Source organism: Methylobacterium sp. E-005 (assembly GCF_022829725.1).
Lineage (GTDB): Bacteria > Pseudomonadota > Alphaproteobacteria > Rhizobiales > Beijerinckiaceae > Methylobacterium.
In genome coordinates, this window is sequence record NZ_JAKSYG010000240.1 from 55,621 (window position 1) to 109,931 (window position 54,311).

Consider the following 54,311-nt stretch of genomic DNA (forward strand, 5'->3'; position numbering starts at 1 on the left):
GGAAGCGGGGGTGAGTGCCGCTGACGCCTCACGCGGCCTCGTGGTCCCGGCGATACAGGGCGGCGGACTCACCGGCATCGACGATCGCCTGCGCGATCCGGACGACGAGGACGTTGCAGGCCTCGTCGTAGGCCTGCGCATTCGCTTGGACGGCCGATTCCACGATGGTCCCCACCTGCTCGCGCACGATCTCGCGGGCGGTGCGCAGCGCGTCGGCATAGGGCTCGAACGGTCGGGGCATCGTTGAACTCCCGAGATGCCAAGTCCTCCGGCATCGGTAGGGGGCTGGAACGAGCATCGCGCCAAAACTGTTCCCGGGAACGCTGAACCGCAGTACCGCATCGGCCCGGATCAGATCCGGCTGTGAGACGAGCACCCGATGGCTTCAGACCCGAACGCGCGCCCCACCCTCGACGACGACACCCTGGCCTTCGCGGCCCGGGTCTTCCAGTACGCCCGGATGGGCCACGCGGAGGAACTCGCGGAGCTGTTCGGGCAGGGTCTGCCGGCGAACCTGCGCAACGACAAGGGTGACAGCCTGCTGATGCTCGCCGCCTATAACGGTCAGGCCGAGGCGGCCCGGGTGATTCTGGAGGCCGGCGGCGACCCGGAACTCGCCAACGATCGCGGCCAGACGCCCCTCGCCGGTGCGGCCTTCAAGAACGATCTCACGATGGCGCGGCTGCTGCTCCAGCACGGGGCCGCGGTGGATGGGACCGGCGACGGCAGCCGCACCGCCCTGATGACGGCCGCGATGTTCGATCGGACCGACATGGTCGACCTGCTGCTCCAACATGGGGCCGACCCGAACCGGCGTGACGCCTCCGGCCAGAGCGCCGCCGATATGGCCCGGGCCATGGGCGCTCAGGCGACCCCGGGGCAGCTCGATGCGGCGGGGCGCTGAGCGTCAGCTCCGATCTGCCACCGTCACCTGCCGGGCCGGCACCACGGCCAGCGTCAGCCCAAGGGCGGCGATCACCCGTTGTATGGTGTCGAGACTCGGATTCCCGGTCTGCGAGAGAGCCTTGTAAAGGCTCTCGCGACCGAGGCCACTGGCATCCGCGACAGACGCCATGCTGCGCGCCCGTGCGATGTCACCGAGCGCTCGCCGGAACGCCGCGGGATCGTCTTCCTCAAGGACCGCCGAGAGGTAGGCAGCGGCCTCCTCGGGTGTGCGGATATGGACCGCCACATCGAAGGGCCGCGTGGGTGTCGTGGTACCGGCCATGCGATGCCTGCTCAGACCGTCCGTGCCAGATCGCGTGCCCGGGCGATGTCTCGGGCCTGCGAATCCGTGTCGCCGCCGCAGAGCAGGATGACGATCCCGCCATCGGCGCGCTCGACGAAGTAGACACGGTAACCGGGACCTGTATCGATCTTCATCTCGCTCACCCCGCCGCCGACCGGGGCCACGTGCCCGCGATGCCCCTCTTGAAGACGCACGATCCGGCGCAGGATGCGGGCCCGTCCGACTGTGTCGCGAAGCCGGCCGATCCACCGATCGAACACCTCCGCAGTCAACACTTCGGCCAAAACTGTATCCCGTAAGATACGACCGTTCGCAACCGCCCGCCGCTATCCAGCCTCCGCGGGGACGGTCAACCAGAAAACAGGGAAACGAAACGCCGTGCCGCCCATCACTTGGATCGACATGAAATTCTGGCTCGCTTGCGCAGGGCTGGTCGCGGCGCCGTACGCGGCCTCCGCCGCGGAGACCCCCTGGCCAGCCTTCGGCCACGATCCCAGCAATCGCAATTTTTCCGAGCTGACGCAGATCGACCGCGGCAACGTCGCCCGGCTGCGACCCGCCTGGATGTTCCAGACCGGCATCACCGGCTACTTCCAGGCCCAGCCCGTGATGGTGGACGGGACGCTCTACCTCTCCACCACGCAGAACAACGTCGCAGCCCTCGACGCGAGGACCGGCAAGCCGCTCTGGACCTACACGCACAGGCCACGCACGGAAAAGATCTTCGGCCCGCCCTCGAATCGCGGGCTCGCGGTCTCCGGCGGCCTCGTCTTCGAGGCGACCATGGACGGGCGGCTGATCGCCCTCGACGCCAAGACCGGCAAGATCGTCTGGGACAAGGAGGCAGTCCGCCCGGAGGAGGGCGAGACCGAGACCGCCTCGGGGCTGGCGGCCACCCTCGGCGGCAAGCCCGTGCAGGGGTCGAGCCGGCTCGGCTTCAAGATGCCGCCGCTGGTCGCCGACGGGCTGGTGATCGTCGGCGTCACCGGCGCGGGCTACGGCCTCCACATCGAGGACGAGGCTGGCGGCCTCGACGGCGGCGCGGTGGTGGGGATCGAGGGCGGCTACGGGCGGCGCGGCTGGCTCGCGGCTTACGACGCGAAGACCGGCGCGGAGCGCTGGCGCTGGTACGTCACGCCCTCGGAGGGCTGGGAGGGTGGCTACGTCGAGAAGACCGCCGACGGCACGCCGCTCCACCGGGACATCCCCGCCGAGAAGGCGGCTGCGCCGACCAACCGCGACGCGTGGCGCGTCGGCGGCGGCTCCCTCTGGATGACGCCGGCCTACGATGCCGATCTCGGCCTGATCTTCCTCGGCACCGGCAACCCGGCGCCGCAGAATTTCGGGCTCTCCCGCCCTGGGGACAACCTCCACACGATGTGCCTTGTGGCGCTCGACGTGAAGACCGGCCAGCTGCGCTGGTACTATCAGCAGGTGCCGCACGACGAGTGGGGCTACGACGTTGCCGCGCCGCCCTTCCTGCTCGATGGCCCGAACGGCGCCAAGGCGGTGGCCTCGGCGAGCAAGACCGGCTGGATCTACGTCCACGACCGGGCGACCGGGAAGCTGCTTGAGCGCTCGGCGCCGCTCCTCGATCAGAAAAATCTGTTCGCGCCACCGACAGCCCAGGGCACGGTGGTGGCGCCGGGCCCCCTCGGCGCGGTCTCGTGGCCGCCGACCGCCTATGACGGGCGCCTCGCCTACGTGCAGGTTCGCCACGGGGCGACGACCTACACGGTGAAGACCGTGCCGGCCGCCGCGGGCCGGCCGGAGATCCGTTATACGGAGACCGGCGAGGCCAAGGACGAGCCGTCCTTCAGCACGCTGACCGCCGTCGACTTGAAGAACGGCGGTACGATCGCGTGGTCGGTCCGTGCGGCGAGCCGGCTCTCGGGCGGCACGCTGGCGACCGCAGGCGGCCTCGTCTTCTCCGGCGAGGAGGACGGCCATCTCGACGCCCACGATGCCCGCGACGGCAAGGTGCTCTGGCGCTTCCAGTGCGGCGCGGGAATCAGCGGGCCGGCCATGACGTACGCGCTGGATGGTCGGCAGTACGTGGCGGTGGCGGCGGGCGGCGCCTCCTACACCAAGGCGTCGGGCTTCGGCACCGGCGACGCAGTGCTGGTCTTCGCGCTGCCCGATTGACCGTGGCCAAGCTTGACGGGAAGGGTTCCTGCCAGAGGCGGGGGCTCTTTCCGGACCATGACAGAGGCGCAGAGCACGGACGGCACGATCGAGCGGGCGCAGGCCCAGCCGACCGATCGCGGACCGCCGGTGATCCGCACCATCGCGATGCCGGCCGACACCAACCCGGCCGGCGACATCTTCGGCGGCTGGCTGATGGCCCAAATGGACCTGGCGGCCGGCAACGTCGCGGCCCGACGGGCCCGGGGGCGCTGCGCCACCATCGCGGTCGATGCGATCACCTTCCACCACCCGGTCTTCGTGGGCGACGAGGTCAGCCTCTACGCGTGGTTGGTAACTGTCGGACGCTCGTCCCTGCGCATCCAGGTCGAAGTCTGGCGGCGCGAGCGGGCGAGCGAGGCGACCATGAAGGTGACGGAGGCAACCTTCACCTTCGTGGCGATCGGCGACGACCGCCGCCCGCGGCCGGTGCCGCCGGAGCCGGCCGGGCACTGATCGGGACACGGGCGATGCACGTCCGATCTGGGACCGCCCGATTGCAGAATGGGCTGCGGCGGCGCCCGGCGAAAACCAAAATAAAATCGCCGCTTCCGCACGTTGGCCCGGATCGCGCATGGTGTCGGTCTGTCCGGCTTTGACAGCGGTGCCGATCCGAGGCGCGCGTCACCGGCGGCCGCACGTCGAGGGATCGGAACCACACGATGGCGCAGCGGTCGGGACACGCCTTCAAGTTCGGCATCGAGGAGGAGTTCTTCCTGGCTGGCGCCCGCTCGCGGGGCGCGCCGCGCGCGTCGATCCAGGGGTTCCACGACGCAGCGAAACGCCTGGGTTCGGTCGAGCGGGAACTCCTCGAGAACGAGGTGGAGATCTGTTCGCAGCCGACGGCGAGCGTCGACGAGGCGCGGGCGGCGCTGGGCGATCTGCGCGACAAGCTCCAGGCGACCGCCCGCGCGCACGGGCTCAAACTGTTCGCCGCCGGCACGCACCCCACCGCCGTCTGGGCGGTGCAGAAGGAGACCGACAAACCGCGCTACCGCGGGATGATGGACGACCTTCAGATCACCGGGCGCCGCTCCGTGGTCGCCGGCCTGCACGTCCATGTCGAGGTGCCGCGCCCCGAGCAGCGAGTGGACATCATGCGGCGGATCTACCCGTTCCTGCCGCTGCTGCTCGCCCTCTCAACCTCCTCGCCGTTCTACGATCGCCGTCGCACCGGGCTGCACGGCTACCGGTTGCGGGCCTATGCCGAGTTGCCCCGCACCGGGCTCCCCGAACTGTTCGACGACGACGCCGACTACGCCCGCTATGTCCGGGTCATGACTGCGGCCGGCGCCGTGCCCGATCCGACGTACTTCTGGTGGCACATCCGTCCGTCGATCCGATACCCGACCTTGGAGCTGCGCGTCGCCGACAGCTGCACGCGGCTCGACGACAGCCTGACCATCGCCCAGCTCTACCGCTGCCTCGTCCGTCTGCTCGACCGGCGCCCGGACATCCATGCCGGCCTGACCGGGGCCTCGCGGGGGTTCGTGATGGAGAACCTGTGGCGGGCCGAGCGCGACGGCACGGGCGCGTCGCTGATCGATGAGACGGCCGGGCGCGCCGTTCCTTTGAGCGACGCGCTGGACGCGCTGCTCGATCTGATCGCCGAGGACGCGGCCGCGCTCGGCTGCACGGCGCAGGTGGCGCACGCCACGGTGATCGCGCGAAACGGCTCGAGCGCGGCCGGCCAGCTCGCGGCCTACGCGGCCGCGCGCGACGGTGGTGCCAGCGAAGGCGCGGCGTTGAAGGCGGTCATCGATTGGCTCGCGCGGGAGACGGCTCCGGTGGGCTGATGGACCGGCCGAGGGCGGCCGGCCTTGTGAGCCGTGCGCGTCTGAAGGCTTGCTACCCCACCATCGGCGGGTTCAGCCGGGCGAAGCCCTCCTGCCGGTGATACGGGAAATGCGGATAGGGCACCGCGGTCTCGCTGGCGGCGTCAAGTCCGGCGATCTGTTCGGCCGTGAGCGACCATCCGACCGCACCGAGGTTGTCCCGGAGCTGGTCCGCGTCCCGGGCGCCGATGATCACGGAGCAGACGGTCGGCCGCTGGATCAGCCAGTTGAGCGCCACCTGCGGCACGCTCCGGCCGGTCTCCAGGGCGACCACCTCCAGCGCATCGACGACCCGGTAGAGCTTTTCCTCATCGACGGGCGGCCCGTAAGACGCCGTCTCGTGGAGGCGGCTCCTGTCCGGAAGCGGGGTTCCCCGCCGGATCCGCCCGGTCAGGCGTCCCCAGCCGAGCGGGCTCCAGACCAGAGCGCCCACCCCCTGATCGGCGGCGATCGCCATCAGGTCCCACTCATAGTCGCGCCCGATCAGCGAATAGTAGACCTGATGCGCCACGTAGCGCGGCCAGCCATGCCGGTCGGCGAGCGCCAGGGCCTTCATGATCTGCCAGCCGGCGAAGTTCGAGACGCCGACGGAGCGGACCTTGCCGGCGCGCACGAGCGCATCGAGGGTGGACAGCACCTCCTCGACCGGCGTCGCCGCATCGAAGGCATGGAGCTGGAGGATGTCGATATGATCGGTGCCGAGGCGCCGCAGGGCGTCCTCGACCGCCCGGATCAGACGATGGCGCGACGTGCCAGCCTCGTTGGGACCGTCGCCCATGGGCAGGCCGGTCTTCGTCGAGATCAGCACCTGGCCGCGCCGACCTTTCAGTGCCGCGCCCAGCACCTCCTCGGAGGCCCCGTGGGAATAGACATCCGCCGTGTCGAACAGCGTGACGCCGGCCTCGATGCAGATGTCGACCAGCCGCCGCGCCTCCGCGACGCCGGTGTTGCCCCAGGCGCCGAACAGCGGCCCCGTCCCCCCGAAGGTGCCGGCGCCGAAGCTGAGAACCGGGACTTTCAGGCCGGAGCGGCCGAGGTATCGATGTTCCATGGTGCGGTCCTTTCGGCGCGACGGGGCAGGGGAGCGGGCGTGCCGGGCCGGAGAGGCAGCCGGTCCGCGCCGAGCGATAGACCGGGCCATGGCGGTGCCATAGACAGCTCATCAGCACAGCATCTGTGACGTGAAGGACCGATGCCCCGCCCCGAGATCAACCGCGCCGGCGAGATGGACGTGTTCGTTTGCGTGGTCGAACAGGGCGGGTTCTCGGCGGCCGCGCGGACCCGACGGATGACGCCCTCCGCGGTAAGCAAGCTCGTCGCCCGGCTGGAGGCGCGGCTCGGCACCCGGCTGGTCAACCGGTCAACGCGGGCCTTCCAGCTCACGCCGGAGGGCTGCACCTTCTACGAGCGGGCGACCCGGATCCTGGCCGATATCGCGGAGGCGGAGGGGGCCGCGCGGGCCGGGGAGCAGCCGGTCGGCCGGATCCGGCTCACGACCAGCGCCTCATACGCCACACACGTCCTGGCGCCGAACCTGCCGGACTTCCAGGACCGCTATCCGGGCGTCACCCTCGATCTCGTGCAGACCGACCGGGTCGTCGATCTCCTGGCGGAGCGGACCGACGTGGCGGTGCGCGCCGGAGGGTTGAAGCAATCCCAGCTCGTCGCGCGCAAGCTCGGGGAGACCGGGATGGTGATCGTCGGCGCGCCGGCCTATCTCGACCGCTTCGGCCGACCGGAGACGGTGGCGGATCTCGACGGCCACAACCGGCTCGGCCTGGGCTACGTCCGCACGGTCGAGGGCTGGCCGATGCGGCAGGGCGAGGCCACGGTTCTCGTACCCGTCACCGGGCGCGTGCAGGCGAGCGACGGCGAGGCGCTCCGCCAGTTGGCGCTGACCGGCAACGGGCTCGCGCGGCTCACGCGTTTCACCGTGCGGGCGGACATCGCGGCCGGCCGCCTCGTCCCGGTCCTGGAGCCGCTCAATCCCGGGGACCGGGAGGCCTTCCACGCGGTCCATGTCGGCCAGGGCGGCCCCGTGCCGGCGCGGGTGCGCGCGCTCCTCGACTTCCTCGCCGAACGCGGCCGCGTCTCATGAACGGTGCGACCGGTCCTCAAGCCGCCGCCAGGGCGTAGCGCGTGCGCAGGCGCAGGCCGAACACCGCCATCATGAATAGGCAGCAGGTCGCGTTGTTGCCGTTCCACAGCACCGTCTCGAACGAGGCCGAGACGAGGCCCAGGAACCACAGCCTGAGAAACAGCATCGTCTCCGCGTCGAGCCGGCCACCGCCGGCCACGCGCTGCAGGTCGCGCACCGGCGCCAGCACGAAGGCCGCCACGGTCAGCACCAGGAACGGCAGGCCGCCGATCAGCGCCGTGTCGAGATAGGCGTTGTGGGCGTGATCCACCGTGTTGACCCAGGTCAGCTCCTCGGAGCCGGCATACATGGTCCGCTCGGTCATCCAGAACGCGCCGATCCCCCAGCCGCGCCAGGGGCGGATCAGGATGTTGTCGATGGCGAACTGCCAGATCTCGCTGCGCCCGGTGAAGGTCGCGTCGGTCAGCAGCGACCCGACCGCCTCCTGGATCGGCGGAATCAGCACCGAGCCGATGGAGACCAGCGAGAACCCGACCACCGGGCCGAGCAACAGCAGGCCCCGGGCAAACCCGCCTTTCAGCACCTGACAGAGACCCGTCACGCCGAGGATCACCGGCAGCAGCAGGATCGCGGTCTTCGAGCCGCTCGCCAGCAGAAACCCGGCTGCCAGCAGCACGATGGCCCAGCCGAGGAACCGGCTGGCGGCGGTGGCGACGTAGAGGCCGACGATCACAAGGATCACCATGGCGGCCCCGGCCTCGTTCTTCTGCGGGAAGATCCCGCGCCAGAGGCCCGGATGGCTCGGGTCGGAATTGACGTCGAAGGCCGAATGGATGGCGAGGTTCGGGACGAGGGCCACAGCCAGATAGGAGGAGAGCACGATCACCAGGGCCGCCCCGGCCAGACTCAGGGCCAGTTGCCGTGGGGACCGGGCAACAATGAGGACGCCCGCCGAGAGCATCGCGGCGATCACGAACAGCGCCAGCCGGCGCAGCGACAGGCTCGGCTCGATCGAGAGCAGCGTCGTCAGGCCGAGCCAGAGGGCGCAGAGCAGGAGTGGCCGGGTCAGCAGCGGCTGGAGGTGTCGCACGCCGATCCGGCGGATCGCCAGCGCCATGGCGGTGCCGGCGGCGAGGAACAGCACCTGGGTCAGCAGGCTCCCATCCTCGGAGGCCGCCAGGATCGAGCGGTCGGACAGGTCCTTCAGCCAGACGTGGTTCCAGAGCAGGACGAAGACCGCCCCGTTGAGGAGCACGCGCACCACGTCCGGCACGTCGCGGCCCGCGAGGCCGCGCCGCCGTCCGTCAGCCGGGATGCCGATCGCTGCGTCCGCAGAAGCCATGTCGTGTTCCACCGCCGAGCCTACGACACTCGCGGTCCCGGCCGAGCGCCCGGGTCATCCCACCCTTTCCCCTCATCCTGAGGTGATGGAGCGCAGCGCAGGCCTCGAAGGAGCCCTCCAGGGATCACGCGGCTGGCTGGAGGGCTCCTTCGAGGCCCGCTTCGCGGTCACCTCAGGATGAGGGGATTGGATGAGACGTTCGTCGCTCCCGTCTGGGACGGCGTGGTCAGCCGCAGCTGCATCTTAGACCGGGGCGCGGCCCACGCGATGGCAAATCAAACGTCGCACCCGGCGATCGCGCGATAACCTTGACGAAGGGCTGCTGCGCTCAGCGCCGCATCGTGTACTGCGACCGGCCGGCCGATTGCCGCATCAGGAAGGACGCCATCTCGGCGAGTTCCGGCGCCTTGGAGCGGAAGGTCACCGACAGGGCGAGCAACGTGTCCTTGTGGTCGAGGCCGGGATAGAGTCGCTCCTGCACCGGCACGTGCTCGGCGCGCAGCTTTGACGCGAGGCTCACCGTGTGGCGGGGCTTCACCACCGTGTCGGCATCGCCCGACGCCAGGAAGGCGGGGGGCGAGAGCGGTCCCACGAAGCTCCCCGGCTGGGTCGCCGCCTGATCGGGCGCCTTGCCGAACACCTTGATCGTCGTGTCCTGATCGAGCGGCAGGAAATCGTACGGGCCGGACAGGCCGGCCACCGCCTTGATCACCTTGGGATCGACGCCCGCCGCGGTGACGTAGCGCGGGTCCAGACCGAGCATCAGGGCGTTGTAGGCGCCGGCGGAATGGCCGGCCAGCACGATCCGGCGCGGGTCGCCGCCATAGGCCGCGATGTTGTCGCGCACCCAGGCGAGCGCCGCCGCGCCATCTTCCAGGAAGCCCGGGAAGGCGGTCTCCGGGTAGAGCCGGTAATCCGGCAGCACCGTGACGAAGCCCTGCGCAGCGAGCGCGTGCCCGACGAAGGCGTAATCGTCCTTCACACCGCTCTGCCAGGAGCCGCCGTAGAAGAATACCAGAACCGGGGCGTTCTCAGCGCCCGCCGTGGGAACGTAGACGTCGAGGCGCCTCCGGGGACCTTCACCGAAGGGCTGGTCCTTCGCGGCGAGGCGCCCGCCGGGATCGCGCGGGCCGATCGCGTCGAACAGGGCCAGCGGCGAAGCGGCGTTGATACCGAACGCCGCGAGCCCGAGGCAAAGCAGGCTGACCAGCGCGGTGAGGAGTCGTGTCATATCCCATCCGGTTATCGCGACCGGCCCATACGGCACCGCGCTCGGGGCGGATTGATGACGGCGGCGCGGCAAAGCGCGGAAAATCAGGTCCGCAGCACGAAGCAGGCGCCGCCGACCTTCCGGATGCGGCCGCACAGGTCGTCGGCGGCCTGCCGGCTCTGAGCCGGGATGCGGATGCGGTAGAAGGCCCGGGTGCCGCGGTTGCGCAGGCGCGTCCCGATGATCATCGGCCGCACCTCACCGATCACGCCCGCGTAGGTGTTCCGGGCGCGGTTGAAGCTCTGAAGTGCGAGCGCCTTAGAGAAGTTGCCGGCGAGCTGGATGCCCCAGGGCGCGGCCGGCCCCTCGTTGGGCCCGAGGGCGAAGCGGTCGCCGCGGGACGGGATGCGCAGGCTGGCGGTGACCTGCAGGCAGGTCTGCGGCGCCGGCTTGGCGTCTTTTGTTTCCTTGGCCTCCGGCTTTGCGGGCGGACCGCCCTCCGGGAACTCGATCGCCTTGGCGGGGCCGGTCCGCCAGTCGTCAGCCGGCCGTCCCGTGATGGCGGCCACGTAGGCGCGGGTCTCTTCCGGCAACCCGCCATCGCCCGCGAGCCACTTGCTCACCCGGCCGGCGCCGCCGTTATAGGCCGCCGCCGCAAGGCCGAGATTGCCGAACTGGCTCTTCAAATCGGCCAGCAGGTGGGCGGCGTGCGGGATCGCCTGCTCGGGGTCGAACGGGTCGAGGAGCCCGCGCTCCCGGGCCGTGCCGGGCATGAACTGGGCGACGCCCTGTGCGCCCGCGGGGCTCACCACGCCGACGCGAAAGCTGCTCTCGCGCCAGATCAGGCGCGTCAGGAACGGGATGGGCAGGTTCCGGGCCTTGGCGGAGTCGTCGATCAGGCGGCAGAGCGCCTGCTCCACGGTCTCGGTTGCCCCCTCGGAGGGGACAGCGAGAGCCGGCCGAGACGAGACAAGGAGAAGGGCGAGGAGAGCGGCGCGGCGCAGGCGTGAGCTGTTCACACCGGGGTTGTAGCGGCCTTCGGTTGCGGATCAATTGATGCGGGTGGCGGCATGAGATGTAGACGCTCCGCTATACAGCCGCCCCGTCGGCCGCCCAGGCCGGCGCATCGTCCCCGAGGCGGCGCGCCGCCCGCGCCCAGTGCATCGGTGCACCCGTTATCTCCACCGGTGGCCGCAACCGCCGCGCCGGTCCCCACGACGTCGCCTCGACCGCCGGCGCCAGATCCTGCGGCGACACGGCGGAGCAGGGGGCCTCCGGTTCCGCCGCACCGGCCTCGACCAGCAACGCCGCCGTGCGGGCAAGGGAAAGCCGCGCCCCGCCGCCGGTTCCGTCCGCGAGCCGCCGTGCCAGCAGCCGGAGCACCGCCGCCGCCATCATGTAGCCGGTGGCGTGGTCGAGGGCCTGGACCGGAAGGGGCACCGGCTTGGCAGCCTGCTGCCAGTCCCGACCGGCCTGCGCGATGCCGGTGCTCATCTGCACGAGGCTGTCGAAGCCGCGCCGTCCGACCCACGGACCGGTCCAGCCATAGGCATCGAGACAGACCTCGACGAGGCCCGGCGCCCGGGCCCGCCGGGCCTCCGCACCGTATCCGAGCCCGTCCAGGGCCCCGGGCCGATAGCCGTGGACCAGCACGTCGGCCCCCGCGAGCAGCGCCTCGAACGTCGCCCGATCGGCCGCCTGCCGCAGGTCGAGCCGCGCGCAGCTCTTGCCCAGGGTCATCTCCGGCTCGATCGGGGCCTCGTTCCATGTGGGCGGATCGAGCCGCAGCACATCTGCCCCGAACCCGGCGAGGAAGCGCGTCGCCACCGGCCCGGCGATCACCCGCGTCAGGTCGAGCACGCGCAGGCCGGCGAGCGGTCGCCCGGGCCGGGGGGCCCAGCCCGAGCCCGTCCGGTCGCCACCCGGACCGACATGGACCAGCGGCTCGGCCGCGACCGCACGGCCCTGCGGATGCGCCGCCCAGTCGGCGCATCCGCGCATCTCGGCCGCACCGCCGCCCTCGGCGACGATTGCTTCCTCCAGCTCCCCCTTGGCCCAGCCCGACACCGCCCGCGCCATGCCGACGCGATCCGCCTGCGGACCGAGCACGCGCTCGGCCGCCGCCCGGTGATGCGGCGCGTTGGTGTGGAGGCGGATCCAGCCGTCCCGGGTCTCGTAGTCGCCCGCGACCGGATCCCAGGGATCCGGCACGGGCCAGCCCTCCGGCTGCAGCGACCGCGCGAACCAGAATGAAGCGAGCCGCCGGTCCACGGTCACCGGGCCGGTCAGCCCCGCGACCTCCGCAAGCGCCAGCGCGGCCGCCCCGAGGGAGCCGGCGGCGAGATCACTGACGGCGAAGATGGAGGGCAGGGCGCCGGTCCCAGTGACGTGCAGATGGTCGAGCGCGTCAGGCGGTCCGTCGAGGGCCTGCCAGATCCGGGCCGCGAAGGCGTGGGCGCCAGCCGTCATGCCGATCTCCCGTGCAGTCCACCGTCAGTCGGGCGGAGCTTCGTCGCAACAGGATAGACTAGGGCCTCCGGCCCGGCGCGCTATAAGGACGTCATGACGTTGGATGAATCCCAGCCGCTCCTCGCCGTCGAGGACCTGTCGGTCGCCTTCCGCTCGCGGGAGGGCGAGACCCGGGCGGTCGACGGTATCGGCTTCACCATCCGGCGCGGCGAGACCGTCGCGCTGGTCGGCGAATCGGGATCCGGCAAATCCGTGTCGGCGCTCGCGATCCTGCGGCTCCTCGACGGGGCCGCGCGCCAGGAGGGGCGGATCCTGTTCAAGGGCCGGGATCTCGCGGGTCTGCCGGAACGTGCCATGCGCGACGTGCGCGGCGCCGACATCACCATGGTGTTCCAGGAGCCCATGACCTCGCTCAACCCGCTCCACACGATCGAGCGGCAGATCGGCGAGGTGCTGGGCCTCCACCGCGGGCTGACCGGCAAGGCGGCCAAGCGCCGGATCCTCGAACTCCTCGACCTCGTGGGCCTGCGCGATGCCGCGAGCCGCATGGGCGCCTATCCGCACGAGCTTTCCGGTGGCCAGCGCCAGCGGGTGATGATCGCCATGGCGCTCGCCTGCGAGCCGGACCTGCTCGTCGCCGACGAGCCGACCACGGCTCTGGATGTCACCGTCCAGGCGCAGATCCTGGCGCTGCTCGCCGACCTGCAGAAGCGGCTCGGCATGGCGATGCTGTTCATCACCCACGATCTCGGCATCGTGGAGCGGATCGCCGACCGGGTCTGCGTGATGCTGAAGGGCAGGATCGTGGAGGCCGGCGAGACCTCGGCGGTCTTCGCCAATCCGCAGCACGCCTACACCCAGCGCCTGATCGCCTCGGAGCCGAAGGGCCGCGCCAACCCGATCCCGCCCGATGCCGCGCCGCTCCTCGAGGCCGGACCGCTCAAGGTCTGGTTCCCCCTCAAGGCGGGCCTGCTCCGGCGGGTCGTCGGCCACGTCAAGGCGGTGGACGGTGTCGCGCTCCGGGTCCGCGCCGGGGAGACCGTGGGCGTCGTCGGCGAGTCCGGCTCCGGCAAGACCACGCTCGGCCTCGCCCTGCTGCGGCTGACGGCCTCCGAGGGGCCGATCGTGTTTCTCGGCAAGGCGATCGACGGCTTTGGCGTGGCGCAGATGCGGCCGCTGCGCAAGGACATGCAGGTGGTCTTCCAGGACCCCTACGGCTCGCTCTCGCCGCGCATGTCGGTGGCCGATATCGTGGCCGAAGGGCTGGTCGTGCAGGGCGCCGTGCGCTCCCGGGCCGAGCGCCGGGCCGTCGTCGCGAAGGCGCTCACCGATGTCGGGCTCGATCCGGCCGCCATGGACCGATACCCGCACGAATTCTCCGGCGGCCAGCGCCAGCGCATCGCCATCGCGCGGGCGATCGTGCTGAATCCGCGTTTCGTCGTGCTCGACGAGCCGACCTCGGCGCTGGACCGCTCGGTCCAGGCGCAGATCGTGACGCTGCTGCGCGACCTCCAGCGGGAGCGCGGGCTGGCCTACCTGTTCATCAGCCACGACCTGAAGGTCGTCCGGGCGCTCGCCAACTACGTGATGGTGATGCAGAACGGCCGCGTGGTCGAGGAAGGCCCCGCCGAGACGATCTTCTCCGATCCGCAGACCGCCTACACGCGCGCCCTGTTCAAGGCGGCCTTCGCCCTCGACAGCGACGCGCCCACCGAGCTGGAGCCCGCCTGACCGTGCCGCGCGCGCTGCTCATCGTCCTCGATTCCGTCGGCATCGGCGGGGCGCCGGATGCCGAAGCCTACGGCGATGCCGGCTCCGACACCCTCGGGCATATCGCGGACGCCTGCGCGGTGGGCCGGGGCGACCGGGCAGGCCTGCGCGCCGGCCCGCTCCGGCTGCCGCATCTCGCATCCCTCGGGCTCGGGCTGGCCGCGGCCGGCGCCACGGGCCGGATCCCGCCCGGTCTTGCACCGGCGGGCGAGCCGCAGGGGGCGTACGGCCATGCCGTGGAGACGGCCGCCGGCAAGGACACGCCCTCCGGCCACTGGGAGATCACGGGCCTGCCCCTGTCGCAGCCCTGGGGGCACTTCCCCGAGACGCAGCCGACCTTCCCGCCCGAACTCACCCAGACCCTGATCGCCGAGGGTGGCCTGACCGGCATCCTGGGCGACCGGCACGCGTCGGGCGTCGCCATCATCGACGCGTTCGGGGCCGAGCACGTCCGAACGGGTAAGCCGATCTGCTACACCTCGGCCGACAGCGTGTTCCAGATCGCCGCCCACGAGGAGGCGTTCGGCCTGGAGCGGCTCTACGACCTCTGCCGCCTCGCGCGTCGCCTGTGCGATCCCTACCGGGTCTGCCGGGTGATCGCCCGGCCCTTCGTGGGCTCGGCGGAGGCGGGCTTCCGCCGTACGAGCAACCGCAAGGACTTCGCGGTCGAGCCCCCGGGCCGTACCCTGCTCGACCGGGCCGAGGCGGCGGGCCGGAGCTGCGTGAGCGTCGGCAAGATCGGCGACATCTTCGCCCACCGGGCCACGGGCCGCGAGATCAAGCCGGGCCCGAACGCCGCCTGCCTCACGGCCGGGCTCGATGCCCTGCGGGACCTGCCGGACGGCGGCCTGATCTTCGTCAACCTCGTGGATTTCGACACCGAGCACGGCCACCGCCGGGACGTTCCGGGCTACGCCGCCGAGCTCGAAGCCTTCGATGCCCGGGTGCCGGAGATCCGGACGGCGCTCCGGCCCGGCGACCTCGCGCTGATCACCGCCGACCACGGCAACGACCCGACCTGGACCGGAACGGACCACACCCGCGAGCAGGTGCCGGTCCTGGCCTTCGGCCCCGGCTTGGCCGGCCGCTCCCTCGGCCGGCGGGACAGTTTTGCCGATATCGGCGCCACCTTGGCGGCCCATCTGGGCCTGCCCTGGGACGGCGCCGGACACCCCTTCCTGTAGGAGGACCTATGCGGGACGACGACGACCGGCCGCGCAAGGCCGTGTCCCACGAGATCGGGCAGCCGCTGGATACCCTGTCGCTCTCGGACCTCGACGAGCGGATCGGGCTGCTGCGGGCCGAGATCGCCCGGATCGAGGCGGCGCGGACGGCCAAGCAGGCGGCGCAGGGGGCGGCCGACGCCTTCTTCAAGCGGGGTTGAGGCTTGGACCGGACCGAAACGCTGGCCGCCCTGCGGCGCGGCGATCTCGCCGGCGCGCGGGAATTGCGCCTGCCCGATGGGCTGACCGAGGTGCCCCGGGAAATCTTCGCGCTCGCCGACACGCTGGAGGTTCTGGACCTCGGCCGGGGCAGCCTGACCGACCTGCCGGCGGATCTCGGCCGGTTGCGTCACCTGCGGGTGCTGTTCGCCTCGGGCAACCCGTTCCCGCGCCTGCCGCCGGTGCTGGGCGACTGCCCAACCTTGAGCCAGCTCGGCTTCCGCGGCTGCGGCATCGAAGCGGTGCCGGCGGAGTCGCTGCCGCGCGACCTGCGTTGGCTGACGCTCACCGACAACCGGATCGAGACTCTGCCGGCGGCCCTCGGGGAGCAGCCGCGCCTGCAGAAACTGATGCTGGCCGGCAACCGGATCGCGGCCTTGCCCGACAGCCTGTCGGCGGCCGACAACCTGGAACTGATCCGGCTCGCCTGCAACCGCCTTGAGGCGCTGCCGTCCTGGCTGATGCGCCTGCCGCGCCTCGCCTGGATCGCCTATGCGGGCAATCCCGCGGAGCCCGCGACGGAGCCCGCTCCGTCGGTACGGGTGCCCTGGGTGGAACTGGTGGTCGGCGACCTGCTGGGGGAGGGGGCCTCAGGCCGGGTCCATCAGGCAGCTTGGCGCGGCGAGGCCGTGGCGCTGAAGCTGTTCAAGGGCGCGATGACGAGCGACGGCCTGCCCGCCCGCGAGATGGAGGCCTGCCTCGCCGCCGGCACCCATCCGGCGCTGACCGGGGCGCTCGGCCGGCTCGACGGCCATCCCGATGGGGCCGAGGGGCTGCTGCTGCGGCTCCTGCCGCCGCACTGGCACGTTCTGGCCGGGTCGCCGAGCCTCGCCAGCTGCAGCCGCGACGTCTACGACCCCGATCTCCGGCTCGATCCGGAACGGACGGTGCGGATCGCGCGCTCCATCGCGGAGGCGGCGGCCCACCTGCACGGGCGCGGCCTGATCCACGGCGATCTCTACGCCCACAACACGCTCTGGGACGCCGACACCGGCGCGGCCGTGCTCAGCGATTTCGGCGCCGCCTCGGCGCTTCCGGACGGGCCGGCCGGCGCGGCGCTGGCGCGGATCGAGGCGCGGGCGATGGGAATCCTGCTCGGCGAGCTCCTCGACCGCTGCCCTGCGCCGCCGGAGGATCTGCGGGCGCTGGAAGGCGCCTGCACCCAGCTGGATCCCGCAGGGCGGCCGGGCCTCGCGGAAGTCGCGGCAGCGCTGGGGCGGATCACGGCCTGAGCCTCGCGGCCGTCAGCACCCGGGCGGCGTCGCCCGACGGTCTCAATCCGTGATATCAGCCTGCCGCCGCGCCACAACGGCGAACAGGTCGCCGAGGGCGGCGAGGCTCGCGGCCTGGATCTGGGCGGCGGGGACGACCGAGCCGTCCGGCCCGGGCAGGTCCCGCGTTGCCGTGGTGGAGGCCACGACGGTCGGACGGAACCCGAGATTGAAGGCGCTGCGGGCGGTGGAATTGACGCACATATGCGTCATGAAGCCCGCCAGGACGACATCCTTCACGCCCGCCGCCTCCAGCCGCGCCTGAAGGTCGGTACCGACGAATGAGCTCGGATAGCTCTTGGTGATCACCGGCTCGTCGCCCTGCGGCGCCACCTCGGGGCTGATCTGGCCGATCGGCGCGGTCACGTCGTAGGGCGAGCCCGGCCCGGCATCGTGGCGGATGTGGAAGATCGGAATGCCGGCCTGTCGCGCCCGGGCCAGCAACTGCGCCGCCTCGCGGATCGCGGGCTCCACGCCGTCGAGGCGCATGATCCCGTCGCGGTAGGTCTGCTGCAGGTCGATGAGCACGAGCGCCGAGCCCGTCAGGGCGGCCGGCGCTGGGTTCAGGCCCGACAGGCCGCGCAGGGTTGCGAGTTCGGACATCCGGCGTCTCCCAGGGCGCCGCTCAGGAACGGCGGCGGCCATTGCATTTGTGCCGGATTCTACACCGCGCCGACGGATCGGCACCACCCGTCAAAGGTGTACCGTAGACCCGCGCGATGCGATGGCGTCGTCCTACCGCCCCGGAACACCCGGATCGATCGCCGGCAGCTCGTTCGCCGGCAGACCCGCGCCGGCCTGTGCCTGCACGCCGCCGGTCCCCCGCGCGCGGTTGGCGAGCGCCACCGTCAGACGCTCGGCGGTCTCGGGCTGCATCACCGCCAGCACCTCCGCCATCTTGCGCGGGTTCATGGCCAGCACGATCGGCACCAGCACGTCGTGGCCGAGCCGATCGAACACCCGGGCGGCGTCCTTGGGCTTCATCGCCTCATACATCGTGACGATGTTCTTCAGCCCCTGCCTCTCGGCCTCCTCCTTCGCCTTGGCGACCGTCTCGACCTTGTCCTCGGCCTTCTTGAGATCGCCGAGGCCGGTCTCGAGCTTCCGCTCGGCCTCGCCCAGCATCTTCTCGCGCAGATCCAGCTCGTCGCCCTTCTGGCGCAGGGCGTCGCGCCGGGCGCCGAGCTTTTCGAGGAGCACGCGCTCGGTCGGCGAGCCCGACCCCTGCGTGGCGGGCGGCGCCTCCGGGGGTTTCTCCGGCGGCGTCTCCGGCGGCTTCTCGGCAGACGCGGCCTTGTCCTCCTTGGCGCCCACCGATCCCGTGGTGACGGGGTCGGGGATGTCGAAGCCGGTGCGGGCCCGGGCCACCGCCCGTCCGAAATCCGGCAGCGCGCCGCTTTCCGGCAGGCCGGCCTGCAGGAGGCTCAACAGCTTGAGCACGAGGAGCCCACCGGCCGCCAGCGCCACGGCATCGATGAGGCGCAGCCGCACCGGCCGCGCCGGCCGCACGGGCTTGGGCGGTGCGCCGCGCCGCGCCGCGCCGGCCTTTCGCAGCTTCTCCTCGGGATCCAGCTTCGGGGGCGGGATCTTGGGGGCCTTGACGCCGGTCACGCGGCGCGCGCCCGGACGCGGGCCAGCGCGCGCTCGCTCATGGCCAGCGCCGCCGCGGCGGCGGCCCCGAGGCGCTCCCCGTTCGGGCTCATGGGCTCGGGCCGAGGCCGCGCCGGCTCGGGCTCCGGCTCCTGCCGGGCCGGTTCGACCCGGGCCGGCACCACGCGCATCTGCGCCACGATGGCGCCGATCCGGGCCACCACCGCCTCGCCGGCCTCGACCTGCTCGGTCAATTCGGCGCTGCGGGCGCTAGCGGCCTCCAGGCGGGCATTCAGGGTGCGGTTGGCTTCGTCGATGGCGGCGCGCAGGCCCGCGATGGCCCGCTCGGCGGTGCCGGTGGCCACCATCAGATCGCCGATCGTCTGCCGGAGCGCCGCCTCGTCGCCCTTCATCTGGCCGATCCGGCGCGAGAGCCGCAGGGAGGTGACGATGGTGGCCGCCAGCAGGACCGCCACCAGGATGTCGGCCGCGAGGGTGACGAAGAGACTCATGACGGGACCCTCAACGACCCTAGTTGTCCGACCGGTTGTTCATCGAGGCCTCGTAGGCCTGGATCGTCGTGCGCGAGCGCCGCAGCGGCCGGGTGACCTGCACGGCAATGTGGCCGTCGACCCGGCCGATCCGCCCCTGCGTCAGCGCCCAGTCGCCACAGCGCACGGTGATGAGGTCCGACGGTTTGGCGTCGAACATCAGCGTCTCGCCGACCTTCAGGCTCATGACCTGCTTCAGCGGCAGCATCATCTCGTGCAGCACCGCCTCCATGGTCACGTCGGCCTGCCAGATCTCGGTGGCGAGGTGCCCCTCCCAGACGTGGTCGCGGCCGAGCTTCTCGCCCATGAAGCTCTGGGTGAGCAGTTCCCGGATCGGCTCGATCGTGGCGTAGGGGAACAGGATCTGCAGCATGCCGCCGCGCCCGTCGACGTCGAGGCGCAGGCTGATCAGGATCGCGGCATTGCCCGGCCGGGTGATCGTGGCGAAGCGCGGATTGGTCTCGATCCGGTCGATCCCGAAGCTCACCGGCGAGAGCGGCTGGAACGACATCTCCAGATCGCCCAGCACGATCTCCACGAGGCGGCGCACCAGCGTCATCTCGATGGCGGTGAACGGCCGCCCGTCGAGGCGGCTCGATGTGCCGCCGCGCTTGCCGCCGAGCAGCAGGTCGAAGGTCGCGTAGGCGAGGTTCGAATCGACCGTGACGAGGCCGGAATTCTCCCACTGCTCGGCCCGGAATACGCCGAGCAAAGTCGGCAGCGGGATCGCGTTCAGGTAGTCGCCGAAGCGCACCGAGGTGATGTTGTCGAGGGTCACCTCGACGTTGTCCTGGAACAGGTTGCGCAGGGAGGTCGACAGCAACCGGATCATCCGGTCGAAGACGATCTCCAGCATCGGCAGGCGTTCGTACTGGACGACGCCCGAATCGACGATGGCCTGCACGCCCCCGGCCCCCGAGGCCGAGAGCTCGCGCATGGAGAAGCCAAGGACGCCGTCGATCTCGTCCTGGTTCAGCACCCGGTCGTTGCCGGCGAGTTCGGGGAGGTTGTCGCTCTCCCCGTCCTCGATCATCGTCGCCCATTCGGCGGCGACGTCACCCGCGTTGCGCGTGGTCCCCTGCTCGGCGAGCGCCGCGCCCCACTCCTCGGCGAGGGTGGAATCGCCGCCCTCGGCGCCCTGTTCCAGCAGGGCCGCGGACCAGTCGTCTTCCGGGAGTTCGTCCTCGGGATCCATCAGAGGCGCGCCGTGACGATGACGGGACGGGGAAGGGTCATTGGACGATCACGTCCTTGAACAGCACGGCCTCGACCCGGGCCGGATAGAGGGCGATGTTGACCCGGCGCAGCAATTCCTCGCGCAGCCGGAACAGGCCCAGCGAGCTGGTCAAATCGCTGGGGCGCAGCTCGCGCATGTAAACCTGCAGCGCATCCTCGACGCGCGGCATGAGGGGTTTCACCTCCTCCTCGACCTTGGCGTCCTTCAGTTCGAGGGCGAGCCGCACCTTGGCATACTTGATCTTGTCCTGTGGCAGATCGGGGCTGAGGTTCAGCATCATCTCGCGGACATCGACGAACACCACCGGCTTCTTGGCATCCGAGCCGGCTTTGTCGCCGCCCCCGCCATGCCCGCCGCCGTGAGAATCTGCGGCGGCCTCCGCGCCGTCGCCGTGTCCGCCGCCACGGCCCATTATCAGGAAGGCGCCACCGCCGCCGCCCAGCACCAGAACCGCGGCGGCAACGATGATCATGAGCTTCTTCTTGCCCTTCGGGGCGGCATCAGCTCCGGCCTCGCCCTCCTCGGCAGAGGCCTTCTTGGGCGTCTTGGCCATGGAATAATGCTCTCTCGCGGATATCCGCGTTCGGGTACGTCCCGATATCGGAGCATCACGGTTAACGCGCCGTTAAGCCGGCAATTCCTGCCGGGCGAGGTTTGCCGTGGCGCATCCACAGCCTCCCGGCAGGGCAACGGAATTCCTACGTAGATCATTCAAATGTTTGATAAAATTTGCTCCGGCATCGCTGGCACGGCGCATGCTGAATGGATCGTTGCCGCCACCGCGGCGGCGAGTCCCAGAGTTCACGATGCAGAATGCCCTCTTCATCGGCGTGTCGAGCCAAATGGCGCTCCAGCGCGAGCTGGACGTGATCGCCAACAACATGGCGAACGTCTCGACCAACGGCTTCAAGTCCCGCAGCAGCCGCTTCCAGGAATACCTGATGCCGGTGGCGAGCGCGGATTCCTTCGCCCGGCCGGACCGGCGCCTCTCCTACGTCATCGACCAGGGCACCACCCTCGACCTCGGCCAGGGTCCGATCGAGCAGACCGGCAACCCGCTCAACGTCGCCGTCAAGGGCTCGGCCTTCATCGCCGTGCAGACGCCCCAGGGCGAGCGCTACACCCGCAACGGCGCCTTCGAGGTCAACCCGCAGGGCACGCTGGTGACCAGCGACGGCTATCCGGTGGCGGGCGACGGCGGCCCGATCTCGATCAACGCGCAGGAGACCGGGCTCGCGATCGGCACCGACGGCACGGTCTCGACCAATCTCGGCATCCGCGGCCGGATCAAGCTCGTGACCTTTGCCAACCCGCAGGCGCTCACCAACGAGGGCGGCAACCTCTACGCCGCGCAGGAGGCCGGCCGCCCGGCCGGTCTCGAAGGCCGCCTGGAATCCGGGGCCCTGGAGCGCTCCAACGTCCGCCCGGTGATCGAGATGACCCGGCTGATGGACGTGAACCGCACCTACACCATGGTGTCGAGCATGATCTCGCGCCTCGACGAATTGCGGGGCTCGGCGATCAGCCGCCTCGCCAACGTCGCGTAAGGGGGCCTAGGCGATGCGTGCCCTCTACTCCGCCGCCACCGGCATGGCGGCCCAGGAACTGAACGTCCAGGTCATCTCCAACAACATCGCGAACCTGCGCACCACCGGCTACAAGCGTCAGCAGGTGCATTTCCAGGATCTGCTCTACCAGAACCTGCGCCGGGCCGGCTCCTCGACCTCCGAGCAGAACACGCAGCTCCCCGCCGGGCTGGCGATCGGCTCGGGCGTGAAGACGACCTCCACCGCCCGGGTGATGTCGCAGGGCACGCTCACCTCGACCGAGAAGGATTACGACGTCGCCATCCGCGGCGAGGGCTTCTTCCGGGTGACGATGCCGGACGGGCGCACCGGCTATACCCGGGACGGCTCCTTCGACCTCTCGGCCACGGGCCAGCTCGTCACCCGCGACGGCTACCTGCTCGATCCGGCCATCGCCGTGCCGCAGACCGCGACCTCGGTGACGATCAGCGCCACCGGCGCCGTGCAGGCGACGCTGCCGGGCCAGACGGCGCCGCAATCGCTCGGCCAGTTCCAGCTCTCGCGCTTCGTCAACAAGGTCGGCCTCGAATCGATCGGCGACAACCTGTTCGTGGAGACCGCGGCCTCCGGCCCGGCGATCAGCGCGCTGCCGGGGTCCGAGGGCTTCGGCAATCTCCAGCAGAGCTACCTCGAGGAGGCCAACGTGAATGCCGTCACCGAGATCTCGTCGCTGATCGCGGCGCAGCGCGCCTACGAGATGAACTCGAAGGTCGTCACCGCCGCCGACCAGATGCTCTCCACCGCCTCGCAGATGTTCCGCAGCTAAGCGCGCCGCTGAGATTTCCGACGATGTATGCCGGCATGCACCCAGACTCCGCCTTCGAAGCCTCCATCCTGCCGCTCGTCAGCACGGCGGCGGACGAGAGCGACCTCAGCCCGATCGTCCGCCGGCCCCGGCCGCGGGTGGCGCCCCTCGGCATGGCCGTGGTGCTCCGCACGGTCCTGGCCGTGCTGGCCTTCGCGACGCTCGGCGCGCTGGCGATCCCCGCCATGGCCCGGGCCGAGGGCTTGCGCCTGCGTGGCGACGTGACCGCCCGCGGCGACGTGCTGACGCTGGCCGACCTCGTCGAGGGGGCACCGACGGCGCTGGCCGCGCGGCCTCTGTTCCGCGCGCCCGCCCTGGGGGCGACCGGGACGATCCAGAGTCGCCGGATCGTCGAGGCCGCCGCCGCCCTCGGCCTCTCCGACCTGGAGACCGGCGGCCGGATGCAGATCGCCGTGCAGCGGGCCGCCCGCCGCATCGGCGCACCGGAGATCGAGGCCGCGCTCAAGCGGGGGCTGGAGAGCGGCTACGGCCTCGATCCGCGCAACGTCGCAGTCCGGTTCGACGGCGACGGGCCGATCCTGCTGGCGCCGGTCGATCTTCAGGGTCAGGCCGCCGCCCTCGATCTGACCTACGACCCGCGCTCCCGCCGGGTCGCCGGCCTCGTCAGCCTCGGCGAGCGCCAAGCGTCGCTGCGCGTCTCCGGTGTGGTTCTCGAGATGCGCGAGGTGGCGGTGCTCGCCCGCAACCTCGACCGGGGCGAGGCGCTGAAGGAGGGGGATTTCGCCCTGGAACGCCGGCCGCGCGACTCCGTGCCCGCGGATGCGCAGGCGAGCACCAGCGCCGTCGGCGAGGTCGCCCAGCACGTCCTGGCGGCCGGGACGGTGCTCCGGATCAGCGACACGGCCCCGCCCGAACTCGTCGCCCGGGGCGAGAGCGTGACCATCGTGTACGAGACGCCGAGCATCAGCCTCGCCATGCGCGGCCTCGCCAATCAGGCCGGCCGCCTCGGCGCCGTGGTTAACGTCGTCAACACCGCCTCGCAGAAGGTCCTGCAGGCGACCGTGATCGGCCCCGGCCGGGTCTCGGTGGGCCCCGGCCCCGCGACCCAGCAGCAGGCGGCTGCCACCGCCCCGCTCCAGGCGACCGCGTCCCTGCGCTGATCGCCCGTTCCGCCCGTGTTCAAGAGTATCCCGATGCCCCCTCGCACCGCCCTGAAGCCGCTCGCCGCCGCGCTGATCGCCGGTGCGCTCGGCGCCTGCAACACCGCGGACCGGCTCTCGCAGGTCGGCGCGACCCCGGCGCTCTCGGCGATCGAGGACCCGACCACGCAGCCGGGCTACAAGCCGGTGCGGATGCCGATGCCCGACGTGCAGCCGGTCTCCTACGCGCCGAACTCGCTCTGGCGCACCGGCTCGCGCGCCTTCTTCAAGGACCAGCGCGCCGCCCGGCTCGGCGACATCCTGACCGTCAAGGTCAACGTCACCGACCAGGCCAACATCAGCAACGAGACGAAGCGAAGCCGCGCCAACACCGAGAGCTTCGGCCTGCCGAACGCCCTGGGGCTGGAGAACAATGCGGTCGGCAAGTCGTTCGGCGTGGGCAGCACGGCGCTGCTCGCCGCCACCTCGGCGACCGCCAATGACGGGGCCGGCTCGGTTCAGCGCGCCGAGACCGTGACGACCAACGTCGCCGCCGTGGTCACCCAGGTGCTGCCCAACGGCAACCTCGTGGTCGAGGGCAAGCAGGAGATCCGGGTCAATTTTGAGATCCGCGAGATGGTGGTGGCCGGCGTGGTCCGCCCGGAGGACATCGAATCCGACAACACCATCGATTCGGCCAAGATCGCCCAGGCCCGGATCGCCTATGGTGGCCGCGGGCAGATCACCGACGTGCAGCAGCCGCGCTACGGCCAGCAGATCGTGGATATTCTGCTGCCGTTCTGATGCAGGGCCATTCGCGCGTCGTGCTGTAACGCGCGCCGCGGCCTTGCGCGATCCCGGAACGAGGCGCGGCCCTCAGCCCGCCTCCTCCGGCTCCGGCCCGCGGGTCACGTCGAGGCCCGAGCCGGCGCCCTCGGGCGGCCCGACCTTCACCGGGGCACTGGTGCGGGCGGATTCGTAGATCGCCTCCATCAGCACCTGATCCTGCAACCCCTCCTCGCCGGGGGTGCGCGGGCGCAGGTTCTCCTGAACGCAGCGGGAAAAGTGGTCCATCTCCAGGGCGAACTGGTTCTTCGGGCTCAGGATGCGCTCGTCCCGGGCCGCGTTCTTGCCGTCGCGGTGGCCAACGAACAGCCGCTGGCCCTGATAGGCGAAGGCGTTCTGCAGATCGATGGAGGCGTTGCTCGTGTGCAGGGTCAGGCTGCGGGCTTCATAGACGCCGTAGCTCGACTGGCATTGCGCGATCACGCCCGAGGGGAAGCGCATCGTAAAGCTCACCGTCTCCTCGACCTCGCGGTACTTCGGATCATCGGGCGGCGAGTGGATCTGCGCCTGGATCTGGTCGGGCTCCTCGCCCAGCACGGCCCGGGTGGTGTTGAGGCAGTAGAGCCCGATATCCGGTAGCGAGCCGCCGCCCGAAAGCGCCTTGCGCAGGCGCCACTGCTCCGGCAGGCCGGTGGTCTGGCCGTTGAAGGCCTGGATCAGCTTCGGCTTGCCGAACTCGCCGGTGCGGGCGAGCCGGATCACCGCGCGATTGTGCGGCTCGTACTGGCAGCGATAGGCGATCATCAGCTTGACGTTGGCCTTGGCGCAGGCCGCGATCATGTCGCGGCATTCCTGGGAGGAGACCGCCATCGGCTTCTCGCAGAGCACCTGCTTGCCGGCGGAAGCGGCTGCCAGGACATTGTCGCGATGCACGCCGTTCGGCGTCACCACGTAGACCGCCTGGACCTCCGGGTTGGCCTTGAGCCGATCCCATTCGTCGTAGCCGTAGACTGCGTCGTCCGGCAGGCCGTACTGGCGCGCCACGAGCTTGGCCTTGTCGGGGGAGCCCGACATCACCGCGGCGAGCCGCGAGCGCTTGGCCTCGCCGAAGGCGGGAAGAATCTCGTCGAGGCTCAGGCGTCCGAGACCCACGACGCAGTAGCCCACGCGCTGGCCCGGGGGCTGCGGGGCGGGGGTCGGTGCCGGCGGACGGTCGCCCGAGCCCCGCCAGTTCGGGAACATCACCCGGCCGCCCTGGACCGCGCCGGTATCGGCCGGGACCGCGGGCGGTGCCGGCGGGGCCGCCTGGGCGCCGTTGCCGCCGATCGCCGCGCCCGCCAGGGCGCTGCCGGCGGCCAGAAGGGTACGTCGAGAGAGCCGTGTATCGTCGTCCGCCATGGGCCTCGCCGTGTCGCTGATCGGAGGTGCGGCGCCGGAGGAGGGGCCGTCCGCCCCATCAACGCCGCCGGGCGCCGGGCTGTTTCCGGACTCGCCCGGTCGCATCGTCACGCCGGGGGCGGCGGATCCGGGGCCTCGACCTCGCCGCGGCGCTGCAACTGGAGGGCGACGAACCAGCACAGGCAGGCCCAGGCGGCGCCGATGCACCAGCCGGCCAGCACGTCGCTCGGCCAGTGGACGCCGAGATAGATCCGGCTGATCCCGACCAGCAGGGTTGTGGTCACACCCAGACCGAGCAGCAGCGCCTTCGCGGGCCGGTTCCGCTCCACCCGGGCCACCAGGGTGGCCAGCGTCAGGTAGGCGATGGCCGACATGGTGGCGTGGCCGCTCGGGAAGCTCGCGGTGAACACCTCCATGCCGTGCGGCACGAGGTCGGGCCGCGGCCGCTGGTAGAACAGCTTCAGCACCGTGGAGACCAGTTCGCCGCTGCCGACGGCGGCCAGCACGTAGAGGCCGATCCTTCGACGGCCGGAGACCGCCAGATAGGCCGCCACCGCGCAGGTCAGGAACAGGACCGTGAAGACGCTGCCGAGCCCGGTGATGTCGCGCATCGTCTCCTCGAGCCAGGGTGGCCCGATCGGGTCGGAGAGATCGGCGGGGTTGCGCAGGGCGAGCAGGATGCGGCGGTCGAGGGCCGCCGTCGAGCCCTCGCCGACCTCGTGGGCGAGATAGAAGAAGCCGTAGCCCAGGATGCTGAGGCCGAGGAGCGCCACGAGGGGGCCGACCTCGTTGAGGCGCAGCCGCAGCCACACGGCCGTGGCGGGCTCGATCAGGCGGTTGTGCCGCAGGGTGCCGGGGACCTTCACGGGGTGGCCCCTGGGAGAGAGGGGACTGGAGAGGTAGCGAGATTTCGGCTCGAGGGCTTCAAGATGGCACGCGGGTCCCTTCTCCCGTGCGGGAGGGGGACAGGGTGAGGGATGAGACGTTTCAGAACGAGGCGCGCCCTGTCGGCGCATTGATCGCGGGTCCGATCCGGAGCGTTCTCCGCCCTCACCCCAACCCGCTTCCGAACGGGAGAGGGGGCCTGTCGCGCACTGTCACCGGCGCAGGAGACCTGCGAAGAGTGGCGAGCATCGTCGGCGCGCGGGGCAGGGACCATCAGGCGTTCTCCCTGAAGGGCAGGCGGGCGACGTCTTCCCACGGCCCCCTGAGATATCGCCAGAGCAGCGTCGCCGGGGCCGTGAAGCGGAACGGCGCGAAGCCCGCCTGGAGATCGGCATGGAGCGCCCGCGCCGTCGCGGGGTCGACCTTGTTCTGCACCGTCACATGCGGACGCCAGCCCTGCCGGTCCTGCGCGGTGAGATACGGCTCGAACGTCTTCGCGAGGCGGCTGCGGAACCCCGCCAGGGCCTCCGATTCGAGGGCGTAGGCGACGCCGCGGCCGGTGAAGCGGACGCCCGTCACCGCGACCTCCGGGGGCGGCAGCGTCCGGGCGAGGGCCGTGATGGCCTCGATGACGCCGCGCTCCCGGTCCCCCGGCAGGTGGTGGAACAGGGTCGCGTGGGCCGGGATGAAGTTCAGCGTCTCGGGAAAATACCGGCGCCGCTCGCCGTCGAAGCGCGCGAAGGTCGGCTCGTCGAAGGCGAGGGTGAGGATCAGGGGGGCCGCGTCTTGCATCCCGCCGAGATGGCGCCCGCAAGCCTCAGGTCCAGTACAGCACCCGCGCCGCCGGCAGGTCCCGGGCGAGGCAGGCGGTGAGATGGCCGCGCATCGCCTGCATCAGCGCCTTCGGGAAGACGTGCTTCACCGTGCCGAACTTGGTGCGCTTCTCCACGCGCTCGGCCTCGTCGAGGGGCAGGTCCGAGCCCGGATACCAGCCGCGCAGCACCGTCTTCGAGATCGGGGTGAAGCGGTGGGTGATGAGTTCCGCGGTGAGGTCGAGATCGGGCGCGCCGGCGAGCGCGTCGGCGGCGTCGCGGATCAGCCCGGCATAGGCCGCCTCCCAGTCCGGCACCGGCAGGATCGGCGCGATCGTCAGCCCCACGGGATAGCCCGCCCGCGCCATCTGGCCCAAAGCCGAGAGCCGCGCGTCGAGGGTGTCGGTGCCACCCTCGTAGCGGGCCGCCGGCCGGGCATTGACCGAGAACCGGATCCGCGTGCGCCGGTTGTGCGGCAGGTCGAGGAGCGGCGCGACCGCGGCGAATTTCGTGGTGAAGCGCAGCTGCACCGGCGCGTCCCAGGCCCCGAAATGCCGGATCGCCGCCGAGAGCGAGCCGGTGAGGTGCTCGATCCCCAGCGGATCGGTGTAGCAGGAGGCCTCGAAGGTGGTGCCTTCCTGCGCCCGCTCGGTCGAGGCCGAGGTCACAGCGCCGCGCCCCGCATAGGATTCGAGATTGCCCAGGATCGCGTCGAGATTGGCGTAGGCGCGGGTCACCGGCGGCCCCTGGAGCGAGCCCGCGAGGTAGCAGTACTGGCAATGGGCCGGGCAGCCCTCCGCGAGGTCGAAGCGCCAGTCGGCCGAGGGCGGGATCGGCTGGAGCCGCAGCTTCGTCGGCGGCGCCACCGTCAGCGCGAGGGTCGCCTTGGCGGCCGTGTAGGCGCGGCGCGGGTCCGGCTCGCGCGGGCTCGGCAGGCGATTGGCCGACAGGCGCTCGACGGCCAGGCCCAGCGCCTCGGCGCGCGCCAGCATCGCCCGGCCGTGGGCGTGGTCCAGCGCCGCCGGCGTCACCAGCACCCGGCGTGGGCGCCACAGGCGGGACGGGCGGGCCGTTTCGACCGGCGCGTCAGCAGGATCTTCGAGGGCCAGTGCGGGGGCGGACGACATCCCAGTCGAACGCGCAGCCGCACGGAGCGGGTCCGCCCTAGTCGCCCGGCCGCGGTGCGGCTAAAGCACCGCCATGTCTGCAGGCAGGGAGAGCGTTCATGTCGGCCGTGACGGCTGGTTGTTTCTCATCGGGGGGACCAACCGCGTCCTGGACCGCTATCGCGGCGGCCTGCGGCACTGGCTCCTGCTGCGGAGCTGGGCGCGGCTGATCCGGGCCCGCGCCCGGCGCGCGGAGCGCCTGGGCATCCGCTGCCTCCACGTGATCGTGCCGGAGAAGCTGTCGGTCTACGACGATCGGACCGACGGCCTGCGCTACGATCCGGCCAAGGCCTCGACCCGCCGCCTCGCCCGGCTCCTCGCACGCAACCCCGCCTATCTCGATCTCCTGGCCCCGCTCCGGGCCGCCCGGAACGGGCCGGTACCCCTCTACCTGCGCACCGACACCCACTGGACCGCGCAGGGCTGCCTGCTGGCCTATCGCGCGATCATGCGGGTGCTCGGGGCCGTCCCGCCCGCCGATATCGGCGCCCGCCCGCGGATCGTCTCGGACGAGTTGATGGATCTCGGCGAGAAGCTGCGCGAGCGGCCGCGGGAACGCATCGAGCGGTTCGGGCTGCAGCGCGATTCACGCCGGGTCGAGACCGGGCCGCTGCTCGCCGCCTACGAGGCGGAGGGACGCGACCGGGAGGTGCATGTCGGTGCGCATGTCGTCTACCGGAACGATGCGCCGACCGCCGATCCGCGTCGGCTCGTCCTGTTCGGCGATTCCTGCGCGCATTTCGACCCGTTCATGTTGACCGGGCTCCTCGCCGAGAGCTTCTGCGAGGTTCACTTCATCTGGTCGGCGGGCCTCGACTGGCCCTACATCGAGCGCGTGCGCCCCGACATCCTGCTGTTCGAAGTGGCAGAGCGGTTCCTGGCGCGCCTCCCAAAGGACGATTTCGACGTGACGGTCGCTGGCCAGCGCGGGACGGGCGGGCGCCTCGCGCAGATCCGACAGCGTGGTCTGACGCCGCGGACGGCGCCCGATCAGTAGATCGCCGTGTCCATGGCGGTGAAGTCGCCGATGCTGGCCGCCTGGTACTTGGCGAAGGATTCCGGCGCGCAGGCGATGCCGATCATCAGGACCAGGAGGGTGACGAGGCAGGCCAGCGTCGCCGTGACCACGTCCGCGTGGCGTCTCAGAGCGTGGATCACCAGGCATCCGAAAGTGAACAGGGCCGCCTCAGCGACGGGCACCAGCGCGAACGACATCACTCATCTCCAACGCGATTCCGCGCGACCGATCCGGCCGGTCGCGACTGACGATGGAGAAGAGATGACGGATTTTGCTGCACTGCAACAGAAGGGCGCGTGCAAGCCTGCCTTGCGCAGAAATCGCGGGCCGGCGGGAACGCATCGCGCGGGGGACGATGCACACCGGCGTCTTCCCGAAAAACGCCGCGCGACCCATCTGAGCCCGGGATCGTTCGCGGACAGGATACGACGATGGGCCTTCTGGTAGACGGCGTCTGGCGCGACCAGTGGTACGACACGGCCTCCACGGGCGGCCGTTTCGAGCGGAAGGCCTCAAGCTTCCGCAACTGGGTCACGGCCGATGGATCGCCGGGGCCCTCAGGCGAGGGCGGCTTTCCCGCCGAGCCCGGCCGCTACCACCTCTATATCTCGCTGGCCTGCCCCTGGGCTCACCGCACCCTGATCGGCCGTGCCCTGAAGGGACTGGAGGACGTGATTGGCGTCTCGGTGGTCGATCCACATATGGGCGCGGAGGGCTGGGTGTTCGGCGACACGCCGGGCGCGACGCCGGACATGATCCACGGCGCCCGGCGCCTGTACGAAGTCTATCGGGCGGCCGAGCCGACCTATACCGGCCGCGTGACGGTGCCGGTGCTCTGGGATCGGCAGCGCGCCACCATCGTGTCGAACGAATCCGCCGAGATCCTCCGGATGCTGAACGGCGCCTTCGGGGGCACTGGACCCGACCTCTATCCCGCGGATCTGCGCGCCGAGATCGACGCGCTCAACGCCCGCATCTACGACCGGGTAAACAACGGCGTGTACAAGGCGGGCTTCGCCACCGCCCAGGCGGCCTACGCGGACGCCTTCGAGGCCCTGTTCGCGGAACTCGACGCCCTGGAGGCGCGCCTCGCCCGCGGCCGCTATCTGTGCGGCGACCGGCTGACCGAGGCCGACATCCGCCTGTTCACCACGCTGGTGCGGTTCGACGCGGTCTATGTCGGCCACTTCAAGTGCAACAAGCGCCGGATCGCGGATTATCCCAACCTGTCGAACTACCTGCGCGACCTCTACGCGCTCCCGGGGGTCGCGCCGACCGTGAACCTTACGCATATCAAGCGGCACTATTACGAGAGCCACCCGACCATCAACCCGACCGGGATCGTGCCGCTGGGGCCGGACCTCGATTTGTCCGCGCCCAACGACCGGACGCTGCGCTTCGCAAACTAGCCGGACTCGGCGTGCGCGTCCGGCGGGCCGATGGCTATCCCTGAGCCGTGGCCCTCGACGTCCGCCACGCGGGGCCTAATTCGGCCTGCAACCGGAGGATGCCCCAAACGCCATGACGATTCGTCTGCGCCTTGTCCTGTTTTGTGCCCTCCTCGGACTGCCCTGCACGGCACACGCGCAGGCGGCGCTGCGGCTGGAGGGGACCTGCGAGAAGCTCGTGATCGGCACGCAGGATCTGAGCGCGTCCTGCAGCAACGTGCTGAACAATGCGGTGAGCCGCAACCGCACCAGCTTCGACTTCACCACCGCGGACGGCCAGACGCTCAGCTTCAGCGGCAACGGCGCCCAACAGGAGGCGACCGAGGAGACCGATCCGCTGCAGCCGATCAACGTCGTGACCATCGGCAAGGACGCCGCCCCAACGCTGGCGATCGGCGCCTGCCGCTTCTCCACCCCGGAACCGGGGCGCACGGCGATCACCTGCGAGGCGAGCGCGGCGGACGGGCGTGCCTTCGCGGGGACCTTCGTGACCGCCGCCAAAGCGGCAACGGGCGCGCCGGCTTCCCCACCGGCACGCTGAGCAGGGTAGCCCGATCCGGACTGGTCAGACGGCCTCGAAGGCCCCATCTAAGGGGCTCCAGCAAAAAGGTTCCGAAGCCAGACCGATGCTCAATGACACCCTCGCCGGGGGCGCTTCCCCGGCCGTCGACACCGGCTCCCTGATCAAGGACACGACCACGGCGAGCTTCCGTCAGGACGTGCTCGCCGAGTCGATGCATCGGCCTGTTCTGGTCGATTTCTGGGCGCCCTGGTGCGGGCCCTGCAAGCAGCTGACGCCGGTGCTGGAGAAGGTCGTCACGGAGGCCGCGGGCGCGGTCGCCCTGGTGAAGATGAACATCGACGAGCATCCCTCGATCGCGGGGCAGCTCGGCATCCAGTCGATCCCTGCGGTGATCGTCTTCCAGAAGGGCCAGCCGGTCGACGGCTTCATGGGCGCGGTGCCGGAGAGCCAGATCAAGGAGTTGATCGGGCGCGTAGCCGGGCCGGCCCAGGATCCGATCGAGGCCGCGCTCGCGGACGCGACAGCTCTGATCGAGGAGGGCGACCTCGCGGGCGCCTCCGAGATCTACGCGGCGATTCTGGAGCAACAGCCCGACAACGTCCCGGCGCTGGCGGGCCTCGCCAAGATGCAGCTCGACGCCGGCGAGGTCGAGAACGCCAAGCGCGTTCTGGCGATGGTGCCGGAGGAGAAAGCGAATGACCCGGCGCTCGCCGGGATCCGCGCAGCCCTGGAACTCGCCGAGCAGGCGGCCGCGCTCGGCGACCTCGCGGGTCTGCAGCGGGCGGTGGAGGCTGATCCGGATGCCCACCAGGCGCGGTTCGACCTCGCCCTGGGGTTGGCGGCAAAGGGCGAGCGCGGACAGGCGGTCGATCACCTGATCGAGCTGCGCAAACGCGACAAGGACTGGAACGACGACGGGGCGCGCAAGCAGCTCCTGCAATTCTTCGAGGCCTGGGGCGTGATGGATCCCGACACGATCCGCGGGCGACGCAAGCTCTCGGCGCTTCTGTTCTCGTGAAGCGCCGGCTCGCGCTCCGGCCTACCTGTCCGCCCCTCTGGGAGGCGCCATGAGCACCCATGCGAGCTACAAGGGCCCGGCGGATTGCCCCGCGGTGATCCCGGTCTTTCCCCTCTCGGGCGCGCTGCTGCTGCCGCGCGGCCAGATGCCGCTGAACGTCTTCGAGCCGCGCTATCTGGCGATGGTCGACGATGCGATGCGGACCGACCGGATCATCGGGATGATCCAGCCCGATCCGGAAAACGCGGGCGGCCTGAACCCGAAGCTCTATCGCGTCGGCTGCGCCGGCCGGATCACGCAATATGCCGAGACCGGCGACGGGCGCTACCTGATCTCGCTCACTGGGATCAGCCGCTTCCGGGTCGAGAGCGAACTGGCCTCGGCCAGCCTCTACCGGCGCTGCCACGTCTCCTACGACACCTTCGCGGTGGACTTCGAACCCCGGGCGGGCGAGGAGCATGTCGACCGCCCGGGCGTGCTGAAGGCGCTCCGCGACTTCGTGGAATCGAACGATCTGAAGGTGGATTGGGCGGGGATCGACGAGGCGCCCGACGAGGCGCTGGTCAACGCCCTCTGCATGATGAGCCCGTTCGGCGTCCGCGAGAAGCAGGCGATGCTGGAGGCCCCCGACCTGAAGACCCGGGCGGAGATCCTGATCGCGGTCACCCAGATGGAACTGGTTCGCGGCGCAGGCCCCGAATCGACGATGCAGTAGGTTTCACGCACGATGAGCAACGAGCTGACAGCCCCCGTCGAGGCGACCCGCGTCGACCCGAAGCTCCTGGAGATCCTGGTCTGTCCGCTGACCAAGGGCACGCTGGAATATGATTTCGCCCGCCAGGAGCTGATCAGCCGCTCCGCCAAGCTCGCCTATCCGATCCGCGACGGCATCCCGATCATGCTGCCGGAGGAGGCGCGGCCGCTGGATTGAGGGCGTCCGGTATTTGCCAAGGGAAAAAACGGTTGCCGGCGCCTCTCCCTCCCCCGCAAAGGGGGGGAGGGGTCGCACGGCGACGTCGCGCCTCGACCCGGCGCCGATAGGTGAGGTGGACCCGCCGAGCGGTCTTCAACTTTCCTGATCAACTGCCTGAGCCCAAGCAACGCTCGGTGCCCCCTCCAGGATACGGCCAAGCATCGGATCGCCACGGGTCGACTTTCCGGCCCGGTCTGGCTATAAGGTCTGATCTCGCCGGACATCTCCGGCGGCCATAATCTTGCCGTGTCGCGCGTTCAGCGCGGAGTCATCCTCGATCGACGATTCTGCGTGCTGCCCCGCGCGGCACCTGAATTGCTGAAAGACGAACCCCGCATGCTCAAGTCCGTCGCCCTCACGGCCCTCGCCGCCGGTCTCTCCCTGCCGATCTGTGCCGCCGCATCCGCGGAACCGGGCACGCATAACGGCACGTGGTCGGTGGAACTGGTGACCGAGAGCGGCCTGTGCAGCGCCCGTTACACTTACGCCCTCGCCATTCGCGAAGGGCAGGTGCAGCTCGTCTCCGGCAGCGCCGGCGTCCGGGTGAACGGGCATGTCGGAGCCGACGGCCTCGTGGGCCTGAGCGTCAGCAACGGTGCGGCGACCGGCACCGGGACGGGCCGGCTCCAGGCCGGAACCGGCACCGGCACCTGGAAGGTGTCGTCGCTCTGCTCTGGCCACTGGACCGCGCGGCGCAGCAACACCCGCACCGCGCAGGCCGAGTAAGTCCGCTCAGGCCGCCGCGGCGAGCCAGTTGCGCGCGTCTTCGAGGCGGGCGCGCTCGAACACCTTGATCTGCGTCGGAGAGACGAAGTTGAAGGTCTCGGCCAGAGCCTTCAGCCAGGGCGCGTCGGTGACGAGGGCGACGTGGCTGATGCTCTTCATCATCGAGATCCCGAAACGCGGGTCCTTGAAGAAGGCCGCGGGCTCCATGCCCTCGAAGGCGCGGATATCCTCAAGCAGCTTGATCTTGCCGCCCTTGTCGAGGTCGGCCTTCATGGCGGTCATCGCCGCGTTCATCTCCTCGTCGGTGATCTTCCCGTCGACCACGATCTCGGCGACATTCGAATCCGGCGTCTTGGTGTAGGTCAGCACTGATCGCTCCTCCGGGAATCGCCCGCGCCCCGTCGCCGATCTCCGGCCCGGGTCCGCGGCCCGTGTAGACGAGTCTCCTACAAAAAGCTCTGGGGGTCGACATCGATCGCGACCCGGACATTGCCGCGCACCTTCGGGCCCCGGGCGAGCCAGGAGCGCAGATAATTCTGGAGATCGACGTTGCGCTCGGTCTTCACCAGCAACCGGAAGCGGTAGCGCCCGCGCACCAGGGCCAGCGGCGCCTCGGCGGGGCCGAGCACCATCACGCCCTCGGGCGGATCGGCGGCGCGGGCGAGCGCCTGCCCGTGCGCCTCCGCGACGGCCCGGTCGCTCGCCGACACGATCAGCGCCGCGAGCCGGCCGAAGGGCGGCAGGCCGGCCGCCTCCCGGGCCTGGATCTCCTCCTGATAGAACCGCTCGGCATCCCCCGACAGCAGCGCCGCGATCACCGGATGGTCCGGCTGGTAGGTCTGGACCAGGGCCCGACCGGGCTTCTCGCCGCGCCCGGCGCGGCCGGTGACCTGCTGGAGCAGCTGGAAGGTGCGCTCCGCCGCCCGGGGATCGCCCGAGGTCAGGCCGATATCCGCATCGAGCACGCCGACCAGTGTCAGGAACGGGAAGTTGTGGCCCTTGGCCACGAGCTGTGTACCGATCACCACGTCGCATTCCCCGGCCGCCACCGCGTCGAGCTCCTGCCGCAGGCGCTCGGCGCCCCCGGGGAAGTCGCTCGACAGCACGACGATGCGCCGGCCCGGAAACACCTCGGCGGCCTCCTCGGCGATCCGCTCGACCCCGGGGCCGCAGGCGGTGAGATTGTCGAAGGTGCCGCATTCGGTGCAGGCCTCCGGCCGTCGCTCGGCGTAGCCGCATTGGTGGCAGACGAGGGCCCGGCGGAAGCGGTGCTCCACCAGCCAGGTCGAGCAGTTCTTGCACTGGTACCGATGGCCGCAGGCCCGGCACAGGGTCAGCGGCGCATAGCCCCGGCGGTTGAGGAACAGCAGTGCCTGCTCGCCGCGCTCCAGGGTGTGCTTGACCGCGTTGACCAGCGGCGGGCTGAGGAAGCGCCCGCGCTCGGGCTGGTCCCGGCGCATGTCGATCGCCGCGATGTCGGGCATCTTCCGGCCGCCGAAGCGTTCGGGCAGGAGCACGTGCCGGTAGCGCCCCCGGGCGGCGTTGACCCGCGTCTCGATGGCCGGCGTCGCCGAGGTCAGCACCACCGGGCAGCCTTCCAGGCGCCCGCGCACCACCGCCATGTCGCGGGCGTGATAGTGGACGCCGTCCTCCTGCTTGTAGGCGGTCTCGTGCTCCTCATCGACCACGATCAGGCCGAGCCGCGCGAAGGGCAGGAACAGGGCCGAGCGGGCACCGACCACCACCAGGGCCTCGCCCTCGGCCACCGCGGCCCGCAGCCGCTCGCGTCGTTTGCCGCCGATCCCGGAATGCCACGCCGCCGGCCGCACACCGAAGCGCGCCGCGAACCGGTCGAGGAACTGCGCCGTCAGGGCAATCTCGGGCATCAGGATCAGCGCCTGGAGCCCCGCTCGGATGCAGGCCGCCACCGCCTCGAAATAGACCTCGGTCTTGCCCGAGCCCGTGACGCCCTCCAGCAGGACCGGCCGCAGATCGGCGGCCGCCTCCGTCGCACCGGACGGCCGGTGCCACGGAAAGCCCTCCAGCAGCTCATCGACGGCCCCGCCCTGCGCGGGGGAGAGCGGCGTCCGTGGGAAGTCGGGATCGGGCCGCGGGGCGACCGGTTCGGGCTCGACCGCCACGGTCTCCAAGACGCCGTCGTCGATCAGCCCGTCCACGACGGAGACGGAGACCCCGGCCTCCTTGGCGAGGGCGCTCTTGCCGCGCAGGGCGCCGTCAATGGCGACCGCCAGGACCTTGGTGCGGGCGGGGGTCGGCCGGGACGGGGGCTTGTCGGTGATGCGCACGGCGACCCGGATGGTCTCGGCGGCGTTGGTCTCGTCGGGCAGGCGCAGCACCATGGACAAGGCCGAGCCCTTGGGCGCCAGCGTATAGCGGGCGATCCAGTCCACGAGGCTGCGCAGCGGCTCGGACAGGGGTGGGTAGGGCAGGCGGCCCGTCACCGGCCGCAGGTTCGAGCCGCCGGCGGTCTCGGCCAGCCCCCAGACGACGCCGACGATCTCGCGCGGGCCCAGCGGCACCTGAACCACGTCGCCGGTGGCAAGGTCGAGCCCGGCCGGCACCACGTAGCTGTAGGGCGTGTCGAGGGCGAGCGGGATCAGGATCTCGGCGACAGACGGCATCAGGGCGTTTCGGCGGCTCCGTTCCGGGTCCGTACCACAGGTTCAGCGCGTCCGCAGGCCGGGCACCAGGGGCAGGGCGGCGAGGCTCAAGGCCGCCATCGCCCAGAAGGCTTTCGCCCCGACGGCGCCGTAGAGCCAGCCGGAGGCCAGCGTCGCCAGCACGCCGGACAGGCCGAGGCCGAGCGTCCCGTAGAGGGCGAGCGCGGTAGCGCGCCGCTCCGGCGGCGTGGTCTCCTCGATCAGGCCGAGGCAGGCGAGATGCAGGAGCGCGAAGCTCAAGCCATGCAGCGCCTCGACGGCGGCGAGGGCCGGCACCCAGACGGTCGCGCCCAGCACCGCCCAGCGGAGCGCCCCCGCGCAGGCCGCCACCGCGATGCCGGCCGGGAGTCCGATCCGGGCCAGAAGGGGCGGTCCGACGAGCAGGAAGACGAGGACCTCGGCCGCCACCGAGACCGACCAGAGCAGGCCGGCGGTCCCGGCCGCGATCCCGGCGGAGCGCCACAGGATCATGGCGAACCCGTCATGCATGGCGTGGGCGCCGATCACCAGGGCGGCGGCCATCACCGTCCGGCGGAAGCGTGGGAGCGCCACGAGTTCGGCGAAGCCCCGCCAGGGCGGTTCGGCGGCCACCGATCCGATCCGGCCGGCGGGCAGGGCGAGGGAGGCGACAGACGCGGCGAGGAACAGGGCGCTGCTGGCCCAGAGGGCGGCAGCGAGGCCCGCTGCCGCGATCAGCCATCCCGCCGCCACGGTGGCGGCGATGAAGGCCGCCGAGCCGGCCCCGCGGACCCAGCCGTACTGGAAGGCCGCCCCGCCGCGCGCAGCCGCCAGCGCCAGGGCATCGGCGAGCGGGGCAGAGGCGGCGGTGCCCGCCGCGTAGAGGAGGCCCGGCCCGATCAGCGGCGCGAACCCGGCGCCGGGCAGGTGGGCCAGGACGGCGAGGCCTGCCACGGCGAGGCTCGCTGCCAGGATCGGGCGGGCGGCCTGCCGCCGGTCGGCCCAGGATCCGGCCAAGGGGCCGATGACGAGGCGCAGGGCGCCCGCGGCGGCGAGGAACAGCCCGATCTCACCGGAACTCAGGCCGCGCGCCGCCAGGAAACCCGGCAGGATCGGCGAGAGGACGCCGTAGGCCCCATAAAGCGTGCCGTAGAGGACGAGGAAGCGAGCGAGGCCGCCTCTACACCCCGCGCTGATCGTGTCCGCCCCCATTGGCGGAGCGTAGCACTGCTGAGGCCCCCGGCGTCAGAGCCGATGCGATGCCTTCAGCAGGGGCGACGGACCGCGTAGCGATAGCGCCGGCCCTGCGCGTCGAGCAATTCGCTGTCGGGGCTCTCCTGCCAGACGACCTCATCCTCGGGCCCTGCCGCATCGGTCAGGGTCGCCCCGCGGACGATATCGAGGCTGAGGCCGAAACCGTAATTGGTGGCGGTCGCGTCGGTGATCGCGGCCGAGATGTCGGCCTCGTCGGGCAGGCAGGCGAACAGGACGCCGTCGGAAATGGCCAGGGTGTAGGTTTGCACGAATGGGCTCCAGCGGATGCCATGGGCATGGACCAGCATGCGAGCGCCCGAACCTATGCATCGCGACCGGGATGTGAACCCTCCCCACCGCGATGCTGCATTGCACCATTTCGTGAGGCCCGCGCCTCGCCGGTGCCGAAATCGCTTCCTCAGCGGCCCAGATGGGCGTCGAAGAACCGGGCCATCTCGCCGAACGCCTCCTTGGTTTCGGGCGCATCCGGCGTGAACAGGTACTGGGCGTGGGACATCCCCTCAAACACCTGGAGCGAGGCCTCGATCCCGGCCGCGCGCAGCTTCCGGTGGGTCCGCACGGTGTTCGACAGGAACAGGCCCCGGGTCCCGGTGATCAGGAGCGCGGGCGGCAGGCCGGTGAAGTCGCCGTAGATCGGCGAGAGCTGCGGGTCCTTCAGGTCGCGGCCGGCGGCGTAGAGCTTGGCGGCCGGCGTCAGGTAGCCGGAATAGCTGACGAGGACGTTGTCGATCCACTCGTTGGTCCGGTAGCTGTCGCCGGTCTCGGTCATGTCGGCCCAGGGCGTGCCGAGGCCGATGGCGGCCGGCAGCGCGAGACCCTCGGCCTTGGCGCGGAGCATCAGGGCCAGGGTCATGCCGCCGCCGGTCGAGGTGCCGAACACCGCCATGTTCTGGGGCTTCTGCATGGTCTGCATGGCGCGCCAGACCGCGGTCGCGTCGTCCATGGCGGCGGGGTAGGGGGCGTCGGGCGGCATCCGGTAATCCACCGCGATCACCTTGAAGCCACCGAGGCCGGCCATCAGGATCGCCTCCAGCGTACCTGCCTCGCCGGGATTGTAGACGTAGCCGCCCCCGTGGATGTTCAGGAGCAGTCGGTTGCGGTTGGCCTCGGGCATCTGCCGGGGCTGGATCACGAAGGCCTTCACGCCGCCGATCACCGCGGCCTCGCTGGTGACGCCGAGTTTTTCGCGCAGCGCCGGGAGGGCGGCGGCTCCCGCGGCGGCGAGCTTGTCGATGAGCGCCTTCCAGGCCGCGGCGTCCGGCGGGTTCGCGTTCCAGGCTGGCACGCGGTAGGGCGCCGCCACGGTTGTGCGGAATTGCGGGCTCACCGTGTCGGGCACCGGTATGACTTTGGCCGGGACCGTCCGCGGACCCGGCGCGGCGTTGGCGGCCCCGATCTTGGCCTCCAGCTGCGCGAAGGGGCGATCGGACGCGGCGGCGAGCGAGGGCGAGGGCGAAGCCTGCCCGAAGGCCGCTTGGGTGCCACAGGCGATCAACAGCAGCGCGGACAGGCTCAGGCGCATCTCGGTTCCTCATGCCGCAGCCCGGTCTGCGAACCCCATCTTGGCGGGTGCCGGCTGCGCGTGGAGTCAGGGTATGGGATGGATCGAGCCGGACCAGGGGTCCGGATGACGTTCGCGGCCGCGCGTTCAGGCGTCGAGGCGCGGCAGCGTGGCCGGAGCCTCCGGCTCGACCACCAGGGTCGCCGGCACGCTGTCGTCGCCCGCCAAAGCCTCGGCGATCGCCTCCCGGGCGATCGGGGCCTCGGGTTCGGCGGGGTCCGGCGTGATCCGGGCGGTCTCCCGGCGTGGCCCGGTCTCGGCGTCGGCGGCGTGCTCGTCGGCGACGCCGGCCACGGCCGCGGGGGTGATCAAACCGATCGCGGCGGCGTGCTCGGCCATGGCGACGCTGTCGGCGGCGAGCACCAGACTCGACCCCGCCCGGGCGACGGCGCCGGCCAGGCGCACGATCTCCTCGGTCCGGGCGGCATTGCGCGACACGTTGCGGATGTAGACCGCCAGCACCCGCCCGGGATTCTCCTCGACGATCTGCGCGTAGACCTCCGGATCGTGCTGGCCGCTGTCGCCGATCAGCACGAAGGGCAGATCCCGGTAGAGGTCGAGCATATGCCGGATCAGCGCCTGCTTGTGGTCGGTCGCCCGGCGCGGCAGCGGATGCGTCCAGGACAGGCCCCATTCCCGCAGGAACAGCACCGGCCCCGCCGGGATGCCGTGCCGCTGGAAGAACTCCGACAGCATCTCGTAGAGGCCCCAGGGCGCCCGGGAGACGTAGAGCATCGGGTTGCCCTCCGCGCCACCGGCACCGGCATGCAGCGCCCGGTACAGGGCGGCGACACCCGGGAAGGCGACCCGGCTCTCGGCATCCTCGACGAACAGCCGCCAGAGCATCTTGAGCTTGTTGGCGACGCCGGTGCGCATCACCGTGTCGTCGATGTCGCTGACGACGACGCAGCGGCAGTTCCCAGGCGGGATGAACACCGCGCCCTCCGCCGGGATCGGCGGCTCGCTCTCGAGGACGAGGTTCACCGCATGCCATTCCCCGGGCTCGGCCGGGGGGCTCGCCGGGTGCAGGTGCACGCGGAAATAGCCGTCCCGGTCGGTCTCGACCCGCACCGCGTCCCCGCCGAATGTGGCGGAGACGCAGGCCCCCGCGACCGTGCGCCGGGAAATGCGGCGGCGCAGGTCGCGCCATTGCGCCCGCAGGGAGTCCGGATCCTCCCCTGGAATCCCGGGGGACTGCCGGAACACGCGGCCGATCAGAAAGATCGCCTCCCGCGAGCCGTAGCCGCGATAGGGCTCGACCACGAGGCCGCCACGGCCCTTGCCGCCATGGCCCTGCGCCCGGCGGACCGGCCGGACGAGGACGCGCAGCGCCTTGCCGGCGCCCCTGCGCACACGGGAGGCTACCCGGGTCGCCACGACGGTGGTCGATCAGGCCTGGGGGAGCTCGGGGCTCAGCCCCAGCGCATCCAGGCCCTCCTCCAGCAGGTCCCCGGCATCGGGCGAGCCCAGCAGTTCCTTGACGGCGCCGTCGCCCGCAGCCTCGCGCTCCCGGGCGAAGCGGACCGCCTCGCCCCACTCCTCCGGCTCCATGTCGCCGCGGCCGATATAGAGCAGCGCCAGCAGCTCCGCCCGGGCATCGTCGTCGAGCGCCGCGATCATGCCGCGGACTTCCTCCTCCGTGGCATCGTCGGTGCCGGAGATCAGGACGTCGGTGGACCCGTCGTCGATCGGGTTCGAGCCCGAATCCGGATCGGTATTGCCTTCCTTCACCTCGATGGCCCGCAGCCGCATGACGATGTCGGTGACGGTTTCGACGGCGATATCCATGCGCTGTTCTCCGGACGCTGAAACGATCGGGCCCGCGGGGCCCTCAAGCCGCGACAACGGGCGAGCGGGCAAGGGGTTCGCCCCATCCCCATCGGAACGGTGCATGCGTGGTTCGCGCCCCTTTCCGGTCCGACGGCCGTAGGCTAAAGCCAGCGCGACTTGTCCGACGATCGGATCACAACCGGCGATAGACGTGGTTTTTCAGAAGACTGCCCTCACATCGCCCGCCGATACCGTTGATCTCCCAGCTCAGGATTGCACGGTGAGGCGTGGGGCCGCGCTGATGGCGGCCCTCGGCGGTGTGGCGATATCCGTCCTGCTCGGACCGAATCCGGCGGCGGCGCGGTCCGCGGGCTTTGAGGGCAGTGCGCCGAGCTGCTACATCACCGGCGGCGGGGGCCTGGAGATCTGCCGCGAGGGTTCGGAGGCCGAGGGTGTGCTGATCGCCCCCGCGCCGTGCGCCTTCGTGCGCGGCGTGCAGATCCTGAAGCTCCCCCGCACCGAGGCGCCCGGACCGATCCAGACCGTGTTCCAGGGCCAGACTCCGTTCGCATCCCGTCGCGAGGAGCCCTGCCCGGAGCGCCGCGCCACCGACAGCCGCGACGGCGGGTCCCTGCGCACGGGGCGTACCGTGGAGGCGCTGGTCACGACGCTGCCACCCTCGGCAGACCGGTTCTGGGTCGACCTGCCCGAGGAGCGCACGAAGTCCCGCGGCTGGTCCGAGCCGACGCCCTCCGCCGAGGGGATCGGCCCGCGCGACCCCATCGCCATCGCCGGCCGCGACTGGGCGGGCGAGGCCTACAGCTACGTCTTCCTGCTCGGGCAGGAGCGGGTGGGCGTGGCCGCCGGGCAGGATGAGGCCCAGACGGGCAGACGCCGCGGGCGGCGTCGGGCCGAGCCGGACGAGGCGGGACCGGGGCCGGCCGATGTCCGACGCCGGGTCCAGATCGAGGCCCGCACCCTCGACTTCCAGAGCTTCGAGATCCGCACGCGCAGCGCCGACGGCTACGGGCTGAGCTGGACGCCGTTTCAGGCCGGCACCGGCCGCGGGCGGAGCAACCCGCCCAGCCCCGCGCCCGTGATGGACGAGGCCGGCAAGCCGGTGGCCTCCGCCTGCACGGCGCCGGCCTTCGAGACCCACGGGCTCGCGGGCTCGATCAGCATCGTCGAGCGCACCTATCACTACGTCTACACGGACGTGCTGCCGGAGGATTGCGGCCTCGCCCCCGAGAAGCGGCGCACGGCCCTCTATCTGCGCACCGCCCAGGACCTGTCCGGACCCAAGGTCTGGTCCGTCGCAAAAAAGCTCGCCGGGCCCCTGCCGCCGGGGAGCCTCGTGCGGGTTGCCCGCGCCAAGGGGATGCAGCGCTGGGCGGTGTCCTACACCTGCCAGCGGCCCGCCAACGCGCCGGGCGGCCCGGTGGCCGATATCTGCCTGCAATACACCGCCGACATGAGCCTCGACGGGATCGGCACCCTCAAGCTCTATGCCGACCCGGTGGAGGCCGGCCGCTCGCCCGCCTATCTCGGCCTGCGCTCGGGGGGCGACGGCAGCGGCCGCTTCGACCGGAGCGCCCATTTCTGGATGACGGACGCGCAAGGGAACCTCGACACGCCGTCGATCTACCCCAACAAGGCCGGCTTCCTGACCTGGCTCGATCGCCTCGCCCCGACCGCCTCCGGCCGCGACACGTCGAGCCTTTACGGCCGCCCGGTCTACTGGGCGACGTGGACGGTGCGCCGGACCGACGCGCAATAAGCGGCGCGAGCCGCTATATGGGCGGCCGAGTCGCCATTGTAGGCTGGCCTGACGGAACCGATGGACACCGAAATCGACCTGTGGTTCGCCGCGAGCATCGTGGTGATCTCGCTTCTGCTCTCGGCCTTCTTCGCGGGGGCCGAGACCGCGTTCACGGCCGCCTCCCGGGCGCGGATGCACACGCTGGAGCAGGCGGGGGACCCGCGGGCGGCAATCGTCAACCGCATCCTGGCGATCCGCGAGCGCTTCATCGGCGCCATGCTGATCGGCTACAACATCGTGGCGATCGGCGCCTCGGCCTTTACCACCAGCGTGCTGACCGCCCTGTTCGGCAAGAGCGGCGTGATCTACGCGACCGTCGGCATGTCGGTGCTGGTCATCGTCTTCGCCGAGGTGCTGCCGAAGACGCTCGCCATCTCGAAGCCCGACCAGACCGCACTCGTCACCGCGCGTCCCGTCGCCTTCGCGGTCGCCATCATGGGACCGCTGGCAATCGCCATCGAGCAGCTGGTGCGGCTGATGCTGAAGCCGTTCGGCGTGACCATCGGCGAGCACCAGTCGATCCTCACCGCCGCCGAGGAATTGCGCGGGCAGGTGGCGCTGATGCACCGCGAGGGCGGGGTCGCCAAGGCCGAGCGCGACATGCTCGGTGGCCTCCTCGACCTGTCGGAGCTGACCGTCTCCGACGTGATGGTCCACCGCACCAAGATGCGGGCGATCGACGCCGACCAATCCTCCGAGGACATCGTGCGGGCGGTCCTGTCCTCGCCCTACACGCGGATGCCCCTGTGGCGCGGCACGCCCGAGAACATCATCGGCGTCCTCCACGCCAAGGACCTGCTGCGGGCGCTCGACGCCGCGGGGGGTGACGCCTCGGGGCTGAAGGTCGAGGCGCTGGCGCTGGAGACGTGGTTCGTGCCGGGCACGACCTCGCTGCGCGCCCAGCTCAAGGCGTTCCTGACCAAGAAGACCCACTTCGCCCTGGTGGTCGACGAGTACGGCGAGGTGATGGGGCTGGTGACCCTGGAGGACATCCTGGAGGAAATCGTCGGCGAGATCGCCGACGAGCACGACGTCACGGTCTCCGGGGTGCGGCCGCAGGGGGACGGCTCGGTCAATGTCGATGGCGGCGTGCCGATCCGCGACCTCAACCGGGCGATGGACTGGAACCTGCCCGACGAGGAGGCCACCACGATCGCGGGCCTCGTGATCCACGAGGCCCGGACCATCCCCGACCAGGGCACGGCCTTCAACTTTCACGGGTTCCGCTTCCAGGTGATCCGGAAGGCCAAGAACCGGATCACGACGCTGCGGATCACGCCGCTGACGGCGACCGGGGTGCAGGCGAGCGCGCTGCCGGAGGCGCAGCGCGGCGGGGAGTGAGCGCGCGGTTTGGGATCGGCGGGGGCGCCTATGCCACGCGCCCTTTCCCGGGCGCATGGCACGAAAGCGGAATGCGAACCGGGAGCCGGCGCAAGAATCGCCGCGACAGCGGCACCAGCTGGTCAAGATGGCCGCCTCGCGACGTTTGGCCCCGGTTCCCGGATCACCTGCCACGTTCGTTTCAGGCGTCCGGAAAAAGGTCGGTGCCGGACCGGCTCACCCCGGCATCGCCTCCAGCCCCTCCGCGCGGATCCAGTCGCGGGTCCGGTCCAGCGCCCGGCCGAGCCGGTCGAACAGGGCGTCGATCTCGTCCGGTGTGATGATCAGCGGCGGGCAGACGGCGACGCGATCGCCGGCCAGCGCGCGCACGATCAGTCCCTCACCTTGCGCGAAGGCGACGCAGCGGGCGGCCACGCCCTTCTTCGGGTCGTATTGCCGCTTGCTCGCCTTGTCGGCGACGATCTCCAGCCCGCCAATCAGCCCGATGCCGTTGGCCTCGCCCACAATGTCGTGCTCGGTGAGCGTCGCGAGCCGGCGCTGGAAATGCGGCGCCTTCTCAGCCGCGCCCTCGATGACCCTGTCGCGCCGGTAGATCTCGATCGCCTTCAGCGCCACCGCGGCGGCCACGGGATGCCCCGAATAGGTCGTGCCGTGGCCGAAGGTACCGAGCTTCTCGCTCTGGCTGATCAGGACCTGATAGAGCGGTTCGTCGATGCTGACGCCGCCGAGCGGCATATAGGCGGAGGTCAGCGCCTTGGCGAAGGAGATCGAGTCCGGCCGGACGCCGAGCGCCTCGCTGCCGAACCACGTGCCGCACCGGCCGAAGCCGCAGATCACCTCGTCGGCGATGAAACGCACGTCGTATTTCGCCAGCACGGCCTGGATCGCCGCGAAGTAACCGCGCGGCGGCACGATCGCCCCGCCCGCGCCCATCACCGGCTCGGCGATGAAGGCCGCCACCGTCTCGGGGCCCTCGCGCAGGATCGTCTCCTCCAGCTCGGCGGCGAGCCGGGCCGAATAGGCCTCCTCGCTCTCGCCTGCTTCAGCGCCCCGATAGTGGTGGGCGGCGGAGACGTGCAGGAAGCCCGGCAGCGGCAGGTCCCAATCGGCGTGGTTCGCCGTCAGCCCGGTCATCGAGGCGCTCGCCACCGTGACCCCGTGATAGCCCTTCTGCCGGGCGATGATCTTTTTCTTACGCGGCCGGCCGAGCGCGTTGTTGTAGTACCATGTCAGCTTGACCTGGGTGTCGTTGGCCTCTGACCCCGAGGACGTAAAAAAAATCTTCGAGGTCGGGACCGGCATCAGCTCCTTGAGCGTCTCGGCGAGCTCGATCCCCGGATCGTGGCTGCGGCCCGAGAACAGGTGGGTGAAGGGCAGGCGCGCCATCTGCGTCTGAGCCGCCTCGACGAGTTCGGTGTTCGAGTAGCCGAGCGCCGTACACCACAGGCCCGACATGCCCTCGATATAGGCGCGCCCCTCCGTGTCGTAGACATGGACGCCCTGGCCGCGCTCCAGGACCAGCGGGCCCGTCTGTCGGTGCGTCGACAGGTTGGTGTAGGGGTGGAGCAGGGTTTCGACGTCGCGGGTCGCGAGATTCGAGAGCATCGGCGGCAGGTCCTCGTGCCGAGGGGATCCGCCACACTACCGACCCGATGCACCGGCAGGTAGCCCGGCGGACCCGCCTCCGGCCGTTGTCGGATGCATGCCGGACGCGCTGTACGCCCCATGCTCGAACCCGAAACCTTCGTCGCCCAGCCCGCCCCCGGCCGCGCCTGCGGCGCCTGCACGCTCTGCTGCAAGGTCTACGACGTGCCGGCAGTCGAGAGCGTGGCCGGCCAATGGTGCCGGCACACCAAGGCCGGGCAGGGCTGCGCCATCCACGCCACCCGCCCCGACCATTGCCGCGCCTTCCACTGCCTCTGGATGACGGAGAGCTGGCTTGGGCCGGAATGGAAACCCGATCGCGCCAAGATGGTGCTGGCTTTGGATCCGCTCACCCGCAACATGAACGTGCAGGTCGATCCCGGGCAGGCGAATGCGTGGCGGCGCGAGCCCTATTACGGGCAGCTCAAGCGATGGGCCGCAGCCTCGGTGCCGCTGCGCCGGCACGTGCTGGTCCACGTGAACAAGACCACCACCGTCGTCCTGCCGGACCGTGACGTCAGCCTCGGGGTGGTCTCGGCCCAGGAGCGCATCGTCTCGCGGGAGCGGATGACGCCGCAGGGGCCGAGCTTCGACGTGGAGAAGGTGCCGGCCTGAGCGGGCAACCGCGTTCAACGATCCGCGCCGGCAGCGCGCCGCATCACGGGGGATTCGACCACCAGGAAGGTCATCTGGAACAGGATGAGACCCGTATCGTCGGTCACCTCGATGCGCCAATCCTCGCCGAGGGCGATCCGGTGCGCGTCGTGCTTCAGGATGTCGCCGGCGATCCGAATGGCTTCGAGCCGGGCGGCCTGAGTGTCGGGCAGCTCAGTCCCTTCCGTATCCAGCACGGAACAGCCGTCGTGGACATGGAAGTGGAAGCGCGGCATCGACGTAGCCTAATAACCTCCAGGCGGGGGTACGGCCAACCCTCACTCGCAGCCGCGCCGATCGCCATTGCTGCACTTGGCACACCTTTATACAATATCGGTAGCCATAACTATGACCCACATCAGAGTCGCGTCGGATTGCGTTACGATCGGGCGCGGCTCCAGGCCGCTGTCGCGACGCACCCGCTCGCGCCAGCGGTGTCCGCGTCTGCAGAGAGCGCTCTCGATCGGAAGACCCAATCGGTTGCGACGCGCGGCCCCGACGCCGATGCGGTCACAGGTGGCGTGCGCATCTTGCGAAGCGGGCCGGCTTGCCCGATGGATCGTGCATGACGACGGTGCATGACTTCACTGTTACCGCTGCCGACGGGACGCCCTACGCGCTCGCCCAGCATCGCGGCCAAGTGCTGCTGATCGTGAACACGGCCTCGCGTTGCGGCTTCACCCCGCAATACGAGGGGCTGGAAGCGCTCTGGCGGCGGTACCGGGTTGCGGGCCTGACGGTTCTGGGCTTTCCCTGCAATCAGTTCGCCGCGCAGGAGCCCGGCGACGCCGCCGAGATCGCCCGCTTCTGCACCCTGAAATACGAGGTGAGCTTCCCCGTCCTGGCGAAGGTCGCGGTGAACGGACCGGGGGCCGAACCGCTGTACGATTATCTCACACATGCCCGGCGCGGGCTGTTCGGTACCCGGGCGGTGAAGTGGAACTTCGCGAAGTTCCTCGTAGGGCGCGATGGCCGGGTCATCGCCCGCTACGCCCCCAGGACAAAGCCAGCCGCCCTGGAGGCGGAGATTCAGGCGGCGCTCGCCGCGGCGCCGTGAGGCGCGTCCCGCGCGATGCTCAACCCTCGTACCCGGCGGCCACGCCCACGCGCCTGTCACCGGCGCCGCAGGCCCGCAGGACGGTCCGCAGGGACGCCAGCGGAAAGGGACGAACCGCCTCACGTAGAATCCCGGCGAAGAACCGGATTTCCGCAATCTTCCGCAGTGTCGAACCCGAAGCGCCCCCGGTCGAAGCTCGATCTTCGAGGTCGCGCAGGGCGTCGAAGAGTGCATAGCGGTCAGGCCTGTCGCCGAACGACTGTACACGCGCGGCGAGCGCGGCCATCTCACCCTCGAAGCTGCACGGCACGGACTGAGCGGCACACATGGTCGACCCGAATGCAACGGGAAACGACCTTAGAACAGTCTTCGGACCGAGTCAGCCGGCAGCCCGCGGCCCGCGCGGCAAGTTTCGGATTGTTGCGCCCTTGCATCGGCCGGGATGCACCGACCGGGACCTGTCCCATCAGCGACGGGCTCCGACGAAGTCGGCAGCAGCCTCGAACTCGGCGCGGCGGGCCTCATGGCGCGCCTCCGCCTCGGTGTCGCGGCCCCAGACCTCGGCCTGATAGGTCTCGTCGACATGAGCGGCGGCCCAGGCCTCCGCCGGTGTGAGACGCCCCTCAAGGACCGCCAGCGCGATCAGCAGGGACCCGGTAAGCGTCGTCAGCGTGTGCAGTCCGGCGAGGCGGAACGGGTCGGTCACCGTCTCCACCGCGGCGGAGAGCGCCCGCACCGTGTCGGCCGGCTGGGTGACGTGCATCACGCCCTCACTCAGGATCACCCGGACACCGAACCTCTCCCGCGCCCAATCGAGTATCGGGTCCCAGGCTGCGGCCTGGGCCGCGACCAGTCGCTCCGGATCCCCGGCCCGGTAGGCGACGAGGTCGGTGCCCGTATAGGCGCACAGGTCTGCGGTGACCGCGTCCAACCGCGGAGCGACGCCATCGATCGCCGTGTTGGCGAGCCGGGTCAGCGGCATCCGGGACGGGTCGATCTGCGGGTCCTGGGCCGCCCACTCGGCCGCGACCGCCCCGGCCAGGGCGCGGGTGGGCAGGCGCAGGGGGTTGCGGGCCGGCGTGTTGGCCGGGCGGCCGTCCAGGGTCAGGCGGAAGCCGTCCGGATCCTCCGCGAAGCCGGCCTCCTTGTAGAACCTCCGGGGGAGGGCGGGCTTCGCGTGACCGCGGGCGGCCCGAACCGGATCAGGCGTCTCGTCGTCGCGCGGCTGGCCGAGCCAGTCTGTCGTCTCATCGCTCATGGGGGCGAGATAGGCCTTCCCGGGCCCGCGCGCGAGCCTCCCGGGCTCAGGGACGCGGCGCCGCGGCGGCGAGGAGCCGGGTCTCGAGGGCGCCAGCGCTCGGCATCACGGCGGCGGCCCCCGCGCTGATGAGCGCCTCGGGCGGGTGGTAGCCCCAGGCGACGCCGACGGACTCGGCGCCGGCCGCCACCCCCATGGCGATGTCGAAGGTGGTGTCGCCGACCATCACGGTGGCCTCGGGCGGGCATCCGGCCTCATCCATGGCCTGCTGGAGCATGGTCGGATCGGGCTTGGACGGCGCGTCGTCGGCGCTCTGGGTCGTCACGAACCAGTCGGTCCAACCGTGATGCGCGACCAGCCGGTCGACCCCGCGCCGCGACTTGCCGGTGGCCAGTCCGATCAGAACGTCGTCGCGCTCCCGCAGCCGGGCCAGCAGATCGGCCATGCCGGGGAAGAGCGGCTCCTCATAGGCAGGATCGAGTCGCAGCCGGTTGTAGGCCTGCTTGTAGCTTTCCGAGAGCTCCGCGATCGGCCCGTCGTCGCCGACGAGCCGGCGGAAGGCCTGCGGCAGCGAGAGGCCGACCACCGACAGGGCTTCCCGTCGCCCGGGGGCGGGCAGGCCGTTCTCCGCGAAGGCGAGTCCCTGTGCCGCCACGATGAGGTGCTGGCTGTCGACGAGGGTCCCGTCGACGTCGAAGACCACGAGCCTCATCGCCGCCATCGGGCCGATGACAGATCGTCCGATCGGGATGGGGGCCTGTTGGAGCGCATCACGGCTTCCGGCCCGGCTGCACCGGCTGTCCGGCGGGCTGTCCCGCCTGCCCGGGGACCTGTCCCGCCGACTGGCCCGATTGGCCGCGGGTCCGCTCGTAGCCGAGCCGGCAGCGGATCAGGAACCGCCGGCGCTTACCACCACGCAGCCCGCGCTGATGCGAGGCGCGGTTGCAGGCCGCGTAGGAACGGCGGCGGCGTTCGACCCGGGCGCTGGTGCCCTGCCGGGCCTGGGCGGGCCCCGCCTCGCCGGACGGCGCGACCGGATGCGGCATCGCAGTCTCGACCGGCCGGGTGCCGGTCGTCGGCAGCGCTGGCTTGGACGCCTCGCCCGGGGCCGCATGCGCGATCGGCCCGGCGAGGCACAGGGCGGCGAGGCAGGCCAGCATCGCAAGCTTCATGCGTCAGGATCTCAAGCCGGGAAACGGGGCCGCGACGGATCGGCGGCGCGGGCAGCATATGAGGCGGCGCCTCCGCTTGCCAAGACCTCGCCAAGACTCACCGTGCCGACATTCCCCGTGCCAAGACGGGGTAAGATCGGGGACAAGACATGAGACCCCGGGCGACATCCGGATCGTGATCCGCGTTTCACCGGAGATCGGACCGGGCTCGAACGAAGGCAGGCGGTGAGATGCTGGTTCCGCGATGAATCTTCTGCTGCTTCCAGGCTTCATGACGGACCGCGATCTGTGGTCCGATCTCGCCGACGCTCTCGTGCAGGTCGGGCCGATCACGTACGGCGATCCGAGCCGGGACGCCACGATCAACGCCATGGCTGACCGGGCCATCGCGCAGGCGCCGGACCGATTCGCCCTGGTGGGCTTTTCCATGGGCGGCTACGTGGCCCGGGAGATCGCCCGGCGCATGCCGGATCGAGTCCGCGCCCTCGTGCTCATCGCCACCTCGGCCCGGTCCGACACGCCCGCCCAGGCGCAGCGGAAGGTCGCCGCGGTCGCCCATGTCCGCCATCGGGGTTTCGCCGGGCTCAGCCGGGGCGCGATCCTGCAGTCGGTGCATCCAGCACGGGTGGGCGATGCCGCCCTGCTTGCCCGCATCCGGGCGATGGGCGACCGGCTCGGCGGCGCGGTGTTCCTGCGTCAGGCGGAACAGGCCCGCGAATCCGACCTGGCCCACCTCGACGCGATCGCCTGCCCGACCCTCGTGGTCGCGGCCGAACAGGACGCCCTACGCAGCCTCGACGAGGCGCGCGAGCTTCAGGCTGGTATTCCCGGCGCGACCCTGACGGTGATCGACGGGTCGGGGCATATGCTGCCGCTGGAAGCCCCCGACGCCCTGACGGCGGCGATCGTACCCTGGCTTCGCGCTCAGGCCTCGGGCGCCTCGACGATCGGGTCGTAGCGGGCGGCGTCGAAACCCAGCAGGTTCCAGCTCTGGGCCATGTGGGGCGGCAGCGGGGCGCTGACATCCACGGGCTTGCCGGTGCGCGGGTGCGGGATCACGATCCGCCGGGCGAGCAGGTGGAGCCGGTTCTGGATGCCGCCCGGCAGCTCCCAGTTCTCGACCGAGAAGTATTTCGGGTCGCCGACGATCGGGTGTCCGATATGGGCCGCGTGGGCGCGCAGCTGGTGGGTGCGGCCCGTGACCGGCTTGAACGACAGCCAGGACAGCTTCTGGGCCGCCTGATCGACCATCGCGTAGTAGGTCAGCGCGTGACTCGCGCCCTCGTCGCCGTGCTTGGCCACCCGCATCCGCGCATCGGCGTCGGTCGGCTCCTCCTTGGCGAGGTAGGTCGAGACCCGCCCCTGGCGGACCCGCGGCACGCCGGCGGTGAGCGCCCAGTAGATTTTCCGCGCGGCGCGCGAGCGAAAACTCTTGGCGAGCGTCGCGGCGGCGAGCCGGGTCTTGGCGACGATCAGGCAGCCGGCCGTGTCCTTGTCGAGCCGGTGGACGAGGCGGGGCTTCTGCCCGTCCGGCCCGGTGAGCGCCGCGAGCAGCCCATCCACGTGACGGACCGTCCCCGATCCGCCCTGGACCGCGAGGCCGAAGGGCTTGTTGAGGATCATCATGTCGGCATCCTCGTAGAGGATCAGCGACCGGATGAATTCGGCGTCGTCCTGCTCGCGCAGGGGGTTGCGCGGGCGCTCCGAGGGTTGGTCGAGGCGCAGCGGCGGCACGCGCACGCTCATGCCCGGCTCCAGCCGGTCGTTGGGCTTGGCGCGCTTGCCGTCGACGCGCAATTCGCCCTTGCGGACAATGCTCTGCACCCGGGTGAAGGGCAGCAGTGGGAACCGGGCGGTGAGGAACCGGTCGATGCGCATGCCGGCCTCGTCCGGCTCGACCGTCAGAGTCTGCACCCCGGAGGCGAGGGTCGCGGAGGCGGCGGCCCGCTGCTCGCGCCGGGTCGGGCCGGGGGCGGGCGCCTCCGGACGCCGCGCCGCGGGATTCGACCGCGGCGGGGTCGTCTCAGTGTCGCGTGGCGCAGCCGCGGCGCGGCGGACCGGCGCCTTGCCGGACTTCGAAGGCCCAGCCGGTGCGGCCGCGGTGGAACTCGCGATGCCCCACGGATCGCGCGCGCCGGCATCGTCGCCACGGTTGCGTGCGGCGCGCTCGGCCGCGTCCCGGGCACTGGTGCGTGGGCCCGTACCGGCCCGGCCGGACGCCGCCGATCGTCCGGCCGGAAATTTACCCGTCGGTGGCTTTCGCCCTTTCGGGCCGCCGCGATTGGGAGGTCGTGTCGTCATGATCTGCCGAGGCCCGTCCCCGTTCGAGACGGCGCGTCCTGCCGCGCAGGCCGCAGCGTCGCGGACGGTCCGGATCGAGGGGGTTGCCCGGCTGTAGCACCGCCGACGCGCAGCGGCAAAGGCCAGGTGCGAAGGGACGCGGGCGACGCGGTCGGCTCGACGCGCCATCCACGCACTGACAGCCTGGACCCGGCGCGGTCATCACCGCGCGGTGGCTCAGCCGCGCAAGGCCCGCGGGCTCATGACTTGATGTAGCGCAGCAACGTCTTGTCGGTGACGAGGTCGAAGGGGATCCAGTCGTATTGCTGGACCGGCTCGTGGCGGATCAGCTTCGCGGCATCCTCGACGGCGCGCCCGCCTTCGAGGGCCGCATCCTGGAACACGGTGACATGGATCCGCCGGCTGCGCATGGCGCCGATCCCGTCAAGCGTCCCGTCCACACCGCCGATCAGGATCTGATCCCGCGGGATCTTGGCGGCCTCGAGCGCGTCCGCGGCCCCCATCGCCATCTCGTCGTTGTTGGCGGCGATCGCGTCGATCCTGCGTCCCTCGGCCAGCCATCGCGCGACGAGGGCGGCGGCCCGCTTGCGGTCCCAGTCCGCGGCCTCTTCGGCAGCGATCGTGATGCCGGGAAAGTCGTCCAGAACCTCCTTGACGCCCTGCGTGCGCAGGGCCGAGGCCGAATGGGAGGCCGGCCCCCGGATGATCGCGAGCCGGCCCCTGCCGTTCATCAGCTGCGCCAGCATGGACATCTGCAGCCGTCCGGCGACCAGGTCGTTCGGCAGGGCGAGGGCGACCCGCCCGGCAAACCAATCCTCGCGCGGCCCGTTATTCACGTAGACCAGGGGGATATCCGCTTCCTGTGCGAGGCGCGTGATCTCCCGCGTCGCCGCCGCCTCCACGGGGAGGATGATCAGCGCATCGACCTTGTCGCGGATGAACGCCTTGACCTGCTCGATCTGCGTCGCGCCGTCTCCGGTCTCCGCATGGGCGAACCGAACGGTCAGATCCGCATGGGTCTTGGCCCGCTCCTGGATCCCGTCGCGGAGGAACTGGAAGAACGCGACGGGCGGCACCATCGAGACGCCGATCGTGGCGGCCGAGGCGGAAATCGGGGCCCAGCCCAACGCGATCAGGAGGATCACGACGAGCCGCGCGCCCAGGCGGCGGGCGGCGCGGGATCGGGGTTTCGAAATCATTGCGGTTGTCTCTCGGATCGATCGGGCGGGCGGCGGGTGGCGATCACCGCCGGCCGCGGCGGTGGCGTCGGGAGCGGGGCTCAGGCAGCCCGGATGGTGCGGAGAAAGCGGTCGACCTCGCCGCCCAGC

The 54,311-nt window shown here is 71.0% G+C and carries 60 protein-coding genes (2 of these 60 only partly in view); 26 read left to right on the plus strand and 34 right to left on the minus strand.

Annotated features, from left to right (window positions below):
* Positions 1–14 carry the 3' portion of an excinuclease ABC subunit UvrB gene (gene uvrB / locus MKK88_RS29815; RefSeq protein ID WP_244006550.1) on the plus strand. Its footprint begins 2,740 nt before the window's first position, so the window shows 14 of its 2,754 coding nt (coding positions 2,741–2,754); its start codon lies beyond the left edge, outside the window; it ends in the stop codon at positions 12–14.
* A 14-nt stretch (positions 15–28) separates the two neighbouring features.
* Here the strand turns inward: uvrB and MKK88_RS29820 are convergent, their stop codons facing one another.
* Positions 29–241 carry a hypothetical protein gene (locus MKK88_RS29820; protein WP_244006551.1) on the minus strand — a complete coding sequence of 71 codons (213 nt, stop codon included), beginning with the start codon at positions 239–241 and terminating at the stop codon, positions 29–31.
* A 138-nt stretch (positions 242–379) separates the two neighbouring features.
* On the opposite strand from MKK88_RS29820, the gene MKK88_RS29825 reads away from it, so the two are divergent.
* Entirely contained in the window at positions 380–904 is a 525-nt protein-coding gene (locus MKK88_RS29825) for an ankyrin repeat domain-containing protein (RefSeq protein ID WP_244006553.1), read from the plus strand.
* A 3-nt stretch (positions 905–907) separates the two neighbouring features.
* Here MKK88_RS29825 and MKK88_RS29830 read toward each other — a convergent pair whose 3' ends face one another.
* Entirely contained in the window at positions 908–1,228 is a 321-nt protein-coding gene (locus MKK88_RS29830; protein ID WP_244006560.1) for an addiction module antidote protein, read from the minus strand.
* Positions 1,229–1,239: 11 nt separating this feature from the next.
* Complete coding sequence (locus tag MKK88_RS29835; protein ID WP_244006562.1) at positions 1,240–1,533, minus strand: type II toxin-antitoxin system RelE/ParE family toxin; 294 nt, start codon at positions 1,531–1,533, stop codon at positions 1,240–1,242.
* A gap of 118 nt (positions 1,534–1,651) precedes the next feature.
* Here MKK88_RS29835 and MKK88_RS29840 point away from each other — a divergent pair, with 118 nt between their 5' ends.
* The 3 genes from MKK88_RS29840 to MKK88_RS29850 all read left to right on the plus strand — a co-directional run bounded on the left by MKK88_RS29840 (position 1,652) and on the right by MKK88_RS29850 (position 5,229).
* Positions 1,652–3,394 carry a pyrroloquinoline quinone-dependent dehydrogenase gene (locus MKK88_RS29840; protein ID WP_244006983.1) on the plus strand — a complete coding sequence of 581 codons (1,743 nt, stop codon included), beginning with the start codon at positions 1,652–1,654 and terminating at the stop codon, positions 3,392–3,394.
* 57 nt (positions 3,395–3,451) lie between these two features.
* Positions 3,452–3,889: an acyl-CoA thioesterase gene (locus MKK88_RS29845; RefSeq protein WP_409566728.1), complete on the plus strand. Its 438-nt coding sequence runs from the start codon at positions 3,452–3,454 to the stop codon at positions 3,887–3,889.
* Between the two features lie 206 nt (positions 3,890–4,095).
* The gene (locus MKK88_RS29850; protein WP_244006564.1) at positions 4,096–5,229 is read left to right on the plus strand and encodes a carboxylate-amine ligase; all 1,134 of its coding nucleotides are present in this window, start codon (positions 4,096–4,098) and stop codon (positions 5,227–5,229) included.
* Between the two features lie 52 nt (positions 5,230–5,281).
* Here MKK88_RS29850 and MKK88_RS29855 read toward each other — a convergent pair whose 3' ends face one another.
* On the minus strand, positions 5,282–6,319 hold the full coding sequence (locus tag MKK88_RS29855) for an aldo/keto reductase (protein WP_244006571.1): 1,038 nt from the start codon (positions 6,317–6,319) through the stop codon (positions 5,282–5,284).
* Positions 6,320–6,460: 141 nt separating this feature from the next.
* Between MKK88_RS29855 and MKK88_RS29860 the strand changes: the two genes are divergently transcribed.
* Complete coding sequence (locus MKK88_RS29860; protein WP_244006573.1) at positions 6,461–7,366, plus strand: LysR family transcriptional regulator; 906 nt, start codon at positions 6,461–6,463, stop codon at positions 7,364–7,366.
* Between the two features lie 16 nt (positions 7,367–7,382).
* Here MKK88_RS29860 and MKK88_RS29865 read toward each other — a convergent pair whose 3' ends face one another.
* The 4 genes from MKK88_RS29865 to MKK88_RS29880 form a co-directional block, all read right to left on the minus strand.
* The gene (locus MKK88_RS29865) at positions 7,383–8,708 is read right to left on the minus strand and encodes an O-antigen ligase family protein (RefSeq protein ID WP_244006575.1); all 1,326 of its coding nucleotides are present in this window, start codon (positions 8,706–8,708) and stop codon (positions 7,383–7,385) included.
* A gap of 328 nt (positions 8,709–9,036) precedes the next feature.
* Entirely contained in the window at positions 9,037–9,939 is a 903-nt protein-coding gene (locus tag MKK88_RS29870; protein WP_244006582.1) for an alpha/beta hydrolase, read from the minus strand.
* An 83-nt stretch (positions 9,940–10,022) separates the two neighbouring features.
* On the minus strand, positions 10,023–10,937 hold the full coding sequence (locus MKK88_RS29875; protein WP_244006583.1) for a lytic transglycosylase domain-containing protein: 915 nt from the start codon (positions 10,935–10,937) through the stop codon (positions 10,023–10,025).
* A gap of 70 nt (positions 10,938–11,007) precedes the next feature.
* Positions 11,008–12,387, minus strand: coding sequence for a CoA transferase (locus MKK88_RS29880; RefSeq protein ID WP_244006585.1), 1,380 nt, complete (start codon positions 12,385–12,387; stop codon positions 11,008–11,010).
* Between the two features lie 93 nt (positions 12,388–12,480).
* On the opposite strand from MKK88_RS29880, the gene MKK88_RS29885 reads away from it, so the two are divergent.
* The 4 genes from MKK88_RS29885 to MKK88_RS29900 are packed head-to-tail and all read left to right on the plus strand — an operon-like array spanning position 12,481 to position 16,831.
* Complete coding sequence (locus MKK88_RS29885; RefSeq protein ID WP_244006586.1) at positions 12,481–14,118, plus strand: ABC transporter ATP-binding protein; 1,638 nt, start codon at positions 12,481–12,483, stop codon at positions 14,116–14,118.
* Positions 14,119–14,120: 2 nt separating this feature from the next.
* Positions 14,121–15,341 carry a phosphopentomutase gene (locus MKK88_RS29890; protein WP_244006593.1) on the plus strand — a complete coding sequence of 407 codons (1,221 nt, stop codon included), beginning with the start codon at positions 14,121–14,123 and terminating at the stop codon, positions 15,339–15,341.
* Between the two features lie 8 nt (positions 15,342–15,349).
* Positions 15,350–15,541: a DUF1192 domain-containing protein gene (locus tag MKK88_RS29895; protein ID WP_244006595.1), complete on the plus strand. Its 192-nt coding sequence runs from the start codon at positions 15,350–15,352 to the stop codon at positions 15,539–15,541.
* A 3-nt stretch (positions 15,542–15,544) separates the two neighbouring features.
* Complete coding sequence (locus MKK88_RS29900; RefSeq protein ID WP_244006601.1) at positions 15,545–16,831, plus strand: leucine-rich repeat-containing protein kinase family protein; 1,287 nt, start codon at positions 15,545–15,547, stop codon at positions 16,829–16,831.
* A gap of 42 nt (positions 16,832–16,873) precedes the next feature.
* Here MKK88_RS29900 and MKK88_RS29905 read toward each other — a convergent pair whose 3' ends face one another.
* From MKK88_RS29905 to fliL, 5 genes are all read right to left on the minus strand, one after another.
* The gene (locus MKK88_RS29905; RefSeq protein WP_244006603.1) at positions 16,874–17,473 is read right to left on the minus strand and encodes a cysteine hydrolase family protein; all 600 of its coding nucleotides are present in this window, start codon (positions 17,471–17,473) and stop codon (positions 16,874–16,876) included.
* A 132-nt stretch (positions 17,474–17,605) separates the two neighbouring features.
* The gene (locus tag MKK88_RS29910; RefSeq protein WP_244006605.1) at positions 17,606–18,481 is read right to left on the minus strand and encodes a MotE family protein; all 876 of its coding nucleotides are present in this window, start codon (positions 18,479–18,481) and stop codon (positions 17,606–17,608) included.
* A complete protein-coding gene (locus MKK88_RS29915) occupies positions 18,478–18,972 on the minus strand; it encodes a DUF6468 domain-containing protein (RefSeq protein ID WP_244006606.1) in 495 nt (164 codons plus the stop codon). Before MKK88_RS29915 ends, MKK88_RS29910 begins: the two co-directional genes overlap by 4 nt.
* 19 nt (positions 18,973–18,991) lie before the next feature.
* Positions 18,992–20,209 (minus strand): flagellar motor switch protein FliM, encoded by a 1,218-nt coding sequence (gene fliM / locus MKK88_RS29920; RefSeq protein WP_244006992.1) that lies wholly within the window; start codon positions 20,207–20,209, stop codon positions 18,992–18,994.
* A gap of 34 nt (positions 20,210–20,243) precedes the next feature.
* Complete coding sequence (gene fliL, locus MKK88_RS29925) at positions 20,244–20,801, minus strand: flagellar basal body-associated protein FliL (protein WP_244006608.1); 558 nt, start codon at positions 20,799–20,801, stop codon at positions 20,244–20,246.
* Between the two features lie 253 nt (positions 20,802–21,054).
* Here fliL and flgF point away from each other — a divergent pair, with 253 nt between their 5' ends.
* Genes flgF through flgH form a run of 4 tightly spaced genes read left to right on the plus strand, consistent with a single transcriptional unit; the run spans position 21,055 to position 24,543 of the window.
* Positions 21,055–21,795, plus strand: coding sequence for a flagellar basal-body rod protein FlgF (flgF, locus tag MKK88_RS29930; protein ID WP_244006615.1), 741 nt, complete (start codon positions 21,055–21,057; stop codon positions 21,793–21,795).
* A 13-nt stretch (positions 21,796–21,808) separates the two neighbouring features.
* A complete protein-coding gene (gene flgG / locus MKK88_RS29935) occupies positions 21,809–22,600 on the plus strand; it encodes a flagellar basal-body rod protein FlgG (RefSeq protein ID WP_244006616.1) in 792 nt (263 codons plus the stop codon).
* A gap of 23 nt (positions 22,601–22,623) precedes the next feature.
* A complete protein-coding gene (gene flgA / locus MKK88_RS29940; RefSeq protein ID WP_409566729.1) occupies positions 22,624–23,760 on the plus strand; it encodes a flagellar basal body P-ring formation chaperone FlgA in 1,137 nt (378 codons plus the stop codon).
* Positions 23,761–23,793: 33 nt separating this feature from the next.
* Positions 23,794–24,543 carry a flagellar basal body L-ring protein FlgH gene (flgH, locus tag MKK88_RS29945; RefSeq protein ID WP_244006624.1) on the plus strand — a complete coding sequence of 250 codons (750 nt, stop codon included), beginning with the start codon at positions 23,794–23,796 and terminating at the stop codon, positions 24,541–24,543.
* A gap of 72 nt (positions 24,544–24,615) precedes the next feature.
* Here flgH and MKK88_RS29950 read toward each other — a convergent pair whose 3' ends face one another.
* The 4 genes from MKK88_RS29950 to MKK88_RS29965 all read right to left on the minus strand — a co-directional run bounded on the left by MKK88_RS29950 (position 24,616) and on the right by MKK88_RS29965 (position 28,747).
* On the minus strand, positions 24,616–25,923 hold the full coding sequence (locus MKK88_RS29950; RefSeq protein WP_244006626.1) for a Gfo/Idh/MocA family protein: 1,308 nt from the start codon (positions 25,921–25,923) through the stop codon (positions 24,616–24,618).
* A 107-nt stretch (positions 25,924–26,030) separates the two neighbouring features.
* Entirely contained in the window at positions 26,031–26,789 is a 759-nt protein-coding gene (locus MKK88_RS29955; RefSeq protein WP_244006628.1) for a phosphatase PAP2 family protein, read from the minus strand.
* Between the two features lie 292 nt (positions 26,790–27,081).
* Entirely contained in the window at positions 27,082–27,600 is a 519-nt protein-coding gene (locus MKK88_RS29960) for a 2'-5' RNA ligase family protein (protein ID WP_244006639.1), read from the minus strand.
* A gap of 25 nt (positions 27,601–27,625) precedes the next feature.
* A complete protein-coding gene (locus MKK88_RS29965) occupies positions 27,626–28,747 on the minus strand; it encodes an SPL family radical SAM protein (RefSeq protein WP_244006640.1) in 1,122 nt (373 codons plus the stop codon).
* Positions 28,748–28,820: 73 nt separating this feature from the next.
* Here MKK88_RS29965 and MKK88_RS29970 point away from each other — a divergent pair, with 73 nt between their 5' ends.
* Positions 28,821–29,783, plus strand: a complete 963-nt coding sequence (locus tag MKK88_RS29970; RefSeq protein ID WP_244006641.1) for an alginate O-acetyltransferase AlgX-related protein — start codon at positions 28,821–28,823, stop codon at positions 29,781–29,783.
* Here MKK88_RS29970 and MKK88_RS29975 read toward each other — a convergent pair.
* Positions 29,777–30,001, minus strand: a complete 225-nt coding sequence (locus MKK88_RS29975; protein ID WP_244006643.1) for a hypothetical protein — start codon at positions 29,999–30,001, stop codon at positions 29,777–29,779. The genes MKK88_RS29970 and MKK88_RS29975 overlap by 7 nt on opposite strands.
* Before the next feature lie 234 nt (positions 30,002–30,235).
* On the opposite strand from MKK88_RS29975, the gene MKK88_RS29980 reads away from it, so the two are divergent.
* The 6 genes from MKK88_RS29980 to MKK88_RS30005 all read left to right on the plus strand — a co-directional run bounded on the left by MKK88_RS29980 (position 30,236) and on the right by MKK88_RS30005 (position 34,492).
* Positions 30,236–31,213, plus strand: a complete 978-nt coding sequence (locus tag MKK88_RS29980; protein ID WP_244006645.1) for a glutathione S-transferase family protein — start codon at positions 30,236–30,238, stop codon at positions 31,211–31,213.
* Between the two features lie 112 nt (positions 31,214–31,325).
* Positions 31,326–31,793 (plus strand): hypothetical protein, encoded by a 468-nt coding sequence (locus MKK88_RS29985; protein WP_244006647.1) that lies wholly within the window; start codon positions 31,326–31,328, stop codon positions 31,791–31,793.
* Between the two features lie 85 nt (positions 31,794–31,878).
* The gene (gene trxA / locus MKK88_RS29990; protein WP_244006653.1) at positions 31,879–32,793 is read left to right on the plus strand and encodes a thioredoxin; all 915 of its coding nucleotides are present in this window, start codon (positions 31,879–31,881) and stop codon (positions 32,791–32,793) included.
* 49 nt (positions 32,794–32,842) lie between these two features.
* Positions 32,843–33,508 (plus strand): LON peptidase substrate-binding domain-containing protein, encoded by a 666-nt coding sequence (locus MKK88_RS29995; RefSeq protein ID WP_244006655.1) that lies wholly within the window; start codon positions 32,843–32,845, stop codon positions 33,506–33,508.
* A 12-nt stretch (positions 33,509–33,520) separates the two neighbouring features.
* Positions 33,521–33,724 (plus strand): Trm112 family protein, encoded by a 204-nt coding sequence (locus MKK88_RS30000; RefSeq protein ID WP_244006657.1) that lies wholly within the window; start codon positions 33,521–33,523, stop codon positions 33,722–33,724.
* Positions 33,725–34,102: 378 nt separating this feature from the next.
* Positions 34,103–34,492, plus strand: a complete 390-nt coding sequence (locus MKK88_RS30005; RefSeq protein ID WP_244006659.1) for a hypothetical protein — start codon at positions 34,103–34,105, stop codon at positions 34,490–34,492.
* A 6-nt stretch (positions 34,493–34,498) separates the two neighbouring features.
* Here the strand turns inward: MKK88_RS30005 and MKK88_RS30010 are convergent, their stop codons facing one another.
* From MKK88_RS30010 to MKK88_RS30040, 7 genes are all read right to left on the minus strand, one after another.
* Positions 34,499–34,861, minus strand: coding sequence for an STAS/SEC14 domain-containing protein (locus tag MKK88_RS30010; protein WP_091719129.1), 363 nt, complete (start codon positions 34,859–34,861; stop codon positions 34,499–34,501).
* Positions 34,862–34,938: 77 nt separating this feature from the next.
* Entirely contained in the window at positions 34,939–37,134 is a 2,196-nt protein-coding gene (locus MKK88_RS30015; protein ID WP_244006660.1) for a primosomal protein N', read from the minus strand.
* Positions 37,135–37,176: 42 nt separating this feature from the next.
* Positions 37,177–38,343, minus strand: coding sequence for an MFS transporter (locus MKK88_RS30020; protein ID WP_244006662.1), 1,167 nt, complete (start codon positions 38,341–38,343; stop codon positions 37,177–37,179).
* Positions 38,344–38,396: 53 nt separating this feature from the next.
* Entirely contained in the window at positions 38,397–38,654 is a 258-nt protein-coding gene (locus MKK88_RS30025; RefSeq protein WP_244006663.1) for a hypothetical protein, read from the minus strand.
* A 149-nt stretch (positions 38,655–38,803) separates the two neighbouring features.
* On the minus strand, positions 38,804–39,928 hold the full coding sequence (locus tag MKK88_RS30030) for an alpha/beta hydrolase (protein WP_244006665.1): 1,125 nt from the start codon (positions 39,926–39,928) through the stop codon (positions 38,804–38,806).
* 126 nt (positions 39,929–40,054) lie between these two features.
* Entirely contained in the window at positions 40,055–40,897 is an 843-nt protein-coding gene (locus MKK88_RS30035) for an App1 family protein (protein ID WP_409566733.1), read from the minus strand.
* Positions 40,898–41,356: 459 nt separating this feature from the next.
* On the minus strand, positions 41,357–41,755 hold the full coding sequence (locus MKK88_RS30040; RefSeq protein ID WP_244006668.1) for a DUF3775 domain-containing protein: 399 nt from the start codon (positions 41,753–41,755) through the stop codon (positions 41,357–41,359).
* 283 nt (positions 41,756–42,038) lie between these two features.
* On the opposite strand from MKK88_RS30040, the gene MKK88_RS30045 reads away from it, so the two are divergent.
* Both MKK88_RS30045 and MKK88_RS30050 read left to right on the plus strand, forming a co-directional pair.
* Positions 42,039–43,514: a hypothetical protein gene (locus tag MKK88_RS30045; protein ID WP_279602638.1), complete on the plus strand. Its 1,476-nt coding sequence runs from the start codon at positions 42,039–42,041 to the stop codon at positions 43,512–43,514.
* A gap of 60 nt (positions 43,515–43,574) precedes the next feature.
* Complete coding sequence (locus tag MKK88_RS30050; protein ID WP_244006671.1) at positions 43,575–44,897, plus strand: HlyC/CorC family transporter; 1,323 nt, start codon at positions 43,575–43,577, stop codon at positions 44,895–44,897.
* A 216-nt stretch (positions 44,898–45,113) separates the two neighbouring features.
* On the opposite strand, the gene MKK88_RS30055 is transcribed toward MKK88_RS30050, so the two are convergent.
* Positions 45,114–46,502, minus strand: coding sequence for an aminotransferase (locus MKK88_RS30055; protein ID WP_244006673.1), 1,389 nt, complete (start codon positions 46,500–46,502; stop codon positions 45,114–45,116).
* Between the two features lie 120 nt (positions 46,503–46,622).
* Between MKK88_RS30055 and MKK88_RS30060 the strand changes: the two genes are divergently transcribed.
* Positions 46,623–47,156 carry a hypothetical protein gene (locus MKK88_RS30060; protein ID WP_244006679.1) on the plus strand — a complete coding sequence of 178 codons (534 nt, stop codon included), beginning with the start codon at positions 46,623–46,625 and terminating at the stop codon, positions 47,154–47,156.
* A 14-nt stretch (positions 47,157–47,170) separates the two neighbouring features.
* Here the strand turns inward: MKK88_RS30060 and MKK88_RS30065 are convergent, their stop codons facing one another.
* Positions 47,171–47,431 carry a DUF6894 family protein gene (locus MKK88_RS30065; RefSeq protein ID WP_244006685.1) on the minus strand — a complete coding sequence of 87 codons (261 nt, stop codon included), beginning with the start codon at positions 47,429–47,431 and terminating at the stop codon, positions 47,171–47,173.
* A gap of 329 nt (positions 47,432–47,760) precedes the next feature.
* Between MKK88_RS30065 and MKK88_RS30070 the strand changes: the two genes are divergently transcribed.
* Complete coding sequence (locus MKK88_RS30070) at positions 47,761–48,252, plus strand: glutathione peroxidase (protein ID WP_244006687.1); 492 nt, start codon at positions 47,761–47,763, stop codon at positions 48,250–48,252.
* A 19-nt stretch (positions 48,253–48,271) separates the two neighbouring features.
* Here MKK88_RS30070 and MKK88_RS30075 read toward each other — a convergent pair whose 3' ends face one another.
* From MKK88_RS30075 to MKK88_RS30090, 4 genes are all read right to left on the minus strand, one after another.
* Positions 48,272–48,538 carry a hypothetical protein gene (locus MKK88_RS30075; RefSeq protein WP_244006688.1) on the minus strand — a complete coding sequence of 89 codons (267 nt, stop codon included), beginning with the start codon at positions 48,536–48,538 and terminating at the stop codon, positions 48,272–48,274.
* A gap of 180 nt (positions 48,539–48,718) precedes the next feature.
* Complete coding sequence (locus tag MKK88_RS30080) at positions 48,719–49,510, minus strand: ATP12 family chaperone protein (RefSeq protein WP_244006690.1); 792 nt, start codon at positions 49,508–49,510, stop codon at positions 48,719–48,721.
* A gap of 46 nt (positions 49,511–49,556) precedes the next feature.
* The gene (locus tag MKK88_RS30085; RefSeq protein WP_244006692.1) at positions 49,557–50,222 is read right to left on the minus strand and encodes an HAD-IA family hydrolase; all 666 of its coding nucleotides are present in this window, start codon (positions 50,220–50,222) and stop codon (positions 49,557–49,559) included.
* A gap of 58 nt (positions 50,223–50,280) precedes the next feature.
* Positions 50,281–50,682, minus strand: coding sequence for a hypothetical protein (locus MKK88_RS30090; RefSeq protein WP_244006694.1), 402 nt, complete (start codon positions 50,680–50,682; stop codon positions 50,281–50,283).
* A 244-nt stretch (positions 50,683–50,926) separates the two neighbouring features.
* Between MKK88_RS30090 and MKK88_RS30095 the strand changes: the two genes are divergently transcribed.
* Positions 50,927–51,640, plus strand: coding sequence for an alpha/beta fold hydrolase (locus MKK88_RS30095; RefSeq protein WP_244006696.1), 714 nt, complete (start codon positions 50,927–50,929; stop codon positions 51,638–51,640).
* Here MKK88_RS30095 and MKK88_RS30100 read toward each other — a convergent pair.
* From MKK88_RS30100 to MKK88_RS30110, 3 genes are all read right to left on the minus strand, one after another.
* Entirely contained in the window at positions 51,607–52,983 is a 1,377-nt protein-coding gene (locus tag MKK88_RS30100) for an RluA family pseudouridine synthase (RefSeq protein WP_244006698.1), read from the minus strand. The genes MKK88_RS30095 and MKK88_RS30100 overlap by 34 nt on opposite strands.
* A 239-nt stretch (positions 52,984–53,222) precedes the next feature.
* On the minus strand, positions 53,223–54,182 hold the full coding sequence (locus MKK88_RS30105; RefSeq protein WP_244006700.1) for a substrate-binding domain-containing protein: 960 nt from the start codon (positions 54,180–54,182) through the stop codon (positions 53,223–53,225).
* Positions 54,183–54,262: 80 nt separating this feature from the next.
* A protein-coding gene (locus MKK88_RS30110) for a methyl-accepting chemotaxis protein (protein WP_279602618.1) crosses the window boundary here: on the minus strand, positions 54,263–54,311 show its final stretch. 1,661 nt of this gene lie beyond the right edge of the window; only the last 49 of its 1,710 coding nucleotides appear in the window; its start codon lies beyond the right edge, outside the window; it ends in the stop codon at positions 54,263–54,265.

Bases quoted from the DNA above. Each gene is read 5' to 3' on its own strand.
- MKK88_RS29820 (WP_244006551.1), bottom strand. From the start codon at position 241: ATGCCCCGACCGTTCGAGCCCTATGCCGACGCGCTGCGCACCGCCCGC.
- MKK88_RS29825 (WP_244006553.1), top strand. From the start codon at position 380: ATGGCTTCAGACCCGAACGCGCGCCCCACCCTCGACGACGACACCCTG.
- MKK88_RS29830 (WP_244006560.1), bottom strand. From the start codon at position 1,228: ATGGCCGGTACCACGACACCCACGCGGCCCTTCGATGTGGCGGTCCAT.
- MKK88_RS29840 (WP_244006983.1), top strand. From the start codon at position 1,652: ATGAAATTCTGGCTCGCTTGCGCAGGGCTGGTCGCGGCGCCGTACGCG.
- MKK88_RS29845 (WP_409566728.1), top strand. From the start codon at position 3,452: ATGACAGAGGCGCAGAGCACGGACGGCACGATCGAGCGGGCGCAGGCC.
- MKK88_RS29850 (WP_244006564.1), top strand. From the start codon at position 4,096: ATGGCGCAGCGGTCGGGACACGCCTTCAAGTTCGGCATCGAGGAGGAG.
- MKK88_RS29855 (WP_244006571.1), bottom strand. From the start codon at position 6,319: ATGGAACATCGATACCTCGGCCGCTCCGGCCTGAAAGTCCCGGTTCTC.
- MKK88_RS29860 (WP_244006573.1), top strand. From the start codon at position 6,461: ATGCCCCGCCCCGAGATCAACCGCGCCGGCGAGATGGACGTGTTCGTT.
- MKK88_RS29865 (WP_244006575.1), bottom strand. From the start codon at position 8,708: ATGGCTTCTGCGGACGCAGCGATCGGCATCCCGGCTGACGGACGGCGG.
- MKK88_RS29870 (WP_244006582.1), bottom strand. From the start codon at position 9,939: ATGACACGACTCCTCACCGCGCTGGTCAGCCTGCTTTGCCTCGGGCTC.
- MKK88_RS29880 (WP_244006585.1), bottom strand. From the start codon at position 12,387: ATGACGGCTGGCGCCCACGCCTTCGCGGCCCGGATCTGGCAGGCCCTC.
- MKK88_RS29885 (WP_244006586.1), top strand. From the start codon at position 12,481: ATGACGTTGGATGAATCCCAGCCGCTCCTCGCCGTCGAGGACCTGTCG.
- MKK88_RS29895 (WP_244006595.1), top strand. From the start codon at position 15,350: ATGCGGGACGACGACGACCGGCCGCGCAAGGCCGTGTCCCACGAGATC.
- MKK88_RS29905 (WP_244006603.1), bottom strand. From the start codon at position 17,473: ATGTCCGAACTCGCAACCCTGCGCGGCCTGTCGGGCCTGAACCCAGCG.
- MKK88_RS29915 (WP_244006606.1), bottom strand. From the start codon at position 18,972: ATGAGTCTCTTCGTCACCCTCGCGGCCGACATCCTGGTGGCGGTCCTG.
- fliL (WP_244006608.1), bottom strand. From the start codon at position 20,801: ATGGCCAAGACGCCCAAGAAGGCCTCTGCCGAGGAGGGCGAGGCCGGA.
- flgF (WP_244006615.1), top strand. From the start codon at position 21,055: ATGCAGAATGCCCTCTTCATCGGCGTGTCGAGCCAAATGGCGCTCCAG.
- flgG (WP_244006616.1), top strand. From the start codon at position 21,809: ATGCGTGCCCTCTACTCCGCCGCCACCGGCATGGCGGCCCAGGAACTG.
- flgA (WP_409566729.1), top strand. From the start codon at position 22,624: ATGTATGCCGGCATGCACCCAGACTCCGCCTTCGAAGCCTCCATCCTG.
- flgH (WP_244006624.1), top strand. From the start codon at position 23,794: ATGCCCCCTCGCACCGCCCTGAAGCCGCTCGCCGCCGCGCTGATCGCC.
- MKK88_RS29950 (WP_244006626.1), bottom strand. From the start codon at position 25,923: ATGGCGGACGACGATACACGGCTCTCTCGACGTACCCTTCTGGCCGCC.
- MKK88_RS29960 (WP_244006639.1), bottom strand. From the start codon at position 27,600: ATGCAAGACGCGGCCCCCCTGATCCTCACCCTCGCCTTCGACGAGCCG.
- MKK88_RS29965 (WP_244006640.1), bottom strand. From the start codon at position 28,747: ATGTCGTCCGCCCCCGCACTGGCCCTCGAAGATCCTGCTGACGCGCCG.
- MKK88_RS29970 (WP_244006641.1), top strand. From the start codon at position 28,821: ATGTCTGCAGGCAGGGAGAGCGTTCATGTCGGCCGTGACGGCTGGTTG.
- MKK88_RS29975 (WP_244006643.1), bottom strand. From the start codon at position 30,001: ATGTCGTTCGCGCTGGTGCCCGTCGCTGAGGCGGCCCTGTTCACTTTC.
- MKK88_RS29980 (WP_244006645.1), top strand. From the start codon at position 30,236: ATGGGCCTTCTGGTAGACGGCGTCTGGCGCGACCAGTGGTACGACACG.
- MKK88_RS29985 (WP_244006647.1), top strand. From the start codon at position 31,326: ATGACGATTCGTCTGCGCCTTGTCCTGTTTTGTGCCCTCCTCGGACTG.
- trxA (WP_244006653.1), top strand. From the start codon at position 31,879: ATGCTCAATGACACCCTCGCCGGGGGCGCTTCCCCGGCCGTCGACACC.
- MKK88_RS29995 (WP_244006655.1), top strand. From the start codon at position 32,843: ATGAGCACCCATGCGAGCTACAAGGGCCCGGCGGATTGCCCCGCGGTG.
- MKK88_RS30000 (WP_244006657.1), top strand. From the start codon at position 33,521: ATGAGCAACGAGCTGACAGCCCCCGTCGAGGCGACCCGCGTCGACCCG.
- MKK88_RS30005 (WP_244006659.1), top strand. From the start codon at position 34,103: ATGCTCAAGTCCGTCGCCCTCACGGCCCTCGCCGCCGGTCTCTCCCTG.
- MKK88_RS30015 (WP_244006660.1), bottom strand. From the start codon at position 37,134: ATGCCGTCTGTCGCCGAGATCCTGATCCCGCTCGCCCTCGACACGCCC.
- MKK88_RS30020 (WP_244006662.1), bottom strand. From the start codon at position 38,343: ATGGGGGCGGACACGATCAGCGCGGGGTGTAGAGGCGGCCTCGCTCGC.
- MKK88_RS30030 (WP_244006665.1), bottom strand. From the start codon at position 39,928: ATGCGCCTGAGCCTGTCCGCGCTGCTGTTGATCGCCTGTGGCACCCAA.
- MKK88_RS30040 (WP_244006668.1), bottom strand. From the start codon at position 41,755: ATGGATATCGCCGTCGAAACCGTCACCGACATCGTCATGCGGCTGCGG.
- MKK88_RS30045 (WP_279602638.1), top strand. From the start codon at position 42,039: ATGGCGGCCCTCGGCGGTGTGGCGATATCCGTCCTGCTCGGACCGAAT.
- MKK88_RS30050 (WP_244006671.1), top strand. From the start codon at position 43,575: ATGGACACCGAAATCGACCTGTGGTTCGCCGCGAGCATCGTGGTGATC.
- MKK88_RS30055 (WP_244006673.1), bottom strand. From the start codon at position 46,502: ATGCTCTCGAATCTCGCGACCCGCGACGTCGAAACCCTGCTCCACCCC.
- MKK88_RS30060 (WP_244006679.1), top strand. From the start codon at position 46,623: ATGCTCGAACCCGAAACCTTCGTCGCCCAGCCCGCCCCCGGCCGCGCC.
- MKK88_RS30065 (WP_244006685.1), bottom strand. From the start codon at position 47,431: ATGCCGCGCTTCCACTTCCATGTCCACGACGGCTGTTCCGTGCTGGAT.
- MKK88_RS30070 (WP_244006687.1), top strand. From the start codon at position 47,761: ATGACGACGGTGCATGACTTCACTGTTACCGCTGCCGACGGGACGCCC.
- MKK88_RS30075 (WP_244006688.1), bottom strand. From the start codon at position 48,538: ATGGCCGCGCTCGCCGCGCGTGTACAGTCGTTCGGCGACAGGCCTGAC.
- MKK88_RS30080 (WP_244006690.1), bottom strand. From the start codon at position 49,510: ATGAGCGATGAGACGACAGACTGGCTCGGCCAGCCGCGCGACGACGAG.
- MKK88_RS30085 (WP_244006692.1), bottom strand. From the start codon at position 50,222: ATGAGGCTCGTGGTCTTCGACGTCGACGGGACCCTCGTCGACAGCCAG.
- MKK88_RS30090 (WP_244006694.1), bottom strand. From the start codon at position 50,682: ATGAAGCTTGCGATGCTGGCCTGCCTCGCCGCCCTGTGCCTCGCCGGG.
- MKK88_RS30095 (WP_244006696.1), top strand. From the start codon at position 50,927: ATGAATCTTCTGCTGCTTCCAGGCTTCATGACGGACCGCGATCTGTGG.
- MKK88_RS30100 (WP_244006698.1), bottom strand. From the start codon at position 52,983: ATGACGACACGACCTCCCAATCGCGGCGGCCCGAAAGGGCGAAAGCCA.
- MKK88_RS30105 (WP_244006700.1), bottom strand. From the start codon at position 54,182: ATGATTTCGAAACCCCGATCCCGCGCCGCCCGCCGCCTGGGCGCGCGG.